Annotated in this window: 56 protein-coding genes and 2 tRNA genes (1 of these 58 only partly in view); 24 read left to right on the top strand and 34 right to left on the bottom strand. The window is 74.9% G+C overall.

The genetic code is table 11. The features are described 5' to 3' along the window. Nucleotides 1–22 carry the 5' portion of a sigma-70 family RNA polymerase sigma factor gene (locus ACI79C_RS19830; protein WP_456947403.1) on the bottom strand. It extends 683 nt beyond the left edge of the window, so only the first 22 of its 705 coding nucleotides appear in the window; the start codon lies at nt 20–22; its stop codon lies off the left edge, out of view. A 212-nt stretch (nt 23–234) separates the two neighbouring features. On the opposite strand from ACI79C_RS19830, the gene ybaK reads away from it, so the two are divergent. Beyond that, the gene (gene ybaK, locus ACI79C_RS19825) at nt 235–708 is read left to right on the top strand and encodes a Cys-tRNA(Pro) deacylase (RefSeq protein WP_456947402.1); all 474 of its coding nucleotides are present in this window, start codon (nt 235–237) and stop codon (nt 706–708) included. A gap of 123 nt (nt 709–831) precedes the next feature. Here ybaK and ACI79C_RS19820 read toward each other — a convergent pair whose 3' ends face one another. Both ACI79C_RS19820 and ACI79C_RS19815 read right to left on the bottom strand, forming a co-directional pair. After that, complete coding sequence (locus ACI79C_RS19820; protein ID WP_456947401.1) at nt 832–2,382, bottom strand: fused MFS/spermidine synthase; 1,551 nt, start codon at nt 2,380–2,382, stop codon at nt 832–834. A gap of 1 nt (nt 2,383) precedes the next feature. After that, nucleotides 2,384–3,130, bottom strand: a complete 747-nt coding sequence (locus tag ACI79C_RS19815) for an SOS response-associated peptidase (protein WP_456947400.1) — start codon at nt 3,128–3,130, stop codon at nt 2,384–2,386. 166 nt (nt 3,131–3,296) lie between these two features. Here ACI79C_RS19815 and ACI79C_RS19810 point away from each other — a divergent pair, with 166 nt between their 5' ends. The 3 genes from ACI79C_RS19810 to rsgA are packed head-to-tail and all read left to right on the top strand — an operon-like array spanning nt 3,297 to nt 7,142. Continuing rightward, entirely contained in the window at nt 3,297–4,757 is a 1,461-nt protein-coding gene (locus tag ACI79C_RS19810; protein ID WP_456947399.1) for an NAD-dependent succinate-semialdehyde dehydrogenase, read from the top strand. 59 nt (nt 4,758–4,816) lie between these two features. Further along, nucleotides 4,817–6,085 carry a 3-phosphoshikimate 1-carboxyvinyltransferase gene (gene aroA, locus ACI79C_RS19805; protein ID WP_456947398.1) on the top strand — a complete coding sequence of 423 codons (1,269 nt, stop codon included), beginning with the start codon at nt 4,817–4,819 and terminating at the stop codon, nt 6,083–6,085. 40 nt (nt 6,086–6,125) lie between these two features. Then, on the top strand, nt 6,126–7,142 hold the full coding sequence (gene rsgA, locus ACI79C_RS19800) for a ribosome small subunit-dependent GTPase A (protein ID WP_456947397.1): 1,017 nt from the start codon (nt 6,126–6,128) through the stop codon (nt 7,140–7,142). On the opposite strand, the gene ACI79C_RS19795 is transcribed toward rsgA, so the two are convergent. Continuing rightward, the gene (locus tag ACI79C_RS19795; RefSeq protein WP_456947396.1) at nt 7,136–7,936 is read right to left on the bottom strand and encodes a hypothetical protein; all 801 of its coding nucleotides are present in this window, start codon (nt 7,934–7,936) and stop codon (nt 7,136–7,138) included. The genes rsgA and ACI79C_RS19795 overlap by 7 nt on opposite strands. 198 nt (nt 7,937–8,134) lie before the next feature. Continuing rightward, nucleotides 8,135–8,671 (bottom strand): DUF2087 domain-containing protein, encoded by a 537-nt coding sequence (locus ACI79C_RS19790; RefSeq protein WP_456947395.1) that lies wholly within the window; start codon nt 8,669–8,671, stop codon nt 8,135–8,137. Between the two features lie 45 nt (nt 8,672–8,716). Between ACI79C_RS19790 and ACI79C_RS19785 the strand changes: the two genes are divergently transcribed. Further along, nucleotides 8,717–8,893, top strand: coding sequence for a DUF2795 domain-containing protein (locus ACI79C_RS19785; RefSeq protein ID WP_456947394.1), 177 nt, complete (start codon nt 8,717–8,719; stop codon nt 8,891–8,893). 22 nt (nt 8,894–8,915) lie between these two features. Further along, the gene (locus ACI79C_RS19780) at nt 8,916–9,713 is read left to right on the top strand and encodes an inositol monophosphatase family protein (protein ID WP_456947393.1); all 798 of its coding nucleotides are present in this window, start codon (nt 8,916–8,918) and stop codon (nt 9,711–9,713) included. Between the two features lie 84 nt (nt 9,714–9,797). On the opposite strand, the gene ACI79C_RS19775 is transcribed toward ACI79C_RS19780, so the two are convergent. The 5 genes from ACI79C_RS19775 to ACI79C_RS19755 all read right to left on the bottom strand — a co-directional run bounded on the left by ACI79C_RS19775 (nt 9,798) and on the right by ACI79C_RS19755 (nt 13,770). Next, on the bottom strand, nt 9,798–9,995 hold the full coding sequence (locus ACI79C_RS19775) for a hypothetical protein (RefSeq protein ID WP_456947392.1): 198 nt from the start codon (nt 9,993–9,995) through the stop codon (nt 9,798–9,800). 126 nt (nt 9,996–10,121) lie between these two features. Next, complete coding sequence (locus ACI79C_RS19770) at nt 10,122–10,628, bottom strand: XdhC family protein (protein WP_456947391.1); 507 nt, start codon at nt 10,626–10,628, stop codon at nt 10,122–10,124. Beyond that, on the bottom strand, nt 10,625–11,638 hold the full coding sequence (locus ACI79C_RS19765) for an aldo/keto reductase (RefSeq protein ID WP_456947390.1): 1,014 nt from the start codon (nt 11,636–11,638) through the stop codon (nt 10,625–10,627). The genes ACI79C_RS19770 and ACI79C_RS19765 overlap by 4 nt, the downstream gene beginning before the upstream one ends. A 59-nt stretch (nt 11,639–11,697) precedes the next feature. Then, nucleotides 11,698–12,900, bottom strand: coding sequence for a cytochrome P450 family protein (locus ACI79C_RS19760; RefSeq protein WP_456947389.1), 1,203 nt, complete (start codon nt 12,898–12,900; stop codon nt 11,698–11,700). A 90-nt stretch (nt 12,901–12,990) separates the two neighbouring features. After that, nucleotides 12,991–13,770 carry an aldo/keto reductase gene (locus tag ACI79C_RS19755; RefSeq protein WP_456947388.1) on the bottom strand — a complete coding sequence of 260 codons (780 nt, stop codon included), beginning with the start codon at nt 13,768–13,770 and terminating at the stop codon, nt 12,991–12,993. 109 nt (nt 13,771–13,879) lie between these two features. Between ACI79C_RS19755 and ACI79C_RS19750 the strand changes: the two genes are divergently transcribed. Continuing rightward, a complete protein-coding gene (locus ACI79C_RS19750) occupies nt 13,880–15,274 on the top strand; it encodes a cystathionine beta-synthase (RefSeq protein WP_456947387.1) in 1,395 nt (464 codons plus the stop codon). Further along, nucleotides 15,271–16,431: a cystathionine gamma-synthase gene (locus ACI79C_RS19745; protein ID WP_456947386.1), complete on the top strand. Its 1,161-nt coding sequence runs from the start codon at nt 15,271–15,273 to the stop codon at nt 16,429–16,431. Before ACI79C_RS19750 ends, ACI79C_RS19745 begins: the two co-directional genes overlap by 4 nt. A gap of 34 nt (nt 16,432–16,465) precedes the next feature. On the opposite strand, the gene map is transcribed toward ACI79C_RS19745, so the two are convergent. The 5 genes from map to ACI79C_RS19720 all read right to left on the bottom strand — a co-directional run bounded on the left by map (nt 16,466) and on the right by ACI79C_RS19720 (nt 19,326). Next, nucleotides 16,466–17,236, bottom strand: a complete 771-nt coding sequence (map, locus tag ACI79C_RS19740; RefSeq protein WP_456947385.1) for a type I methionyl aminopeptidase — start codon at nt 17,234–17,236, stop codon at nt 16,466–16,468. Between the two features lie 60 nt (nt 17,237–17,296). Next, the gene (locus ACI79C_RS19735; protein ID WP_456947384.1) at nt 17,297–17,566 is read right to left on the bottom strand and encodes a GNAT family N-acetyltransferase; all 270 of its coding nucleotides are present in this window, start codon (nt 17,564–17,566) and stop codon (nt 17,297–17,299) included. A 56-nt stretch (nt 17,567–17,622) separates the two neighbouring features. Further along, nucleotides 17,623–17,814 carry a ferredoxin gene (locus ACI79C_RS19730; protein ID WP_456947383.1) on the bottom strand — a complete coding sequence of 64 codons (192 nt, stop codon included), beginning with the start codon at nt 17,812–17,814 and terminating at the stop codon, nt 17,623–17,625. Further along, nucleotides 17,814–19,118 (bottom strand): cytochrome P450, encoded by a 1,305-nt coding sequence (locus ACI79C_RS19725; RefSeq protein ID WP_456947382.1) that lies wholly within the window; start codon nt 19,116–19,118, stop codon nt 17,814–17,816. The genes ACI79C_RS19730 and ACI79C_RS19725 overlap by 1 nt, the downstream gene beginning before the upstream one ends. Nucleotides 19,119–19,252: 134 nt before the next feature. Continuing rightward, nucleotides 19,253–19,326 (bottom strand) — tRNA-Met (locus ACI79C_RS19720). 104 nt (nt 19,327–19,430) lie between these two features. Here ACI79C_RS19720 and ACI79C_RS19715 point away from each other — a divergent pair. After that, nucleotides 19,431–19,826, top strand: a complete 396-nt coding sequence (locus tag ACI79C_RS19715) for a hypothetical protein (protein WP_456947381.1) — start codon at nt 19,431–19,433, stop codon at nt 19,824–19,826. A 30-nt stretch (nt 19,827–19,856) separates the two neighbouring features. Here ACI79C_RS19715 and ACI79C_RS19710 read toward each other — a convergent pair whose 3' ends face one another. Both ACI79C_RS19710 and ACI79C_RS19705 read right to left on the bottom strand, forming a co-directional pair. Beyond that, complete coding sequence (locus ACI79C_RS19710) at nt 19,857–20,174, bottom strand: SDR family oxidoreductase (protein ID WP_456947418.1); 318 nt, start codon at nt 20,172–20,174, stop codon at nt 19,857–19,859. 199 nt (nt 20,175–20,373) lie between these two features. After that, on the bottom strand, nt 20,374–21,249 hold the full coding sequence (locus ACI79C_RS19705) for an SDR family NAD(P)-dependent oxidoreductase (RefSeq protein WP_456947380.1): 876 nt from the start codon (nt 21,247–21,249) through the stop codon (nt 20,374–20,376). Between the two features lie 277 nt (nt 21,250–21,526). Here ACI79C_RS19705 and ACI79C_RS19700 point away from each other — a divergent pair, with 277 nt between their 5' ends. Beyond that, nucleotides 21,527–22,201, top strand: a complete 675-nt coding sequence (locus tag ACI79C_RS19700; protein ID WP_456947379.1) for a GOLPH3/VPS74 family protein — start codon at nt 21,527–21,529, stop codon at nt 22,199–22,201. A gap of 379 nt (nt 22,202–22,580) precedes the next feature. Continuing rightward, a complete protein-coding gene (locus tag ACI79C_RS19695) occupies nt 22,581–23,588 on the top strand; it encodes a magnesium transporter (RefSeq protein ID WP_456947378.1) in 1,008 nt (335 codons plus the stop codon). A 133-nt stretch (nt 23,589–23,721) separates the two neighbouring features. Here the strand turns inward: ACI79C_RS19695 and ACI79C_RS19690 are convergent, their stop codons facing one another. From ACI79C_RS19690 to mhpA, 3 genes are all read right to left on the bottom strand, one after another. Then, on the bottom strand, nt 23,722–24,702 hold the full coding sequence (locus tag ACI79C_RS19690) for an amidohydrolase family protein (protein ID WP_456947377.1): 981 nt from the start codon (nt 24,700–24,702) through the stop codon (nt 23,722–23,724). A gap of 25 nt (nt 24,703–24,727) precedes the next feature. Next, nucleotides 24,728–26,086, bottom strand: coding sequence for an MFS transporter (locus ACI79C_RS19685; RefSeq protein WP_456947376.1), 1,359 nt, complete (start codon nt 26,084–26,086; stop codon nt 24,728–24,730). An 86-nt stretch (nt 26,087–26,172) separates the two neighbouring features. Next, nucleotides 26,173–27,774, bottom strand: coding sequence for a bifunctional 3-(3-hydroxy-phenyl)propionate/3-hydroxycinnamic acid hydroxylase MhpA (gene mhpA / locus ACI79C_RS19680; protein WP_456947375.1), 1,602 nt, complete (start codon nt 27,772–27,774; stop codon nt 26,173–26,175). A gap of 237 nt (nt 27,775–28,011) precedes the next feature. On the opposite strand from mhpA, the gene ACI79C_RS19675 reads away from it, so the two are divergent. Continuing rightward, nucleotides 28,012–28,758, top strand: a complete 747-nt coding sequence (locus ACI79C_RS19675) for an IclR family transcriptional regulator (protein ID WP_456947374.1) — start codon at nt 28,012–28,014, stop codon at nt 28,756–28,758. 223 nt (nt 28,759–28,981) lie between these two features. Here ACI79C_RS19675 and ACI79C_RS19670 read toward each other — a convergent pair whose 3' ends face one another. Next, nucleotides 28,982–30,046: a TerC family protein gene (locus ACI79C_RS19670; RefSeq protein ID WP_456947373.1), complete on the bottom strand. Its 1,065-nt coding sequence runs from the start codon at nt 30,044–30,046 to the stop codon at nt 28,982–28,984. 184 nt (nt 30,047–30,230) lie between these two features. Between ACI79C_RS19670 and ACI79C_RS19665 the strand changes: the two genes are divergently transcribed. Beyond that, nucleotides 30,231–30,539 (top strand): winged helix-turn-helix domain-containing protein, encoded by a 309-nt coding sequence (locus ACI79C_RS19665; protein WP_456947372.1) that lies wholly within the window; start codon nt 30,231–30,233, stop codon nt 30,537–30,539. 17 nt (nt 30,540–30,556) lie between these two features. On the opposite strand, the gene ACI79C_RS19660 is transcribed toward ACI79C_RS19665, so the two are convergent. Next, entirely contained in the window at nt 30,557–31,279 is a 723-nt protein-coding gene (locus ACI79C_RS19660; protein ID WP_456947371.1) for a hypothetical protein, read from the bottom strand. Nucleotides 31,280–32,182: 903 nt separating this feature from the next. Between ACI79C_RS19660 and ACI79C_RS19655 the strand changes: the two genes are divergently transcribed. The 4 genes from ACI79C_RS19655 to ACI79C_RS19640 all read left to right on the top strand — a co-directional run bounded on the left by ACI79C_RS19655 (nt 32,183) and on the right by ACI79C_RS19640 (nt 37,027). After that, nucleotides 32,183–33,376: a sensor histidine kinase gene (locus tag ACI79C_RS19655; RefSeq protein WP_456947370.1), complete on the top strand. Its 1,194-nt coding sequence runs from the start codon at nt 32,183–32,185 to the stop codon at nt 33,374–33,376. Further along, nucleotides 33,373–34,059: a response regulator transcription factor gene (locus tag ACI79C_RS19650; protein ID WP_456947369.1), complete on the top strand. Its 687-nt coding sequence runs from the start codon at nt 33,373–33,375 to the stop codon at nt 34,057–34,059. Before ACI79C_RS19655 ends, ACI79C_RS19650 begins: the two co-directional genes overlap by 4 nt. 185 nt (nt 34,060–34,244) lie before the next feature. Continuing rightward, nucleotides 34,245–35,477, top strand: a complete 1,233-nt coding sequence (locus tag ACI79C_RS19645; protein WP_456947368.1) for an FAD-dependent oxidoreductase — start codon at nt 34,245–34,247, stop codon at nt 35,475–35,477. Then, nucleotides 35,474–37,027, top strand: a complete 1,554-nt coding sequence (locus tag ACI79C_RS19640) for a multicopper oxidase family protein (RefSeq protein WP_456947367.1) — start codon at nt 35,474–35,476, stop codon at nt 37,025–37,027. The genes ACI79C_RS19645 and ACI79C_RS19640 overlap by 4 nt, the downstream gene beginning before the upstream one ends. Nucleotides 37,028–37,378: 351 nt before the next feature. Here ACI79C_RS19640 and ACI79C_RS19635 read toward each other — a convergent pair. The 3 genes from ACI79C_RS19635 to ACI79C_RS19625 form a co-directional block, all read right to left on the bottom strand. Further along, nucleotides 37,379–37,452: transfer RNA gene (locus ACI79C_RS19635), tRNA-Met, on the bottom strand. Nucleotides 37,453–37,555: 103 nt separating this feature from the next. Beyond that, complete coding sequence (locus ACI79C_RS19630) at nt 37,556–40,507, bottom strand: UPF0182 family membrane protein (RefSeq protein WP_456947417.1); 2,952 nt, start codon at nt 40,505–40,507, stop codon at nt 37,556–37,558. 207 nt (nt 40,508–40,714) lie between these two features. Beyond that, nucleotides 40,715–41,737 (bottom strand): YlbL family protein, encoded by a 1,023-nt coding sequence (locus tag ACI79C_RS19625; protein ID WP_456947366.1) that lies wholly within the window; start codon nt 41,735–41,737, stop codon nt 40,715–40,717. Nucleotides 41,738–41,849: 112 nt separating this feature from the next. On the opposite strand from ACI79C_RS19625, the gene ACI79C_RS19620 reads away from it, so the two are divergent. Next, entirely contained in the window at nt 41,850–43,247 is a 1,398-nt protein-coding gene (locus tag ACI79C_RS19620; RefSeq protein ID WP_456947365.1) for a zinc-dependent metalloprotease, read from the top strand. A gap of 147 nt (nt 43,248–43,394) precedes the next feature. Here ACI79C_RS19620 and ACI79C_RS19615 read toward each other — a convergent pair whose 3' ends face one another. Then, on the bottom strand, nt 43,395–44,063 hold the full coding sequence (locus tag ACI79C_RS19615; RefSeq protein ID WP_456947364.1) for a M48 metallopeptidase family protein: 669 nt from the start codon (nt 44,061–44,063) through the stop codon (nt 43,395–43,397). A gap of 376 nt (nt 44,064–44,439) precedes the next feature. Between ACI79C_RS19615 and ACI79C_RS19610 the strand changes: the two genes are divergently transcribed. The 3 genes from ACI79C_RS19610 to ACI79C_RS19600 all read left to right on the top strand — a co-directional run bounded on the left by ACI79C_RS19610 (nt 44,440) and on the right by ACI79C_RS19600 (nt 47,254). Continuing rightward, nucleotides 44,440–44,592 carry a DUF5679 domain-containing protein gene (locus ACI79C_RS19610; RefSeq protein ID WP_012950213.1) on the top strand — a complete coding sequence of 51 codons (153 nt, stop codon included), beginning with the start codon at nt 44,440–44,442 and terminating at the stop codon, nt 44,590–44,592. 130 nt (nt 44,593–44,722) lie between these two features. After that, nucleotides 44,723–45,805 (top strand): ThiF family adenylyltransferase, encoded by a 1,083-nt coding sequence (locus tag ACI79C_RS19605; RefSeq protein ID WP_456947363.1) that lies wholly within the window; start codon nt 44,723–44,725, stop codon nt 45,803–45,805. Nucleotides 45,806–45,931: 126 nt separating this feature from the next. After that, nucleotides 45,932–47,254 (top strand): ABC1 kinase family protein, encoded by a 1,323-nt coding sequence (locus ACI79C_RS19600; RefSeq protein ID WP_456947362.1) that lies wholly within the window; start codon nt 45,932–45,934, stop codon nt 47,252–47,254. 3 nt (nt 47,255–47,257) lie between these two features. On the opposite strand, the gene ACI79C_RS19595 is transcribed toward ACI79C_RS19600, so the two are convergent. The 5 genes from ACI79C_RS19595 to ACI79C_RS19575 all read right to left on the bottom strand — a co-directional run bounded on the left by ACI79C_RS19595 (nt 47,258) and on the right by ACI79C_RS19575 (nt 50,847). After that, nucleotides 47,258–47,452, bottom strand: coding sequence for a hypothetical protein (locus ACI79C_RS19595; RefSeq protein WP_456947361.1), 195 nt, complete (start codon nt 47,450–47,452; stop codon nt 47,258–47,260). Nucleotides 47,453–47,576: 124 nt separating this feature from the next. Beyond that, a complete protein-coding gene (locus tag ACI79C_RS19590; RefSeq protein WP_456918678.1) occupies nt 47,577–47,741 on the bottom strand; it encodes a hypothetical protein in 165 nt (54 codons plus the stop codon). 72 nt (nt 47,742–47,813) lie between these two features. Then, on the bottom strand, nt 47,814–48,050 hold the full coding sequence (locus ACI79C_RS19585; protein ID WP_456947360.1) for a WhiB family transcriptional regulator: 237 nt from the start codon (nt 48,048–48,050) through the stop codon (nt 47,814–47,816). 248 nt (nt 48,051–48,298) lie between these two features. After that, a complete protein-coding gene (locus ACI79C_RS19580) occupies nt 48,299–48,643 on the bottom strand; it encodes a hypothetical protein (protein ID WP_456947359.1) in 345 nt (114 codons plus the stop codon). Nucleotides 48,644–48,828: 185 nt separating this feature from the next. Beyond that, nucleotides 48,829–50,847: an ATP-dependent helicase gene (locus ACI79C_RS19575; protein WP_456947358.1), complete on the bottom strand. Its 2,019-nt coding sequence runs from the start codon at nt 50,845–50,847 to the stop codon at nt 48,829–48,831. Nucleotides 50,848–50,994: 147 nt separating this feature from the next. Here ACI79C_RS19575 and ACI79C_RS19570 point away from each other — a divergent pair, with 147 nt between their 5' ends. The 3 genes from ACI79C_RS19570 (at nt 50,995) to ACI79C_RS19560 (ending at nt 52,627) form a co-directional block, all read left to right on the top strand. Continuing rightward, entirely contained in the window at nt 50,995–51,258 is a 264-nt protein-coding gene (locus ACI79C_RS19570; protein WP_456947357.1) for a mycoredoxin, read from the top strand. A 119-nt stretch (nt 51,259–51,377) separates the two neighbouring features. Next, the gene (locus ACI79C_RS19565) at nt 51,378–51,980 is read left to right on the top strand and encodes an ANTAR domain-containing protein (protein ID WP_456947356.1); all 603 of its coding nucleotides are present in this window, start codon (nt 51,378–51,380) and stop codon (nt 51,978–51,980) included. A gap of 101 nt (nt 51,981–52,081) precedes the next feature. After that, complete coding sequence (locus ACI79C_RS19560; RefSeq protein WP_456947355.1) at nt 52,082–52,627, top strand: uridine kinase; 546 nt, start codon at nt 52,082–52,084, stop codon at nt 52,625–52,627. 38 nt (nt 52,628–52,665) lie between these two features. Here the strand turns inward: ACI79C_RS19560 and nudC are convergent, their stop codons facing one another. The 3 genes from nudC to ACI79C_RS19545 are packed head-to-tail and all read right to left on the bottom strand — an operon-like array spanning nt 52,666 to nt 56,299. Then, nucleotides 52,666–53,637 (bottom strand): NAD(+) diphosphatase, encoded by a 972-nt coding sequence (gene nudC / locus ACI79C_RS19555; RefSeq protein ID WP_456947354.1) that lies wholly within the window; start codon nt 53,635–53,637, stop codon nt 52,666–52,668. Beyond that, a complete protein-coding gene (locus tag ACI79C_RS19550; RefSeq protein WP_456947353.1) occupies nt 53,634–54,992 on the bottom strand; it encodes a M16 family metallopeptidase in 1,359 nt (452 codons plus the stop codon). Before ACI79C_RS19550 ends, nudC begins: the two co-directional genes overlap by 4 nt. After that, nucleotides 54,989–56,299 carry a M16 family metallopeptidase gene (locus ACI79C_RS19545; RefSeq protein WP_456947352.1) on the bottom strand — a complete coding sequence of 437 codons (1,311 nt, stop codon included), beginning with the start codon at nt 56,297–56,299 and terminating at the stop codon, nt 54,989–54,991. The genes ACI79C_RS19550 and ACI79C_RS19545 overlap by 4 nt, the downstream gene beginning before the upstream one ends. Nucleotides 56,300–56,595 lie beyond the last annotated feature (296 nt).

The raw sequence follows: 56,595 nt of genomic DNA, 5'->3' as shown, positions 1-56,595 counted from the left end.
GGTCCGCGGACTCCTCGGGCACCGACCGTCCTCTCTGCGGTCCCCGGATGCGGGTTGCCGCCTCGGCCGATCCTAGCCGCGCGGCGTCGGGGCGGCCCGGGGGGCGCCGGTGCGCGACCCGCTGGCGGGCGCTGGTGGAGAGGGTGCTGCTCACGGCCTGTCCAACCGCACCGGAGCGTGGCTCCATTCCCTGCGCGGCCGGGATCACGGTGGTCCTGGATAGGCTGCGGCGCCGTGGCGGCGACCCCCGCGGTGCGGGCTCTGGAGAAGGCCCGCGTGGCGCACACCCTGCACCCCTACGACCCCGAGCACCCCTCCGACCAGGGACACGGCGAGGCGGCGGTCGCCGCGCTCGGCGCCGACCCGCGCCAGGTGTTCAAGACGCTGGTCACCCGCGTCGACGGCACGCTCACCGTGGCCGTCGTCCCGGTGAGCGGCAGCCTGGACCTCAAGGCCCTGGCCGCCGCCGCCGGTGGCCGCAGGGCGGCCATGGCCGAGCCCGCCGACGCCGAGCGGACGACGGGCTACGTGCTGGGCGGGATCAGCCCGCTGGGCCAGCGCAAGGCCCTGCCCACGGTCGTGGACGAGTCCGCGCTGGGCTTCCCGACGGTGATGGTGAGCGCCGGCCGGCGCGGGCTGCAGGTGGAGCTGGCCCCGGCCGACCTCGTCCGGCTGACCCGGGCGCGCACCGCGCCCATCGGCCGCTGACCTCACGCGGACGTCCCGACCGGTACCCCGGACCCGCACCTCAGCCGACACCGGCAGCAGGGGCGCGGCGTCGTCTGCGGAGCACGCCGTCGGAGCTCGCGGCTGCGGATCCCGCGGGGCCGACTACGAGCCCGGGCTCGTGTACGTGGTGAGCAGCTGGTCGACCGGCGCGTGGTCGTCGGTGAGCACGTCGGCGTCCCCGATGAAGGTCGTCAGCTGCTCTCCCCCGGCGACCTCCCAGGCGAGGTCGTGCTCGCCCAGGGCGGCCGCGATCGCGTCGGCTTGCAGCGGGCGCCGGGAGGCGACCGCGACGACGTTGCCGCCGTCGTCCCCGGCCAGCACGGGAGCGCGGGCGAGCAGGAGCACGTGCGGGAAGACCTCGCGGAGCGTGGCCAGCTCGGCCTTGACGAAGCCCAGCGGCGGGCGGTCGATGAGGTTGGCGACGTACACGCCGTCGTCGGTGAGGGCGTCGTCCACCAGCCGCAGGGCCTCGACGGTGGTCAGCTGCCACGGCACCGACAGGCCGCCGAAGGCGTCGCCGACGACGACGTCGCGCTCCCCCGGCGCCTCGTCGGCCAGGCCGACGCGGGCGTCGGCCACGCGCACCCGCAGCGCGTCGGACTCCTGCAGGCCCAGCTGCTCGCGGTCCATGTCGACCACGCCGGGGTCGACCTCGAGCACCAGGCTCTCGGTGCCCGGTCGCGTCTCGGCCAGGTACCGCGGCAGGGTCAGTCCGCCGCCGCCGAGGTGCAGCGCGGACAGCGGCCGGCCCTCGGGCGAGGTCCCCTCGATCACCGCGGCGATCGCCTGCACGTACGCGAACTCCAGGTGGGTCGGGTCGGCGACGTCGACGTAGGAGTGCCGCAGCGTGTCCAGCACCAGAACGCGGCCGGTCTCCCTGTCCGGATCGGCCACCACGCGCGCGCAGTGGTACGCGGTCTCGGACTGGCAGGGCGAGGGTGCGACGGCGGCCAGCAGCGACCCGACGACGGCGAGCAGCAGCAGCGCGACGGGCACTCGCCCCGCCCCTCCGGAGGACCGCCGGCGCAGCAGCACCCCGACGGCCACGCCGACCGCAACCGTGACCAGGCCGGTGCCGACGAGGATGCCGCTGGTCGGGAACACCGCGACCAGCAGGAACCCGGTGACGAACGTGGCCGCGATGCCGCCGAGGGTGCCGATGCCCGACAGCCGGCCGACCACCGAGCCGGTCTCCTCCAGGCTGGCCAGTTGCAGCTTGACCACCATGGGCGGCACCGCGGACAGCAGCGCCGCCGGCACGACGACGGCGACCGCGGCCAGCAACAGCACGCTGCCCGCCTCCGGCCCGGTCAGCCACGACCCGGCGAAGCGCACCAGCGGCAGGACGGCGACGACGAGCGCGCCGCCGGCGACCATGAGCGGGGCGATCATCCGCCGCGGGTCGGTGCGGTCGGCGGCCGCGCCCCCCGACCACGCGCCGAGGGCGATCGCGGCCAGCGCGAAGCCGATGACCGCGGTGTTGGTCTGCAGGGTGATCCCGACGTAGGGCGCGATCAGCCGCAGCCCGGCGATCTCCAGCACCAGCACGGCGCCGGAGCTCAGGAAGGTGACGACCGCGGCCACCCACGTCGGCAGTGCACCCGCCGGGCTCGCGTGCTCGACCGGCGGCAGGGCCTCCTCGGTGCCCGCCACCTCAGAAGAGGGCGGGCTGGTCGGCCGGCGGGCTGACCGTGTCCACCCGGGCCTCGAGCTCCGGGCCGTTGTTGTGCACGTTGTTCACGGCCGTGCCGACCGGCCGCAGCTCCAGGCCCTCGACCAGTTCCGGCGGGGTCGGCGCGGCCAGGGCGTCGACGTCGTCCCGCGCGGGGTCGAGCCAGTCGGTCCAGCGCTCCCGGGGCAGGACCAGGGGCATCCGCTCGTGGATCTCGGTGAGCGCCCCGACGGCGGGCTCGGTGACGATCGTGCAGGTGTAGAGGCGGTCCTCACCCTTCCCCCACACCTCCCACAACCCGGCGAAGGCGAGCACCGAGCCGTCCTGCGGGGTGATGTAGTACGGCTGCTTGCCCGGCTTGTCCAGCCGCTTGGCCCACTCGTACCAGCCGTCGGCGGGCACCAGGCAGCGGCGGGAGCGGGCCGCGGAGCGGAACGCCGGCTTCTCGGTCAGCGACTCCACGCGCGCGTTGAGCATCCGGTTGCCGACCGAGACGTCCTTGGCCCAGGAGGGCACCAGCCCCCAGCGGACGGCGCGCAGCTCGCGGTGCCCCTCCCCGGTGGGCCGGCCCTCGGGGTCGCGCTCCTTCTTGTGCCGCACGACGTAGACGTCCTTGGTCGGGGCGACGTTGTAGTCGGCCGGCAGCGCGGACTGCCCCTCGGCGCGGACCGCCTCGAACTCGAGGACGAGGTCCTCGGGACGGCGGCTGGCGGCGTAGCGGCCACACACGGCGGCACTCCTCCCTGCGGGCGGACGGCGGGCGGCGGCCCGGCGGACCGTGATCACGAGCCTAGAGCGCCCCTCCGACATCCGCCGTCCCCTGCGCGTGCCCAGGAGTGCGAGGGGTAGGACGGGGGCGGACACAACCGGACACCGCGACGGAGGACACAGGGCAGTGACCACCACCGAGACCGCCCCGGCCGGCAAGACCGCCAGCAGCACCGGCGACCGGCCGTACGCGACCGTCAACCCGGCCACCGGGCAGACCGAGAAGGAGTTCCCCTTCCTCGACAGCAGCGAGGTCGACGGGGTCGTCGAGCGGGCCCACGCCGCCTTCCAGGAGTGGCGCCGCCGGCCCGTCGAGGAGCGCGCCGCCGTCGTCGGCCGGATCGGCGAGCTGGTGCGCGAGCGCCGCGACGAGCTCGGCGCCCTCGTCACGCGCGAGATGGGCAAGCCCGTCCGCGAGGCCACCGGCGAGGCCATGCTGGTCGCCGGCATCTTCGGCTACTACGCCGAGAACGGCCCGCGCTTCCTGGAGCCCCGGCCGATCGACGTCATGGACGGCGAGGCGATCGTCGTCAACGAGCCGACCGGCGTCCTGCTGGCCATCGAGCCGTGGAACTTCCCGCTGTACCAGGTGGCCCGCGTCGCGGCGCCCAACCTGGTGCTGGGCAACGCGATCCTGCTCAAGCACGCGGAGAACAACCCGCAGACCGCGCTCGCCCTCGAGCAGCTGTTCCACGACGCCGGCGTCCCCGAGGGCGTCTACACCAACCTGTTCCTGCGCATCTCCGACGTCGAGAAGGTCATCGCGCACCCGCACGTGGCCGGCGTGACGCTGACCGGCAGCGACCGGGCCGGCAGCGCCGTGGCCTCGCTCGCGGGCAAGTACCTGAAGAAGTCGGTGCTGGAGCTCGGCGGCAGCGACCCGTTCATCGTGCTCGACGCCCCCGAGGTGCAGCAGACCGTGAAGGCGGCGGCGATGTCGCGGACGATGAACGCCGGCCAGGCGTGCATCGCGGCGAAGCGGTTCATCGTCATGGACGACGTCTACGACGAGTTCGTCAGCGGTCTCACCGAGGTCTTCCAGGGCCTGCAGCCGGGCGACCCGAACGAGCCCTCCACCCGGCTGGGCCCGCTGTCCTCCGAGCGCGCCGCCGCCGACCTCACCGCCCAGGTGCAGGACGCGGTCGACAAGGGCGCGACGGTGCTCGCCGGCGGCGGACGCCCCGACCGCGAGGGCGCGTACGTGCACGCCACCCTGCTCGCCGACGTCACCCCGGAGATGCGGGCCTACCGCGAGGAGCTGTTCGGCCCGGTGGGCGTGGTGTACCGGGTCTCCAGCGAGGAGGAGGCGGTACGGCTGGCCAACGACACCCCCTACGGGCTGTCGGCCACCGTCTTCAGCAGCGACGTCGAGCGCGCCCGGAAGGTCGCCGACCAGGTCGAGTCGGGCATGGTCTGGATCAACTCGCCGTCGGGCACCTCGCCGGAGCTGCCCTTCGGCGGCGTGAAGAACTCCGGTTACGGCCGGGAGCTCTCCGAGCTGGGCATGTTCGAGTTCGCCAACCGCCGCCTGGTGCGCGTGGCGGGGGCGAAGAAGGCCAGGCCGGCGGACGCGGCCGCGGCCGGCTGAGCCCGCCCCTGCCCTGTCGCGCCGGCCGGGGGGTCGGCGTGACAGGGCAGGATGGACCCATGAGCGAGGTCTGGACGACGCCGCACCGCAGCGCGCCGGTGGACGCCGTCGTGGCCCTGCCCGGCTCCAAGTCGCTGACCGCCCGCGCGCTCGTGCTCGCGGCGCTGGCCGACGGGCCCAGCCGCCTGATGCACCCGCTGCGGGCCCGTGACACCGACCTCATGGCCGCGGCACTGCGGTCGCTCGGCGTCGGGGTGGTGCCGGACGGCGACGACTGGCTGGTCACCCCCGGGGAGCTGTGCGGCCCGGCCGAGGTCGACGCCGGGCTGGCCGGGACGGTGCTGCGGTTCCTGCCGCCGGTCGCCGCCCTGGCCTCCGGCCCCGTGCGGCTCGACGGCGACCCCCGGCTGCGCGAGCGCCCCAATGCCGGGCTGGTCACCGCGCTGCGCGACCTGGGCGTCGAGGTGGACGACGGTGGCCGCGGCCGGGCCCCGTTCACCGTGCACGGCACCGGGCGGGTGCGGGGCGGCGCGGTGACCGTGGACGCGAGCGAGTCCTCGCAGATCGTCTCGGGTCTGCTGCTGGCCGCCGCCCGCTTCGACGAGGGCATCGACCTCGCCCTGGCCGGCGGGGTGCCGTCGATGCCGCACGTGGAGATGACCGTCGAGTCGCTGCGGGAGCACGGCGTCGAGGTGACCGCCACCGACCGGGGCTGGCGGGTGGCCCCCGGTCCGATCGCCGCCCGCGACGAGGTGCTGGAGCCCGACCTGTCCAACGCCGCCCCCTTCCTCGCCGCGGCGCTGGTGACCGGCGGCCGGGTCACCGTCCGCGACTGGCCCGCGGCGACCACGCAGCCCGGCGGGCAGCTGGACCGGCTGCTGAGCGCGATGGGCGCGTCGGTGGCGCGGGTCGACGACGGACTGCAGGTCACCGGTACGGGGACGGTGCGGCCGCTGGTCGCCGACCTGGGTGAGGTCGGCGAGCTGACCCCGGTCCTGGCCGCGCTGTGCGCCCTCGCCGACGGGCCCTCACGGTTGACCGGTGTCGGGCACCTGCGCGGCCACGAGACCGACCGGTTGCAGGCCCTCGACGAGGTGCTCACCGCCGTGGGGGCGACGGTGGAGCAGCTCCCCGACGGGCTGGCGATCACGCCCGGCCCCCGCCGACCGGCCCGGGTGGACTCCTACGCCGACCACCGCATGGTCATGGCCGCCGCCGTCCTCGGGCTGGCGATCGAGGGCGTCGCGGTCGCCGACCCGGGCGCGGTGACCAAGACGCTGCCCGACTTCGTGCAGCGGTGGACGTCGATGCTGGGGGTCGAGCGCTGAGCCGCCGGACCGGGGAACGGGGCCGGCCCGGGGTCGCGCCGTGAGCCGCCGCAACGACCGCCGGATGGACGAGGACGACGTCCGGGTCCGGCCCAACCGGCGCGGGTCCCGGCCACGCACCCGCACCCGCCCGGCGCACTCCGACGCCGTCCCCGGCCTGGTGGTCGCGGTCGACCGCGGCCGCATGACGGTGCGGGTGGAGGGGCCCGACGGCGCGCCGGTCGAGGTCACCGCGATGCGGGCCCGCGAGCTCGGCCGGCACGGGGTGGTCGTCGGTGACCGGGTCCGGGTGGTCGGCGACACCAGCGGCCGGCCCGACACGCTGGCCCGCATCGTGGTCATCGAGGAGCGGACGACCTCGCTGCGGCGCACCGCGGACGACACAGACCCGACCGAGCGGGTGGTGGTGGCCAACGCCGACCAGCTGGTGATCGTGACCGCGGTCGCCGACCCCGACCCCGCGCTGGGCTTCCTCGACCGGTGCGTGGTGGCGGCGTACGCGGGCGGCCTCGAGCCGCTGCTGTGCCTGACCAAGACCGACCTGGCCAGCCCCCAGCCGCTGCTGGACCGCTACGCGGGTCTGGAGGTGGACGCCGTCCCGATGTCGCGGGAGACGCCACTGGACGAGTTGCTCGCCCGCCTGGAGGGGCGGATGAGCGTGCTGGTGGGCCAGTCCGGTGTCGGCAAGTCGACCCTGGTGAACCGCCTCGTGCCCGACGCCGACCGGGCGACCGGCGAGGTCACCAAGGTCGGCAAGGGCCGGCACACCTCGTCGTCGGCGGTGCTGCTGGACCTGCCCGGCGGCGGCACGGTCATCGACACCCCGGGCATCCGCTCGTTCGGCCTGGCCCACGTCACCGCGGAGGACGTGGTCGCCGCGTTCGACGACGTCGCCGAGGCCGCCGTCGACTGCCCGCCGGGGTGCGGGCACACCGCCGACGACCCCGACTGCGCCCTGGACGCCTGGGCCGACGCCGGCCCCCCGGCCCGCCGCGAGCGGCTGGAGAGCCTGCGCCGGCTGCTGGACGCCGTCGGACAGCTCGGCCCCGGCTACTGACGGCCGGGCCGCGGAGGGCCCAGCCGCGGGCCCCGGCGACCGAACAGCCCCCGGCGCGGCTCGGTGAACAGCACGTCGTCCATCGGCTCGTCGACGGCCTCGATCCGCAGGTCCAGTCCGGGCGCCAGGCTCTCCGGGTCGTCGATCCACACGCAGACGCCGGTGCCCACGTCGAGTCGCACGCGGTACCGCTCGGGGTACTCGGCCAGCACCGCGTCGACGCCACCCGCGGCGGCCTCCGCCTCGTCGACGTGCCGCGAGCGGAGCAGCGTGCAGCAGGTGCAGCGCGGGTCGTACGCCGACGTCGTCCGGACCAGCGCCTCCCACGCCGGCCGGCCGCCGTGCTCGACCTCGGCCACGGCGTCGATCTCGGTCCCGGCGGGGCCCGGCGCGCCGGTGTCGGGATCGCGGCCGTCGGCGAGCTCGACCGGGTCGAGCATCGCGACCCAGTCGTAGCTCTGGTACATCGGAGCGTCGTGGGAGAGCTCATCGGGGCGGCGCGCGACCAGCCCGTCGGGCCGGTACACCGGCGGTGGGCCGTCGGCCGGCCAGGGCAGCGTGACGGTGCGCCCGCCGTCCGACGTGAGGACGCCGACCCGCTGGGGCTGATCCCGCACCACCTGCAGGAGCTGCCCGTCGAGGGTCTCCACGCGGACGACGTCGGGGCGGCGCACCCGGGCTCGCAGGGTCTCCGGCCGCCACGGGTTGCCCGGCCAGCGCACGGTGAACCGCAGCGTCGACCAGCGCCACGGCGAGGACCGGGCGAGGGCGCGGAAGGCGTCGGCGTCGGGCACGCGGGCAGTGTGGGCGCCGATCGCCCGCGCCGACCAGCGAGTTCCGCACCGACCCGACCCGACCCGACCCGACCCGACCCGCGATCATGAAGTCCGGGACGCGACCCACCGTCTCAGGTCGGCGCGTCGCGTCCGGGACTTCATGATCGTCGGGGATCTGGCGGGCTGGAGGGCGAGCGGGCGAGCGGAGGCGGGCGCTCAGACGTCGACCCAGCCGCCGGTGCGCCAGTAGAGGCCCGCCTCGCGGGAGAGCAGCCCCTCGTCGACGAGGTACCGGCGCAGCGCGGCGGTGTCGGGGTGCCAGACCGCCAGCAGCGCGTTCACCTCGCGCTCGGGGTAGCGGACGCCGACCTCGAACACCCGCACCAGGTGCTCCAGCACGATCCGGCGCTTGCTCTGCTGGGCGGGGACGGAGACCAGCCGGCCGCCGCGGACGAACGCGGACAGGACGGCGTCCTCGGCCGGGTCGTCGGAGAGCGGCGCGGGCGGCGGCGCGGCCTCCGCGGCGGCGCGCGCGGCGGCCCCGAACCGGTCGGTCAGCAGCTCCAGGTCGTGCCGGTCTCGCCCCACCAGGCCGGCGCGGGCCAGCCGACGGGCGGCGAGGACGACGTCCTTGAGCGGGAGCCCGGAGGCCTGCGCGACCTCCTCGATCGTGCCGGCGCCGAGGGCGAGGGCGGCGACCACCTTGAGGCGGGCCGGGTCGGCCAGCAGCCCGGCGATCGTCGCGGCGTCCACACCTGCGACGGTATGCCGCGACCCGGCCGTGGGTAGGCCCGGGACATGGTGAGCCCCATCGACATCCAGAAGGCCCTCAAGGGCATGGACTACCCGGCGACGAAGGACCAGATCCTCGAGCACGCCAAGGGCGGCGACAAGGACGTGCTGGAGGCGCTCCAGAAGATCGAGGACCGCGAGTACGAGGGCCCCAGCGGCGTCAGCTCCGCGGTGTTCGACTGAGCGCCCGCTAGGTTCGGTGCCCATGACACCGGGCCGGGACTACACGGGGGACATGCACCTCGCGCACGTGCTCGCCGACCAGGCCGACTCGATCAGCATGGACCGGTTCCGCGCGCTGGACCTGCAGGTCGACACCAAGCCGGACCTGACGCCGGTCACCGACGCCGACCGCGCGGTCGAGGAGCAGCTGCGGATCACGCTGGCCCGGGCGCGCACGCGCGACGCCGTCCTCGGCGAGGAGATGGGCGTGACCGGCCACGGGCCGCGCCGCTGGGTGCTCGACCCGATCGACGGGACGAAGAACTTCGTCCGGGGCGTGCCGGTGTGGGCCACCCTCATCGCGCTGTTCGACGGCGACGAGCCGGTGGTGGGGCTGGTGTCGGCCCCGGCACTGAACCGCCGCTGGTGGGCGGCCAAGGGAGTGGGCGCCTGGACCGGCCGGCGGCTGGAGTCGGCGGCGCGCTGCACCGTGTCCCAGGTGGGCGCGCTGGGCGACGCGAGCCTGAGCTACTCGAGCCTGTCGGGCTGGGAGGAGCGCGGGCTGCTCGACGGCTTCCTCGGCCTGAGCCGGGCGATGTGGCGGACCCGCGCCTACGGCGACTTCTGGAGCTACGTGCTGCTCGCCGAGGGAGCGGTCGACGTCGCCTGCGAGCCGGAGGTCTCGCTGTGGGACCTCGCCGCGCTCGACGTCATCGTGCGGGAGGCCGGTGGCCGGTTCACCGACCTCTCGGGCACCCCCGGTCCGGCCGGCGGCAGCGCACTGGCCACCAACGGCGTGCTGCACGACGCGGCGCTGCACCTGCTCAAGCCGCGCACCTGAGCCGCCGGCCGGCCCCCCGCGGGGCCGGCCGGCGGTCCCCCTGCAGGGCCCGCCGGCGAGCGGCGAGTCCTGCAGGGGTCTCACTCAGTGGCCGGTGCCCCAGCCGCGGTCCTCGGTGCCGCGTCCCCGGCCGCTCTGGAAACGGCGGCGGGCCTCGTCGATCTTCGCCCGGGTCCTCGGGTCCTTGGCGAACTGCTGCGCCTTGGCGGTCGCCTGCGCGATGACCTGCCTGCCCTGGGGGGTGTTGGCGAACTGGGTGAGCTTGGTGAACAGCGACGCCATGTCGCGATCTCCTCCTCGTGTCGGCGCGGGACTCGGGTCCTCAACGACCCCCACGCGGTGGCCGTTCCCTCCGCTCATTCCCCCGCGTGGCCGGGACGACACCGGAGGTGACCGGCGGGACGCCGGTCACCTCGGGCCGTGGGCGAACCCGCCGGTGCGGCCGTTGCGGTCGGCCAGCAGCCCGGCCAGCGTGCTGACCGCGATCTCGGCGGGCGTGCGGGAGCCGATGTCCAGCCCGATCGGCCGGTGCACCCGTGCGACCTCCTCCGGCGGCACCCCGAGGGCGGCCAGCGCCGCGACGTGCGGGCCCTCGTGCCGCGGGTTGCCCATGACCCCCACCCAGCGGACCGGCCGGGCCAGCGCGTCGCGCAGCACCTCGCCGAGCTCGGGGCGGTGGTGGTCGGTCACGACGACGTCCGCGCCGGCCAGGTCGCCGTCCAGCGCGGCCAGGGTCGTGACGGCGGCGCCCCGGGCCGGGTCGGGGTCGAGCAGCACGGTGCGGAAGCCCAGCTCCGGCGCCCACCGCGCGAGGACCTCGGCCACCGGCGAGGCGAAGACGGCGACGAGGGTGCGACCGGTGACCTCGGGGGACGGCGCCCCGTGGGCCACGCCGCAGTTCGGGTCCACGCTCATCGCGCGCGCTCCGGGCTGTCGCCGTAGGTGTAGGACGCGTCGGCGTACCGGCCGCCCTGGGCCACCCCCGGTGGGGCGATCGCCGACAACCGGGCCAGCTCGTCGTCCGACAGCTCGACGGCGGCCGCGCCGGCGTTCTCCTCCAGGTAGGCCCGCCGCTTCGTGCCGGGGATCGGGACGACGTCCTCCCCCTGGGCCAGCACCCACGCCAGCGCCAGCTGTCCCGCGGTGCAGCCCTTCTCCTCCGCTAGCGCCCGGACGGCGTCGACCAGTCGCAGGTTGGCGGCGAAGGCGTCCCCGGTGAAACGCGGGTGGCCGCGCCGGAAGTCGTCGTCGGCGAAGTCCTCTGGGCTGGTGATCGCCCCGGTGAGGAAGCCCCGGCCCAGCGGGCTGAACGGCACGATCCCGATCCCGTGCTCGCGCGCGACGCCCAGGACCTCCCCCTCGAGGTCGCGGGTCCACAGCGACCACTCGCTCTGCAGCGCGGCGATCGGGTGGACGGCGACCGCGCGACGGATCGACGCGGCCGACGCCTCCGACAGCCCCAGGTACCGGACCGTGCCCTGCTGCACCAGCTCGGCCATGGCGCCGACGGTGTCCTCGATGGGCACCCGCGGGTCGACCCGGTGCTGGTAGTAGAGGTCGATCACGTCGACCCCGAGCCGGCGAAGGCTCGCCTCGGCGCACGCCCGCACGTTCTCCGGGCGCCCGTCGATCTCCATCCCGCCGTCCCGGCGACGCAGCGAGAACTTGGTCGCCAGCTGCACCTCGTCGCGTCGGCCGGCGATCGCCTCGCCGACCAGCTCCTCGTTGTGCCCGTCGCCGTACACGTCGGAGGTGTCGAGGAAGGTGACGCCGAGGTCGAGCGCGCGGTGGATGGTCGCGAGGGACTCGTCGCGGTCGGCGGCGCCGTAGCTCTGACTCATCCCCATGCAGCCGAGGCCGAGCGTGGAGACGACCAGGCCGTCGCGGCCGAGCGTGCGGGTACCGACGGGGGAAGGAGAGGTCACCTCCGCATCCTCGCCTCGCCCCGCCCGGCGCCGCCACCGCCGGCCGGCGACGTCCTCCCTCAGCCCGGCGGTCGCAGGAGCACCGGCAGCTGTTCCAGGCCGTGGACGATGACGCTGCGCCGGTGGCGCAGGTCCTCCGGGGGCACGGCCAGGCGCAGGCCGGGGAACCGGTCGAGCAGCGACCGCAGGGCGACCTCCCCCTCGAGCCGCGCGAGCGGGGCGCCCAGGCAGAAGTGCAGCCCGTGACCGAAGGCGAGGTGCCCTGCGGCATCGCGGTCGGGGTCGAGCAGCTCGGGCCGGTCGAAGCGGCCCGGGTCGCGGTTGGCCGCGCCCACCGACAGCGTGACCACCGAACCGGCGGGGATGGTGGTGCCCGAGTACTCGACGTCCTCGGCGGCGAAGCGCATGGGGGCGTTGTGCACGGGGCCGTCCCAGCGCAGGAACTCCTCGACCGCCGCGGGGATCCGCTGCGGGTCGGCGAGCAGGTGCTCGCGGAGCGCCTCGTCGGTGGCGACCCCCAGCACCGCGTTGCCGATGAGGTTGGCCGTGGTCTCGTGGCCGGCGATGAGCAGCAGCACGCCCATCGCGACGACCTCCTCGGTGCTGAGCTGGTCACCGGCCTCCGACACCTCGACCAGCGCCGAGATCAGGGCGTCGTCCGGGGCGCGCCGCTTGGTCCCGACGAGGGCGTACAGGTACTCCGCCAGCCCTGCTGTGGCCTGCTGCTCGTCGACGTCGTCGTGGTCGTCGACCAGCGCGCGCGACCAGGTGCCGAAGGCGTCGCGGTCGGTGTCGGGCACCCCGAGCAGCTCGCAGATGACGGCCATGGGCAGCGGCACCGCGTAGGCGGCGAGCAGGTCGACCGGCTCCCCCTCGGGCACGGCGTCGAGCAGGCCGGCGGCCAGTGCCTCGATGCGCGGGCGCAGCTCGGCGGTGCGCCGCGGGGTGAAGGCCCGGGAGACCAGCCGCCGCAGGCGGGTGTGGTCGGGCGGGTCGAGCAGGATCATCATCGAGCCGAAGGGGCCCGGCAGGCGGGGGGCCTGCGCGCGGACCTCCGGCGGCAGGGTCGCGCGGTGGTCCTTGACCAGGCGCGGGTCGGTGAAGGCCGCGCGGACGTCGTCGTACCGGGTGATCATCCACGTGGTGCCGCCCCGGGGCAGCGCCACCTCGCGCACCGGGGCCTGCTCGCGCAACCGCTCGTAGGCGGGGTAGGGATCGCGCCAGAAGGAGCCCTCGAACACCGAGTCGTCGACCGCGGTCACCTCGCGCTGCCCTGCCTCAGCCGGCTCATCGCCCCAGCGTCGGGGCCGGGGGCCCGGGGGGCAAGGCGGGGCCCGCGGATCGGCGTCGTCTCAGCGGCGCGACAGGCCGTCGATGCGGGCGACCTCGTCCTCGGTCAGGGAGAAGCCCCCGATCGCGACGTTGGCGCGGATCCGCTCCGGCGTGGCCGACTTGGGGATGACGACGACGCCGTGCTCGACGTGCCAGCGCAGCACCACCTGTGCCGGCGTGACGCCGTGCGCGTCGGCGACCTCGCGCAGCACCGGGTCCCCGAGGTCGGTGTTCTTGAACGGGCTGTAGCCCTCCAGGACCACCCCGCGCTCCCGGTGCCCGGCCTCGATCTGCGCGTCGTACTTCGCCGGCGCCCAGCTGACCTGGTTCACCTGCGGCGTCACGCCGGTCGCCTGCGTCAGCCGGTCGACCTGCTCGAGCGAGTAGTTACTGACCCCGATCGCCCGGGCCCGGCCGGCCTCGCGGGCGGCGACGAAGCGCTCCCACACGCCCTCGCCGGCGCCGCCGGGCGGCCAGTGGATCAGCCACAGGTCGACGGCGTCGACGCCGAGCGCGGCCAGCGACGCCGACAGGGTCTGGTCGGCGCGGCCGGCCTCCCGTGGCGGCAGCTTGGTGGTCACGAAGACCTCGTCCCGGTCGAGGCCGGAGTCGCGCAGGGCCCGCCCGACCTCGGCCTCGTTGCGGTACATCGTCGCGGTGTCCAGGTGCCGGTAGCCGGCGTCCAGTGCGGTGCGGACGGCGTCGTAGCAGGTGGAGCCGGTCATCTGCCAGGTGCCGAAGCCCAGCAGCGGCATGGTGCCGCCGCCGGGGAGCGGCGCGGCGGGGACGGTCTCGGGCATACCTGGCCGATGCCCGGCACCGCGCCGACCGACACCCGGCGCAGGCGCGTCCCGTCTGGTGGGATGGACGGCGACGGGCCGGCGACCGACCGGCCGAGGAGGGCCTCCCGTGCAGTACGCCGAGTCCGTCGTCGACCTGGTCGGCAACACCCCGCTGGTGCGGCTCACCTCGGTCACACGCGACCTGGGTCCCGACGCGCCGCTGGTGCTGGCCAAGGTCGAGTACCTCAACCCCGGCGGGTCGGTGAAGGACCGGATCGCCGTCCGCATGGTCGACGCCGCCGAGGCCAGCGGCGCGCTCCGGCCGGGCGGGACCATCGTGGAGCCGACCAGCGGCAACACCGGGATCGGCCTGGCCCTCGTCGCCCAGCAGCGCGGCTACCGCTGCGTCTTCGTCTGCCCGGACAAGGTCGGCCAGGAGAAGATCAACGTGCTCAAGGCGTACGGCGCCGAGGTGCACGTGTGCCCCACCGCCGTCGACCCGGCCGACCCGCGCTCCTACTACTCGGTGTCCGACCGGCTGGCCCGCGAACTGCCCGGCGGCTGGAAGCCCGACCAGTACTCCAACCCGGCCAACCCGCAGTCGCACTACGAGACCACCGGCCCGGAGATCTGGGCGCAGACCGAGGGGCGGGTCACCTGCTTCGTCACCGGCGTCGGCACCGGCGGGACGATCAGCGGCACCGGCCGCTACCTCAAGGAGGCCTCCGGCGGGCGGGTGCGGGTGGTCGGCGCCGACCCCGAGGGCTCGGTCTACTCCGGGGGCACCGGCCGGCCCTACCTCGTCGAGGGCGTCGGGGAGGACTTCTGGCCGTCGGCCTACGACCCCTCGGTCGCCGACGAGATCATCGCCGTCAGCGACGCCGACTCCTTCGCCATGACCCGCCGGCTGGCCCGCGAGGAGGGGATGCTCGTCGGCGGCTCCTGCGGGATGGCCGTGGTGGCCGCGCTGCGTGCCGCCGCGCGCCTGACGGCGGACGACGTCGTCGTCGTCCTGCTGCCCGACGGCGGCCGCGGGTACCTGAACAAGATCTTCAACGACGAGTGGATGGCCGACTACGGCTTCCTCGAGGAGACCGGCGGGGAGAGCGTCGGCGAACTCCTCGTCACGAAGTCCGGCGCCACCCCGCAACTGGTGCACACCCACCCCAACGAGACGGTGCGCGAGGCGATCGACATCCTGCGCGAGTACGGCGTCAGCCAGCTGCCCGTGGTGCGGGCCGAGCCGCCCGTGACCGCCGGCGAGGTGGTCGGGTCGGTGTCGGAGAAGGCGCTGCTGGACGCGCTGTTCGCCGGGCGGGCGAACCTCTCCGACCGGGTCGAGCGGCACATGTCCGCGCCGCTGCCGATCATCGGGTCCGGCGAGCCGGTGAGCGCCGCCGTCGCCGCCCTCGGCGAGGCCGACGCGCTGCTCGTGCACGAGGACGGCAAACCGGCCGGCGTCGTCACCCGCCAGGACGTGCTCGGCCACCTCGCCGGCCTCGCGCCTACGGTGGCGCCGTGAGCTCCTCCCCGCGGCTGCCCGGCTTCAACACCCGCGCCATCCACGCCGGGCAGGACCCGGACCCGGCGACCGGCGCGGTCATCGTCCCGGTGCACCTCACGACGACCTACAAGCAGGACGGCGTCGGCGGACTGCGCGGCGGCTACGAGTACAGCCGCAGCGGCAACCCCACCCGGACGGCGCTGCAGGAGGCGCTGGCCGCCCTCGAGCAGGGTCGGCACGGGCTGGCCTTCGCCTCGGGCCTGGCCGCGGAGGACACCCTGCTGCGCACGGTCTGCGAGCCGGGCAGCCACGTGGTGCTCGGCGGCGACGCCTACGGCGGCACGTTCCGGCTGATCTCGAAGGTGGCCGCGCGCTGGGGCCTGGAGCACACGCCGGCCGACCTCAACGACGTCGACGCGCTCCGGGCCGCGATCCGGCCCACGACGCGGGTGGTCTGGTGCGAGACGCCCACCAACCCGCTGCTCAACATCGCCGACATCGCGCTGGTGGCCGAGGTCGCGCACGAGGCGGGCGCGCTGCTGGTGGTCGACAACACCTTCGCCTCGCCCTACCTGCAGCAGCCGCTGACCCTGGGCGCGGACGTCGTCGTGCACTCGACGACCAAGTACCTGGGCGGGCACTCCGACGTCGTCGGCGGCGCCCTCGTGGTCGGGGACGACGCCGACCTGGCCGAGCGGCTGGCCTTCTCCCACAACGCGATGGGCGCCGTGGCCGGCCCGTTCGACTCCTGGCTGGTGCTGCGCGGCCTCAAGACCCTCGGCGTCCGGATGGACCGGCACCAGGCCAACGCCGCCCGCGTCGCCGAGTTCCTCCTCGACTCCCCCGCCGTGACCTCGGTGCTCTACCCCGGCCTGCCCGACCACCCCGGCCACGACATCGCCGCGAAGCAGATGTCCGGCTCGGGCGGGATGCTGTCGTTCCGGCTGGCCGGCGGGGAGGACGCGGCGCTGCGGGTGTGCGAACGGGCGCAGGTGTTCACCCTCGCCGAGTCCCTCGGCGGCGTGGAGTCGCTGATCGAGCACCCGGCGCGGATGACCCACGCCAGCGCCGCCGGCTCACCGCTGGAGGTGCCCGGCGACCTGGTGCGCCTGTCGGTCGGCATCGAGGACGTCGAGGACCTGCTGGCCGACCTGGAGCAGGCCCTGTCCCCCTGACCTCCGGGTCGCCCCGCGAGCGGGCGACGCGGGGTCACCTCGGTGCCGTGAGGATGCGCGGCCCCTCGTCGGTCACCGCGACGGTGTGCTCGACGTGGGCGGCCCGGCTGCCGTCCGCGCTGCGCAGCGTCCAGCCGTCGGCGTCCACCGTGTAGTCGTCGCTCCCGCCGGCGAGGAACCACGGCTCGATGGCGATGACCAGCCCCGGGCGCAGCGGGACCCCGCGACCCGGGCGGCCCTCGTTGGGCACCGACGGCGCCTCGTGCATCGACCGCCCGACGCCGTGGCCCCCCTGGTCGGTGTTGATGCCGACTCCCCCGGCCCGGCCGACGGCGCCGATCGCCGCGGAGATGTCACCGACGCGGTTGCCGACGACGGCCGCGGCGATCCCCGCCTCGAGCGCCCGCTCGGTGGTGGCGACCAGCTCCAGGTCCTCGGGGCGGGGCGTGCCCACCGGGAAGGTCATGGCGCTGTCCCCCACCCACCCGTCGAGGGTGGCGCCGGCGTCCACGCTGAGCAGGTCGCCGTCGGACAGGACGTCGGGCGTCGGGATGCCGTGCAGCGCGACGTCGTTGACCGACAGGCACACCACGCCGGGGAACGGCGGCGTCGTCGCCAGGGGCGCGTAGCCGAGGAACGGGGACGTGGCACCGGCGTCGGCCAGCACGTCGCGGGCCACGGCGTCGAGCTGGCTGAGCCGCACGCCCGGGGCCGCGGCCGCGCGCACCGCGGCCAGCATGTCGGCCACCACCGCTCCCGCGGCGCGCATCGCGTCCAGTTCACCCGGGGTCCGCAGTTCGATCACGCCGTCATCCTGTCGCGCGGTGCCGGCCGGCCGGTCACCGGACCGCCCGGCCGGCGAGCCTCAGCCCTGTGGACCGTCGACCAGGTCGGCGTAGTCGGGGTGCCGGTCGACCCAGGCGGCGATGAACGAGCACCGGGGCACGGCCCGCAGGCCCCGCGCCCGGACGTCGTCCAGCGCACCCCGCGCCAGGGTGCTGCCGACCCCGTTGCCCTCCTGGTCGGGATCGACCTCGGTGTGGGTGAACACGACCCGGTCCCCCTCGCGCTGGTACGCGGCGAGGCCGAGGACCCGGTCGCCGTCGCGGACCTCGTAACGACCTGCCCCGGGCACGTCCTGGACGGTGAGCTCCATACGACCGGCAACCCCGCGCGCCGCGGCCCTGTTCCTCACTCGGCCAGGGACAGAGCCGCCGTCGGGCACTGCGCGACCGCGTCCCGGACGGCGGCCTCGTCCTCCGCCCCCGGCTGCGGCTGCAGCACCGTGACCACACCGTCGTCCCCGACCTCGAACACCTCCGGCGCCAGGACCTCGCACTGGCCGGAACCGATGCAGCGCTCGCGGTCCACGACGACGCGCATCAAGCGCTCCCGGACAGCCGTGCCGGCAGCCGCTTGACCCCGTTGACGAAGGAGGAGCGCAGCCGGTCCGGCGGGCCGGCGACCTCCAGGTCGGGCAGCTGGTCGAACAGGGCGCGGAAGGTCACCGCGATCTCCCGGCGGGCCAGGTGCGCACCCAGGCAGAAGTGCGGGCCGCGCGAGCCGAAGCCGACGTGCGGGTTCGGGTCGCGGGCGAGGTCGAAGACCTCGGGGTCGCGGAAGACGGCGGGGTCCCGGTTGGCCGCGGCGTAGAACAGCAGGAACTTGTCCCCAGCGGAGAACCGGTGGCCGTTGACCTCGCCGTCCCGGGTGGCGGTCCGCCGCATCCAGGTGACCGGGCTCGCCCAGCGCACGACCTCCTCGACGGCGGTGCGGTCCAGCCCCGGGTCGGCTCTCCAGCGGGCCCGCTGCTGCGGGTGCTCGGCGAGGGCGAGGACGCCCTGGGAGATGGCGGTGCGGGTCGTCTCGTTGCCGGCGACCAGCAGCAGGATGAAGAACGACGCGATCTCCTGGTGGGTGAGCCGCTCCCCGTCGACCTCGGTGGTGACCAGGGCCGTGGTGAGGTCCTCGCGCGGCTCGGCCAGCCGCTCGGCGGCCAGCCGCTCCATCAGGGCGGCCAGCTCGATCCCGGCCTGGAGGACGGCGGTCATCGGGTCGTCCTGGTCCTCGACCAGCTCCGGGTCCCCGCCGGAGAGGATGACGTTCGAGTGGGCCAGGACCATGGGCCGGTCGGCGTCGGGGATCCCCATCATGTCGCAGATGACCCGCAGCGGGATCGGCGCCGCGATGTCGGCGACGACGTCGATCCGCCCGTCGTTGGCCTCCGCCGTCCGCCGGGCCCGCGCCAGGACGTCGTCGGCCACGGCGCGCACCGAGTCCACGGTCCGCTCGAGCATCCGCGGCGTGAAGGTCTTCGACACGATCCGCCGGATCTTGGCGTGCCGCGGGTCGTCCATGCTGATCAGCGAGCCGTAGAACTCGTTGAGCTCGGCCGGGATGTCCTGGATGGACACCGCCCCCTCGCCGGAGCAGAAGACCGCCGGCTGGGAGCTGATCGCCTCGACGTCGGCGTACCGGGTCACCGCCCAGTAGCCGGGGCCGGTCGGCAGCATCGGGATCTCCGGCTCGGCGAAGAAGGCGAACGGCCGATCGCGCCGGAGCGCGGCGAAGGCGGCGTACCGCTCGGCCGCGGGGCGCAGCCACCAGTCCCGGTCGGAGAGGTCCAGGCTGTCCAGGTCGATGCTGTCCAGGTCGACGGTGCCCGGTGCGGTGGCCTCGACGGTCACGGGTCCTCCCCCTGCGAACGGTCAGCGTTGACCGGTGACGCTAGAGAGGGGGCGGCGTGACGCACAACACAGTTGGCGAGGAGTCGGCGGACGACGGAGGGCCCGGCCACCGTGTGGCCGGGCCCTCCGAGGAGTAGCGGGGACAGGATTCGAACCTGTGACCTCTGGGTTATGAGCCCAGCGAGCTACCGAGCTGCTCCACCCCGCGTCGCACCTCCACCATACACGGCGCCCGGGAGGCCGCCGCCGGGCCTCCCGACGCCCGCGCGCGCCTCACCCGATGCTCTCGTGCGACAACTTACAGTCGCGACCGTGGCGGAGGTGGCGACGAGCAGCTTCGTCGGCGACCCGCAGCCGGTGGAGGTCTTCCACGCCGGCGTCTGGTTCCCCGGCGAGCTCCTGGGCTGGCGGTTCGACGAGGCCGGGACCTGCCGGGTGCGGGTCCGCTGCGTGGTCGGCGGCCTGCGGCACACCGCCTGGACCGACCTGGCCCACCTGCGCCTGCCGACGATCGCGGACGCCGACGCCCCGCCCCCTGTCGACGACGCAGCCACTCCCCCGGTCGACGTCCCGCAGCCCCGGCGTCCCGCCGGGGACGACGACACCGGGCGGCACCCGCTCCTGCCCGCGTGGGACCGCCACGAGCACGGCGCCGACCTCCCCCGGCCGCGGCGCTCCGGGCTCGTGGAGTGGCTGAGCGCCACCTGACCGCCTCGCCGGGACCGCGCACCGGGACCGTCAGGCCGAGCGCGGGATCGTGGACGGCTGCATGGCGCCGGCGTCGACGGCGGTCGTCGTGCCCGTGACATGGCGCGCCTCGTCAGGGCGAGGTGGAGCACGGCATTGCTGATGTCGACCGCCTCCACCCACGGGACCGGCATGGCGTTGAGCGCCGTCATGCCCTCCGCCGCCTGCCCCCGGGTGGCTCCCCGGGACCCCGCCTGGGAACAGGCCCCAGATCGCCTCGTTCGCCGCCATCGGGGTGTCCACCGTCGTGGCGTGGATCGAGTTCACCCGGATGTGGTGCGGGGCCAGCTCGACGGCCAGGGAACGCACCAGGCCGGTGACACCGTGCTCGGCCGCGGTGGAGTGCGCGAGCTCGGGGGAGGCGATCAGCCGCGGGACCCGCCGCACCAGCACCGCAGGGCGCCTGCGAGGCGTCTACCGAGAGGTCGTCACCGCGAACGCCGGTCCGGCGACGTCGGCGCAGCTGTCCCGCGCGCCGTGACCCGACTCCGGTCCGGCCCGCGGCAGGTCACGGCACCGCTCCGGCGGGCTCCTCGGTACGCGGTGCGGGCACCGGGCCGCGCCGGAGCCGGGCGAGGTCCGGGTCCCGCGCCGCCACCGCCGCACCGAGGCGCATCAGCAGCGACGGGGACAGCCGCATCAGCCACCACTGCACGCGCGCCTGCCGGGGCGCGACGATGACCGCCCGGTTGCGCTCCACCCCGCGGAGGACGTCGCGCGCCAGCGCGTCGGCGCTGTAGAGCCGCCCGCCGCTCATCCTGGTGATCAGCGCCCGGGCGTCCACTCCCTCGGCACCGGGCACCCGCGGGAGGTCCGACGGCAGGCCCTTGTCCAGGATCGGGGTGTCCACACCGCCCGGGCACACCACGCTGACCCGGACCCCGCGAGCCGCGCCCTCTCCGCGCAGGCTCAGCGAGAGTCCCACCACGGCCCACTTGGTCGTGGCGTACGGCACCGACCCGGGTACGGGCAGCAGGCCGGCCAGGGACGCGGTGTTCACGATGTGCCCGGACTCCTGGCGCACCATCACCGGGTAGGCGGCCAGCACCCCGTGCACCACGCCGCGCAGGTTGACGTCGATGGCCCGGTCCCAGTGCGCCGCCGCCAGCTGCTCGGTCGGGCCGCCCATCCCGATGCCGGCGTTGTTGACCATCAGGTCCAGCCGGCCGTGCCGGTCCACGGTGCCGTCGACCAGAGCGGCGACCGCCGCCGCCTCGCGCACGTCGACCTCGGCTCCCGTGGCCGTCCCCGGCCCCGCGGCGGTGAGCTGACCGGCCACCTCCGCGGCGGCCGCTCCGTCCACGTCGGCGAGCACCACGTCGTCCCCGCGCCGCACCAGCGCCGCTCCCAGCGCACGCCCGATGCCGGAGGCCCCTCCGGTCACGATCGCCACCCCTGGCATGGCGCACCCCCTCACCGCCGGAGCCGTCGGACACCGGCAGGAGCCAGGGTTCTCCCGGCCTGCCCGCAGGACCATCCCGGAGAGCACCGGTTCCCGACGACGGCGTCCTCGATCACCCGGTCACCGGCGCGCGCGGACCGCTGCGTCACGGACCGCCACGGGCGGTGATCCCGCTGCGCTGCTCCCGGGCCGATGGACTCGTCGGGGAGCGGTCGGACGACCGTGTCGGCCTCCCCACGAGACCACCGACGGTCGACCCATGCTCATCGCCGAGGACCTGCTGCTCCTCCTGACCGCCGACGGCTCCGGCAAGCTGGCTGTGGACAGCACGAACACGAACACGGCGCTCGGCGGGGCGTTGCTGGCCGAGCTCGCACTCATGCAGCGCGTCGACATCGCGGGCCCCGACGAGCGGGTGCGAGGAGGCCGGCTGATCGTCAAGGACGCCAGCCCCACCGGGAACCGTGTGCTCGACGAAGCCCTGGCCACGATCGGCCACAAGGAGGGCAAGAAGCCCCGGAGCGTCGTGGCCGCACTCGGCAAGCAGGCGCGGGGGCAGCTCTACGAGCGTCTTGCCGAGGCCGGCCTGCTGCGATCGGAGGAGGGCCGGGTCCTCGGCATCTTCCCGACCCACCGTTGGCCCGCGGAGGACGCCGGCCACGAGGCGGCGGTCCGAGCCGGCCTCGCCACGGCCCTGCGCCACGGCGTGACCACGGATGCCAGGACCCGAGCCCTCGTCTCCCTCCTGCTCGCGCTGAAGGCCGTGCACGAGGCGGTGGCTCCCGAGTCAGTCGGGCTCTCCAAGCCGGAGCTGAGCGCGAGCGCCGAGCGGATCGCCGAGGAGGACCGGGTGGGCAAGGCCGTCCGGTCGGCGATCGACACGGAGACGGCGATCATCATCAGCTCATCGGTCGCCGGAGAGGGCGGGGGCTGATGACATCACCGCCCAGACGACGTCACCACCAGATGGCGCTCATGGTCGGTCCGAGCTCGACCGGCTCGGCGATCGTCGGCTTCGGGGCGGACGCCGCCGCCTGGGGTGGGTCGCGGAGACTGAGCGGCTGGTGCCCGACCGGTTGCGCGACCGGACGGCAGCGTCCACTCCCTGCTGGTCACGGGCGCCAGTGCGGTCAGTGCCCTGGTCGGCGGGGCCTCGCGGGACCGTTGCGGGTGGCCGGCCCGTTCTGGGTCGCGGTCGTCCAATCGCCAGGCCGGGCCCTGTGGACACCACGTCCTCGGTCACCCGGCCATCCCTCGGACGGTCATCGCCTGCGCCCGTGCCGACCTCGCACCGGCCGGGTCATCGTGGCCACATGACCGCTGCAGTCACGCCGCTGCCGGGTCAGCCGGAGCCGCTGATGCCCGGCTCGATCGACACGCATCTCGTCACCTCGGTCCCCCTGTGTGGCCCCGAGACGCCTGCCTCCGACGTGCGGGCCATGCTGGCCGGTGCCCGCTACGAGTCAGTGGCCGACGTCGCCGTCTGCGCCCTCGACGGTCCCGACCACCGGCTCCTGGGGCTGCTGCCGCTCGAGCGGGTGCTCGCCGCAGACCCGGCGGCACCGGCCCGTGACCTGATGGATCGGGACCCGCCGGTCATCGGGCTCGGGCTGGACCAGGAGGAGGCCGCCTGGAAGGCAGCGCACCACCACGAGTCCAGCCTGGCCGTCGTCGACGACCGCGGCGTGTTCCGCGGACTCGTGCCGCCCGAGCGGCTGCTCGCCGTCCTGCTGAGCGCACACGACCGCGACCTCAGCCGACTCGGCGGCTTCCTGCGCTCGACCGCCTCGGCACGCCACGCGATGGACGAGCCGCTCGCGACGCGACTGTGGCACCGCCTGCCCTGGCTCCTCCTGGGGCTGCTCGGCTCCGCCGGCGCCGCGCTCCTGGTCCAGGGCTTCGAGAGCGACCTCGCCTCCGACGTGCGTCTGGCGTTCTTCATCCCCGGGATCGTCTACATGGCCGACGCCGTGGGCACACAGACCGAGGCCCTCGTGATCCGCGGGCTCTCGGTCGGGGTGGAGATCCGGCGGGTGTTCCGGCTGGAGGCGGCGACCGGCCTCTTCGTGGGGCTGGTGCTCGCCGTGCTCGCCCTCCCCGCGGTCTGGCTGATGATCGGCTCGCAGTCGATCGCGCTGGTCGTGAGCCTGTCCCTCGCCGCGGCCTGCACCGTCGCCACCGTGATCGCGATGTCGCTGCCGTGGCTGGTTGCGCGGCTGGGGCGCGACCCCGCGTTCGGCAGTGGCCCGCTGGCCACCGTCGTCCAGGACCTGCTGTCCCTGCTCATCTACTTCGTCGTCGCGTCGGTGGCACTCGGCTGAGGGTGCCGGAGACCATCCGCCGCTCGGTCGTCGTTCTCGTCGACAGCCTGGGTGGAGGTGACCAGCAGGTCCTCGACGAGGCGCCGCACCTCCGCCGAGGAGGAGCCCGGCGGAGGTGCGGCGGGTCCTCCCATCAACCGAGGCGCTCGTCGAGGGACAGGAGGCGCACGGCGTTGTCGCGGCCGACTCGCCGGTGCAGCTCCTCCGGCAACTCGAGGCGGTCGAACCAGGTCGCACCCTGTGGCATCTCGTCGTAGGGGTAGTCGACGGAGAACATGACCCGGTCCTCCCCCATCGTCTCCAACGCCGCGAGGAGGCTGGGCGTGCAGAAGTGCCCGCTGGTGGTGACCCAGAAGTTCTCCCGCAGGTAGGCCGTCAGCGGACGATCGAGGTCGACCCGGTCGTTGGCCTTGTGCATGCGGTTCTCGATCCGCCAGATGTTGTAGGGCAGCGACTCCCCCAGATGCCCCAGCACGACCTGGACACGGGGGTGTCGGTCGAACAGGCCGCTGGTGATCAGCCGCAACGCCGACGCGGACGTGTCGGTGGTGAACTCCCAGACCGGGCCGGCCAGCTCGGGGCGGTCGGAGACGACGCCGCGCTGATCGGCCGGCAGGAGCCGGGGGTGCAGGTACAGCGGGACGTCGAGCTCGGCGACGGCGGTCCAGAAGGGGTCGAAGCGGAGCAGGTCCAGGTGGCCGACGCCGCCGTCCGGGAGGTCTGTCCAGCTGTTGACCAGGACGCCGTGGAAGCCGAGGTCACTCACCGCCCGGTGGAGCTCCTCGACCGCGGCGTCGACGTCCTGCAGCGCGACGGCGGCGAAGCCACCGAATCGGTCGGGCCGGTCGGCGACCGCCTTCGCGAGCACGTCGTTGCTGCGGCGGGCGCGCTCGACGGCCTGCGTGGCGTCCCGCTCGCCCTGCACCCCTGGACTGGTGAGGGAGACGACGGCGTACTCGATGCCGCACTCGTCCATCTCGCGCAGTCGCAGGTCGGTGAAGTCCACGATGCGGCGCTGGATGTCGCCCCAGACCCGCGGGCCGAGGAAGTGCGGCCGGATCTCGTTGTACTCGGGGATGGCGAAGTGCTCCTCGAGCGCGATCTTGTCGTTCATGGCTGCTCCCGGGGTCTCTCGTGGCTCAGGCGGAGGGGGCCGGCTGGGTGGCGCCCAGGGCCTCCGGCGAGGAGGTGGGGCGGGCGTCGCGGGCGGCCCGGGCCGCGGGGGTGAGCGGGAGGACGACGGCGGCGATGGCGCCGAGCAGGCCCACGCCCGCGAAGACGTAGAAGTTCCACTCGGCGCCGAGCGTGGAGCCCAGGACGGCGCCGCCGATCAACGGGCCGACGATGCCGCCGACCCGGCCCACACCGAGCGCCCAGCCCAGGCCCGTGGCCCGCCCGGCGGCCGGGTAGAGGGACGCGGCGAAGACGTTGACCAGGATCTGTGTGCCGAGCGTGCCCGCACCGGCCAGGGCGATCAGCAGGAACACCACCCCGGACGGCGGCCGCACCACGAGCAGGGCCACCGCGAGCGCGCCGAGAGCGAACAGCGTGACGACGACGGGCTTGGGGCCGATCCTGTCCGCGGTCCGGGCGGCGATGTACGCGCCCACGGCCGCGCCCAGGTTGAGGACCAGCACGAAGGCGAGGGCGAACCCGAGGCTGTAGTCCAGCGTCGTCATGATCGTCGGCAGCCAGGTCACCATGCCGAAGACCAGCAGCAGGCTGCAGAACTGCACCGCCCACAGCAGCACCGTCGAGATCCCGTAGCCCCGGGAGAAGAGCACCGAGAGCGGGTTGGTCCGCCCGACGGGCTCCCCGTCGACGACCTCGGGGGCACGCTGCGGCTCGTCCAGCCCGTGCCGGCGGGCCACCGCGCGGGCCTCGTCGACCCGGCCGCGGCTGACCAGCCACGCCACGCTCTCGGGCAGCACGCGGAAGTGGACGGGCAGGACGAGCAGCGGCGCGGCCCCGATCCAGAACAGCGGGCGCCAGCCGGCGTCCTCCAGCAGGAGCAGTCCCAGGCCCGCGGCCACGACGCCGCCGATGAGGTAGCCGAAGAAGGAGGACGCGTAGACCAGCGCGCGGCGGCCGACGGGGGCGAACTCCACGATGAGCGCGGTGGCCAGCGGGAACATCGCACCGAGACCCAGGCCGCCGACCACGCGGAAGGCGCCGAACGACTCTGCGCTGGGGGCCAGCGCGCACGCGGCCATGCTGACCGAGAACAGGGTCAGGCTGGCGAAGATGACCGCTCGGCGGCCGACACGGTCAGCGATCGTGCCGGCGACCAGCGCGCCGATCGCCATCCCGACGAGGGTCAGCGAGGCGATGCGCGCGGCTCCGGCCGGCGTCAGCCCCCACCCGGGCTCGGCGAGCAGCGCGGGGACGACGTTGCCGTAGACGATCAGGTCGTAGCCGTCGAAGAGGATCAGCGCTCCGCAGAGCACGGCCACCAGGGTGCTGGTGGCGCTCCGGTGCGGCCGCAGGGCAGTGGTCATGGTCTCCACCTGTTGGTGAGCAGGGATGATCGACATGGGTGTGCTCGGGCTGTGGTGCGAGGGGTGGTGCGGAGGAGGGAGGTCGCTCAGGCAGGCACGCGGGTTCCGGTGAGGTCCCGGCGGAGGTCGTCGACGAGCCCGCGGACCTCCGACTCGTCGGAGGCCACCCCGTAGACGTAGCGGTCCGGACGGACGAGGACGGCAACGGCCCCGAGGCCGGCCAGCCACCTGCCGTACGCGCCGGTCGCGTCGACGACCTCGCCGGCCCCGGGGGTGCTGGCCAGCGCCACGACCCGCCAGCCGAGGTCGGCGAGGAACGCCGCGTCCGCGGGTGTCAGCCGGCCCCGGAGGTCCGGGTCGGCGAGCAGCAGGACGCCGTCGGCGCCGACGACGTCGTCGAAGCGGCCGGTCCGTTCGCCGTCGGTGACCTCGGCCTGGAAGGACAGCAGCCCGCCGCCGGCGTCGTCGCGGTGCAGGCCGGGGCCCAGGCGCGGCAGCGGCCGAGGCGGTTGCTCGACGCCGGCGGCCAGGTCGGCCTGCATCGCGCGGTCGCGGTCTGCGGCGGCCGCCGGGTCGGGCAGGCAGATGACCTCGCCGAGCCCCATCGAGGCCTCGATGAAGTGCCGGACGTGCTCGGCACGCTCGGGCCCGTAGGTGTCGAGGACGCGGTCGTCGGCGCGGCCGTCGAGGACCAGGTCGAGCTTCCAGGCCAGGTTGACCGCGTCGCGCAGGCCCGAGCACATGCCCTGCCCGGCGAAGGGCGGCATGAGGTGCGCGGAGTCGCCGGCGAGCAGCAGCCGGCCCCTGCGCCAGGTGTCGCACCAGCGGGCCTGGAAGGTGTAGACGGTGTGCCGCTCGAGCGTCGCCTTCGCCGGGGTGACACCCCACGGCTCCAGCAGCCGCCACGCGGTCTCCTCGGCGTTGAGCTCCTCCACGGTCTCCGAGGGCAGCCGCATGAACTCGAACCGGCGCCGCCCCGGCCCGCCGGGCACGAGCGTGGTGGGCCGGGCCGGGTCGCACAGCTGCCAGGCCGGCGGCGAGAAGTCGAACTCCTCCAGCGGCGCGTGCACCAGCAGGTCGATGACCAGCCAGTCGTGGAAGTAGCCCAGGTCGGTGACGGTCGAGCCGATCCACGACCGGACGAGGCTGTTGGCGCCGTCGGCGCCCACGACGTACCGGGCGGTCACGGTGCGCCGCTCGTCGCTGGCCGACTGCAGCTCCAAGGTGACGCCGTCGGCGTCCTCGGCGTGGGTCACGGCCTTCCAGCCGCGCAGCACCGTGACCGTCCGGAGCGCCTGGACCTGCGCGTCGAGGATCGCCTCCAGGCCCGGCTGGTGGAAGAAGTTGCTGATGTGCCAGCCGGACGGCCCCAGTCCGCGCCAGTCCAGCCGCAGCAGCGGTTGCCGGTCAGCGGCCCGCCACTCGTAGAGGTCGTCGTAGGGGGCCACCACGTCGGGCACCGAGTCCGGCGGCACCCCCACCGACTGGAAGATGCGGCCGATCTCGTCGTCGAAGTGCACCGCCCGCGGCAGCGGATAGGCGTGCGGCTGACGCTCCACCACGACCACCCGCTTGCCACGTCGGCCGAGCAGGAGGGCCAGCAGCCGCCCGACCGGGCCATAGCCCACGACGGCGACGTCTGCCGTGAGCGGCCGGCTCCCGCTGTCGTGCGTGCTGTGCAGGTCCACTCGAGGCCCTCCGTCGTCCCGGGACGCATGTCCGTGTGACGGCAGACACTCCGCGAGCAGCCGACGTGGCCACAACCAGGAGGGCCATCCAATGGACCGGGGGTCGGCATCCCGTGCGCCGACCGGCAGCATCGAGACGTGACGCAGACCCCACTGGCGCAGGACGCGGACGGTGGCCCGACCCTGACCGGGCCGCCTCCGCGGCGTCGCGGTCGGCGTCCGCCGCAGGGAGAGCCGGTGATCGACCGGGCGCTGTCCCTACTGGCGGCCTTCGACGCCGACCACCCTGCGCTGAGTGTGGGGGAGCTCAGCCGGCGCACCGGGATCCCCAAGAGCTCCACGATCCGCCTCGCGCGGCACCTCCTGAGCTGGGGAGCGCTCGAGAAACGCGCGGACGGGCGTCTCGTCGTCGGCCTGCGGCTGTGGCAGACCGGCGCACTGGCCCCGCGCGGCCACGGTCTGCAGCAGGTGGCCATGCCCTACATGGGCGACCTGGCCCAGGTGACCCGCCAGCACGTGCTGCTGGCCGTGCGGGACGGCGATGAGGCGTTGCTGGTCGAGCGGCTCTCCGCCCGCCAGGCGGCCTTCGTCCTGTACACCGTCGGGGGTCGACTCCCGCTGCACTCGACCGGTGTCGGGCTGGCCCTGCTGGCCTTCGCCGGGCCGGACCTGCAGGAGGAGTACCTGTCCCGTCCGCTGGCCCACGAGCCGGAGAGGGAGCCGGTCTCCCCCGCGGCCCTGCGGCGGACCCTGGCCGACGTCCGCCGCGACGGGCTGGCCACCGTGCACCGGTCGGCCTACTCGCTCGTCTCGGTCGCCGCCCCGATCTTCGGCTCGGACGACCAGGTCGCCGCCGCCCTGTCGGTCGTCGTGCCCGAACGGGGAGCCGAACCCCGCCTGCTCGGACCGGCCGTGCGGACCGCGGCCCGCTCCATCTCCCGCGGGCTCGGTGCCCGGCGCTCCATCGGGCTCCTGCCGACCTGACACCCCTCGTGCTGAGACGCCCGGTCCAGGCCCCCGGACGGCATCTCGGCTGGCGTCGACCGTTCGTGCGGCGAGCGAGTTCGGCCCGCCGGCGATCGAGAGCCCGGTGCCAGACAGCGGTTCGAGGAGTGGTGGCCGTGTGCGACCCGCGCGAGCCGGGCGGCGCACCGGACCGTGCGGACGGCGTCCGGATCGTCAGTGCCCGCCCGCAGCTCCGCCGGGGTCACGACCGCCTCCCGGCGTGCTGCTCGGCCGGGGTGTCGACGGGCGAGCCGCTCGACGTCTTCCGGGACCACAGCGGCTGCAGCGTGGCGAGCTCGTCCTCGGCGGCGGTCCGGAACGGCGGGGCCGCCGGCACCTCGACGGCGCGCCGGCCCTGGCCGCGCGTGGCCCGCAGGCTCGCGGCGATCGACACACCGATGACCACGCTGATGACGGCGAGGCTGACCGCGGTCGGCACGTAGAACAGGTCGACCTTCAGCAGCATCTTGACGCCCACCCAGATGAGCACCAGCGCCAGGCCGGTCTTGAGGTAGACGAAGCGGTGGATCAGGTCGGCGAGCAGGAAGTACATCGCCCGCAGGCCCAGGATGGCGAAGGCGTTGGCGGTGAAGACGAGGAACGGCTCGTCGGTGACGGCGAAGATCGCGGGGATGGAGTCGACGGCGAAGACGATGTCGGTGACCTCCACGAGGACCAGCACCGCCAGCAAGGGGGTCGCCAGCAGGACGCCGTCGCGGCGGATGACGAACCGTTGCCCGTGGTACGCGTCGGTCATCGGCACGTACCGGCGGAACAGCCGGAACGCTCGCGACCTCTCCGGGTCCAGGTGCTCGTTGCGCTGGCGGATCATCCGGTAGCCGGTCCACAGGAGGAACGCGGCGAAGAGGTACAGCACCCAGCCGAAGCTGGCGATCAGCACCGACCCGCCGGCGATGAACAGGCCGCGGAAGACCAGGGCGCCCAGGACGCCGAAGAAGAGCACGCGGTGCTGGTACTCCCGGGGCACCGCGAAGAAGGTGAAGATGATCGCCCAGACGAAGACGTTGTCCACGGCCAGGGACTTCTCGATCAGATAGCCGGCGAAGTACTGCTGCCCGAACTCCGCGCCGTGTGCCCACCACACCCACGCGCCGAAGGCCACCCCGAGCGCCACCCAGACGGCCGACCACGCCGCGGCCTCCCGGATCGCGATGACGTGCGCCCGGCGGTGCGCGAACAGGTCCACGGCCAGCATGCCGATGATGACTCCCAGCACGGCCAGCCACAGCCACAACGAGACGTCCACCAGTCATCCCTCCGGTCGATGTGCACCAACCGGAGGTCTCTCCCGGCGCCCGTCCGGACGCCCGCCCCGCCGAGCGCCGCACGGCGCCGTACTGACGACGGGGCATCGGGGGATACTCCCCTCCGCAGTAACCAGTGAAGCATGCTTCACTTGTTTTCCGCCACCGGTCCCGAAGGGGAGTGCCGTGACCGAAGGCGTCGACGCACCGCAGCGTCCGACCTGGACCTTCCTGACCAACCACGGCCACGTGCTGCTGGCCGTCGCGGCCGACCGGGACGCCCGCGTCGCGGACATCGCCGCCCGCGTGGGCGTCACCCAGCGGGCCGCCCTGTCGATCCTGCGTGACCTGGAGGACGGCGGGTACCTGACGCGCAGCAGGCGCGGCCGGCGCACCCACTACGAGCTGCGTCCGCACCAGCACTTCCGCCACCCCAGCACGGCCGCGCACGAGGTGGACGAACTGCTCGCCATCTTCGCCCGGGACGGCGGGTAGGGCTCGGGCCCGGCGGCTCAGGTGGACGCGGCGGACCTGCGCGACGCCAGCGCGGTGACCGCCACGGCCGCCAGGCCCCCCGCCGCGAGCGCTGCGAGCCCAGGCTCACCGGCACCCGACGTCGACACGACGACGCCCAGCAACGCCCAGCCGGCCGCCAGGGTGAACCCCCACTGACCGCCGAACAGGCGTGCCCCGGCGCAGGCAGTCAGCGCGGCACCGGCCACGAGCAGGGCCCAGACCGCTGTGGCGTCACCGGGCAACAGCGTGGCCGCGTTCAACCACACCGCCGCTGCGCTCCAGCCGGTGTAGACGCCCAGGGTCCCGCCGAGCAGGACCCGCGTCAGGCGGTCGGCGGGTGTGTGCAGCACGGTCCACAGGCTCCACGTCAGCACGCCGAGCATCCCGAGGAACACCGGGAGCGTGAGTGCCGGCGTCGTGGCCGCGGCGAGCAGCCAGACGACGAAGCCGACCTGGGCCACCGACACCGGCACCTGGACGCCCGTCCACGGCGCCCGGGTGGCCCGATGCAGCGGCAGCCCCCACAGCGCCGCGGCGACCGACCCGAGCACCACCACCCCCCAGACGGCGAAGAACCCGCCGGGCGGCACGACGACCGGATCCGCCCCGCTCCCCTGGTCGAAGCCGGCGACCAGTGGGCTCACCGCCTGCAGGACTGCCGTACCCAGGAGCAACCAGCGCGCCCGGCGCCCGCGACCGGCCTGCACGGTGTCGTCCACAGCCGCACCCCTCCCGGCTCCCCGGCACCCTCTCGTTCCCTCGTTCGCACAGGAGCGGGTGCACAGATGCACGTCGGGTCTGCCCACTGGACCACCGCGCCCAACCGGGCACCGCGGTCTCGAGCACCTCGAGTCCCGGTCGCGCGGGTCATCAGGGCCACAGCGGCGGTCAGGGGATCGAACAGGTGGCACGAGCGGGTCGACGGCCTCGAACCCGCCGGCCGACGGTGCCGTCGCGGGCTCCGACCGTGCCGCCGCAGCGCACCGGAGCGGTGCCGACGCGGTCCCTCGTCGAAGGAGGAGCCACCTGACGCTCGGGAGGTGAGTCCCTCGATTCACGCGCCGTCGACCGCAGCGGGTCGCACGGGGCGCAGCAAGGGGCTGTCAGTCGGGGATCCTCGCGGAACGACAGTGGCCCCCACGGTCACCGTGAGGGCCACTGTCATGTGGTGGCGGGGGGACCGGCCGAACCACCGCTCTGGCTGTTGGCCGACGACTGTCCTCGCAGGTCACGTCGCCGTGCATGGGCATCTGCGCGCCCCGGTGTGGTCCGCTTCCGCGTTCCCCTGGCGGTCCGGCCGGGATCCGGTGATCTCGGCACCCGACCGGGACAGCCGACGGCTGACGATCACCGCGGCCTTCCCCGCGGCACGGGCTCGCCACTGTCCCCCTGCCCTCCCGGCGCTGGCCTGCAGGTCGAGGGGCGGTCCTGCCCCTGCCGAGCTCCCGCCACGCTGACGCGGCCGCGGTACCTGGGCGAGAGCCGGCTACGACGGATGCGGTACGGCGACCGCGCCGCCGGGTCGACGGAGCCGCAGGTGCTTCGGCCTAGGCTGGACGGCGAGCGCGTGCGGCCCCGCCGGCCGGGGCCGGCCGGGGCCGGCGCACGGCAGAGGGCTGGATGTGACAGGTCGACCGTCTCCCCCCACGACACCCGAGGGCCGCGCCGGCCGCGGCATCGGCTCGGGGTGGGCGACCGTCGCCATCGACGCCGGCGTGGCCGCAGCCGCCTGCCTGGCGTCGCTCGCGGCGCTGTTCTCCGCCGACGAGGCGGGCAGCCGGCCACCGGACGCGGCCGCCGTCGGCCTGCTCGTGGCCGCCGCGGCCGCCCTGCTGCTCCGCCGCCCCCGGCCGAGGACCGCCCTGTTCGGCACGGTCGGGCTGACGCTGGTCTACCTGGCCCTCGACTACCCCGGCGGGCCGGAACTGCCGGTGCTGATGGTCGCCTTCTACAGCATCGCGGCGGCCGGCCAGCGGTGGGAGACCGTGCTGGTCGTCGTCCTGTTCGGCGGCGGCGGTGCAGTGCACCGGGCGGTCGTGGAGCGCGAGTCGTTCCTCGAGATCACCGTGACCGTCGCCCTGCTGGTTCTCGCCTTCCTGCTCGGCGACAGCGTCTCCACCCGGCGGCGGCTGCGCGCGGAGGTCCAGGAGCGGCTGCGGGCGGCGGCGGTCGAGAAGGAGCTCGAGGCGCAGACCCGGGTCAGCGGGGAGAGGACGCGGATCGCCCAGGAGCTGCACGACGTCCTGGCGCACACCATCACCACGATGACCGTGCACGCGGGCGCCGCCGCCGACCTGATGGACCACCAGCCGGAGCAGGCACGCCGCTCGCTGGCGACGCTGCGCGCCTCCGGCCGGGACGCGATGGCCGAGCTGCGCGCGACGATCGCCGTGCTGCGCTCGGGCGACGAGGAGCCGACCCGGCAGTCCGCGCCGGGGCTGGCCCAGCTGGACGACCTGGTGCAGGGGGTCCGGCAGGCGGGCCTGCCGGTCGATCTGGAGCTGCGCGGTGCCCGCCGCGAGCTGCCTGCGGCCGTGGAGCTGACCGTGTACCGGATCGTGCAGGAGGCCTTGACCAACGTGATCCGCCACGCCGGGGCGTCCCACGCGGCCGTCTGCGTCTCCGTGGCACGGGCGGCGGTCGAGGTGACCGTGGAGGACGACGGCACCGGCCGCGGGGAGACCTCGGACCCCGGCGCCGGCTTGCTGGGACTCACCGAACGGGTCCGGGCGCTGGGCGGCGACCTGTCCGCCGAGAACCGCCCCGGCGGCTTCCGGGTGGCCGCGACGCTGCCGGTCCCCGAGGCGACGTCGTGACCGGCGCGGGAACCGGCAGGTCGGTGGTGCGGGTGCTGCTCGCCGACGACCAGGCACTCGTGCGCGCCGGGTTCCGCCTCGTGCTCGAACGGGATGGGCACATCGAGGTGGTCGCCGAGGCCGCCGACGGCGCGGAAGCGGTCGCGCTGGTCCGGCAGCACGAGCCCGACGTCGTGCTCATGGACATCCGCATGCCGGTCATGGATGGCATCGAGGCCACCCGCCGCATCCTCACCACCGAGGGATCGCCAGCCCCGCGCATCGTCGTCCTCACCACGTACGAGCAGGACGACTACATCACCGACGCGCTGCGGGCCGGTGCCAGCGGGTTCCTGCTCAAGGACGTCGAACCCGACGACCTCCGCCGGGCGGTGCACGTCGTCGCCGCCGGGGAGGCACTGCTCTCCCCCAGCGTCACCCGCCGCTTGCTCAAGACGTTCCGGTCGCGGCCCGACCAGCGGCCCAAGCAGCCCGAACGGCTCGACGCGCTCACCCCACGCGAGCGCGAGGTGGTCACCCTGGTGGGTCGCGGGCTGAGCACCGCCGAGATCGGCCGGGCACTGTTCATGAGCCCGGCCACCGCCAAGACCCACGTCAACCGGGCGATGACCAAGCTGCACGCCCGGGACCGCGCGCAGCTGGTCGTCATCGCTCACGAGACCGGGCTGGTCGGGCCGCACTGACCCCGTCCACCGATCGCGGCAGCCCGACCCGGTCGCTCCTACTCCCGATGCGGTAGCCAGGGCGCGCCGTCGCGCGGATGGCCGGAGGGCCCCGCGTTCCTAGCGTCGATCTCGTCGCGCGACCCACCCACACCCCAGGGAGCGGCCGCCGGCAGACCCCACACCCCGATCGCACGGGACCCGCCATGACCCGAGTTCGCACCGCACACGTCATCGGCGGCGGCATCGCCGGCCAGGTCGCCGCCGTCGCCCTGCACCGCGCCGGCATCGAACCGACCGTGTACGAGGCCCACGACACCGACGCCGACGGCGTCGGCGCCTTCCTCGGCCTCGGCCTCAACGGCGTCGACGCCCTGCGCGCGGTCGACATGGACGCCGCCGTCCTCGCCCGCGGCTTCGCCACCCCCCGCATGGTCATGCTCAACGGCCACGGCAAGGTACTGGCCGACGTGCCCAACGGCGGCACGCTGCCCGACGGCACGCACGCGATCACCATCCGCCGGCCGGACCTGTACGCCGCGCTGCGCGACGAGGCCGAGCGGCGCGGCATCGGGACCCGGTACGGCAAGCGGCTGACCGGCGTCCGGCACACCGGCGCCGGCGTCCGTGCGGAGTTCGCCGACGGCAGCACCGCAGAGGCCGACGTGCTCGTCGGCGCGGACGGGATCCGCTCCACGGTTCGTCGGCTGCTGGACCCCGAGGCCCCCGGCGCCAGCTACGTCGGCTTCCTCAACACCGGCGGCTACGCCGGCGGCGTCGACGTCCCCGGCCCGGCGGGGGTGAACCACTTCTGCTTCGGCCGGCGCGCGTTCTTCGGCTGGACCAAGGCTCCCGACGGGGAGGTCTGGTGGTTCGCCAACCCGCCGGCGGTACGCGAGCCCGCCCCGGAGGAGCTCGCGGCGGTCCCCGCCGGCCTGTGGCGGGCCCGGCTGCTGGACCTGTTCGCCGACGACCGCATCCCGGCCGCCGACCTGATCCGGGCGACCGACGACGTGTTCGCCGGCTGGATCACCTACGACCTGCCCTCGGTGCCCACCTGGCACGACGGCCGCACGGTCATCATCGGCGACGCCGCGCACGCCGTGTCGCCCTCGGCCGGGCAGGGCGCCGCGATGGCGATCGAGGACGCCGTCGTCCTCGCCCGGTGCCTGCGCGACCTCCCCAACGCCCCGGCCGCCCTGACCCGGTACGAGCAGCTGCGCCGCAACCGGGTCGAGGAGGTCAGGGCGCAGGGCCGCCGCAACGGCAGCGGCAAGACCGTCGGCCCGGTCGGCCGCGCCGTCCGCGACCTCGTGCTGCCGATCGTGATGCGACGGCTGTTCCGCGACGGCCGCGACCCACTGCGCTGGATGTGGGACCACCACATCGACTGGGACACCCCCGTGACCGCCCCCGCCCCGACCGCGGTGACCCGATGACCACCGCCGCCACCCGCCTCCGCCCGCGGCGCGGTGCCCGACGGTGGGCCGTCCGCGCCCTGCTCGTCCTGCTCGCCCTCGCCCTGGCCGCGGTCGGCGCACTCGCGGTGACCTGGGCGCGCGCCGCCACCGACACCACCGGCCAGGTCGTCTTCGACCGGCCGTTGGCGATCCCGCCGCTCGCCCTCTCCCGCGTCGAGGACGGCACCCGGGTCTTCGAGCTGCGCGCCACCACCGGCACCACCGACTTCGGCGTCGGCGCCGGCGCCACCCGCACCTGGGGGTTCGACGGCGCCCACCTCGGCCCGACCCTGCGCGCCGGGCGCGGCGAGCAGGTCCGCGTCGACGTCACCAACGACCTGCCCGAGGTCACCACCGTGCACTGGCACGGCCACGAACTCCCCGCGGCCATGGACGGCGGCCCGCACCAGGAGATCGCGCCCGGCGCCAGCTGGCACCCCTCCTGGCGGATCGACCAGCCCGCCGCCACCACCTGGTACCACCCGCACCCGCACGGCGCGACCGCCGACCAGGTGGGGCGCGGCATGGCCGGCATGTTCATCCTGGACGACGACACCAGCCGGGCCCTGGACCTGCCCGACGAGTACGGCGTCGACGACGTCCCGGTCATCGTCCAGGACCAGGTCTTCGACGGCGATGGCCAGTTCCGCCGGGCCGAGCACCCGTTCAGCCCCGTCGGTCACCTCGGCGACACCATCCTGGCCAACGGCACCATCGGCGGCTACCACGAAGTGACCACCGAGCGGGTCCGGCTGCGGCTGCTCAACGCCTCCCCGTCGCGGATCTACGACTTCGGCCTCGACGACGGCCGGGAGTTCGCCCTCGTCGGGACCGACGGCGGGCTGCTGCCCGCACCGCACCACACCGACGCCGTGCGGCTCTCCCCGGGCGAGCGGGCGGAGATCGTCGTCACCCTGCTGCCCGCCGAGCACGTCGTGCTCCGCAGCACCCCGCTCGACCTCGGGACCGACCCCTGGACCGCCCGGTTCGCCGGCGGCGACGACCGGTTCGACATCCTGCAGCTGCGGGCCGCCAACCGGCTGGCGCCGTCACCGGAGTTGCCGGACCGGCTGGCCGAGGCACCCGGGCTCGACCCGGCCGACGCGGTGGCCACGCGGGAGTTCCGGTTCTCCGGCACCAGCATCAACGGCCGGCGGATGGACATGGACCGCATCGACGAGGCCGTCCTCGCCGACACCACCGAGCTGTGGGAGATCGAGACCTCCGACGGAGCGCCGCACAACTTCCACGTGCACGGCGCCCGGTTCACCGTCCTCGGCGTCGACGGGGAACTGCCCGGCCCGGAGCTGTCCGGCTGGAAGGACACCGTCCACCTGGCCCCGTCGACCACCACCCGAGTGCTGGTGCACTTCGCCGACCACGCCGACCCCGATCTGCCCTTCATGATCCACTGCCACCTGCTCCGCCACGAGGACCGCGGCATGATGCTGCAGTTCGTCCTCCTCGAGGCCGGGCAGGAACCCGGACACCCCCCGGCGGCCCACCACCACGGCAGCGGGGACGTGTGAGGCCATGGACAGGGCCGGGCGGCGGAAGGGCCCTGGCGCTCTCCCTGTTCGCGCGGCTCGCGCCGGCGGTGGAGACGGCGGGCGCCCGGTGCAGGCCGCCCGCCTTGCCGTGCAAGTGCCGGTGCGGCTGATCCGGTGCGCCAGTAGGCGATGCGGATGCCGGGCGTGGGCAGGCAGCACCGCGAAACGGGTGGTCAGCGGGGGCCGGGTAGCGTCGGCCTGCGCAGGCAGGGGTGCTCCAGCCATCGGGAGATCCGGAGATCTGTCGGGTGACCGGCCCGCAATGCAGCGAAGACCGGCGCGATTGCGCCGGTCTTCGCTGTCAGGGACCGGTTTTCCGACCCTGGTGAGTAGCGGGGGCAGGATTCGAACCTGCGACCTCTGGGTTATGAGCCCAGCGAGCTACCGAGCTGCTCCACCCCGCGTCGGTGAGACCACTGTACCCCGCCGCCGGCCGGGTGTGCACCCGGCCCCGGGGTGGGCCCCACCACAGGGCGGGACGGGCCTGGACCCGTCCCGCCCCGCGGGTCACCCGCCGCCGCCAGCCGCGGCCTGAGCGGCCTCGTAGGCGTCCACGGCGGCCTGCAGGTCCTCGAGCGCCTGACCCTGGGCGGCGAAGTCGCCGGAGCGCTGCGCGTTCTCCAGGGCCTGCAGCGCGGAGTTGATCCCGTTGACGGCCGACTGGAGCTCCGGCGTGTCCGCCGTCCCGCCGTCCGCCGGAGGTGCCGGCGTGGTCGTCGGCGAGGGGCTGGGTGACGGCGAGGGGCTCGGCGTCGTGGGCTCCTCCGCCGTCTCGTCGCTGTCGGCTGCCGCCTCCCCCGCCCCGGCGCCGAAGACCTGGTCCAGGGCCTCGGCGAGGGTGTTGGCGTAGCCCACCCGGCCGCCGTAGTTGACCAGCACCTTGCGCAGCAGCGGGAAGGAGTTGTCCCCGGTGCCCTCGACGTAGAGCGGCTGCACGTAGAGCAGGCCGTCCCCGCCGATGGGCAGGGTCAGCAGGTTGCCGAAGACCGCCCGCGACTCCTGGCTGTTGAACAGCGTCACGTCCGGCCGGACCTGGTCGTTGGTGTTGAACGACTGCTGCACCTGCTGCGGGCCGCGGAAGGGCGTGTTGCCCGGCAGCCGCAGCACCTGGATCTCCCCGTAGGTCGCCGGGTCGCTGGACGCGGAGATGAACGAGGAGAGGTTCTCCCGGCGGAAGGCGTTGAGCGCGCTGGTGAGCTGGAAGCTCGCCCGCTCGTCACCGGGCCGCTGGGCCAGGATGTAGTACGGCGGCTGCGCCTCCTGGGTGTCCTGCGTCGGGTCGGCGGGCACCTGCCAGCGGTCGTTCTGGTTGTAGAAGTCGACCGGGTCGCTGACGTGGTACCGGGTCAGGACGTCCCGCTGCAGCTTGAACAGGTCCTCCGGGTAGCGCACGTGGCCGACCAGCTCGTCCGACATCTGCTCGCGCGGCTGGACGACGCCGGGGAAGGCCTTCATGTAGGTCTTCAGGACCGGGTCGTCGACGTCCCACTGGTAGAGGGTGACGGTGCCGTCGTAGGCGTCCACCGTCGCCTTCACCGAGTTGCGGATGTAGTTGAACTGCTCGTTGGGCAGGGCCGTCGTCCCGGTGCCGGTGAGCGCGTCCGACGCGGCCTCGCCCAGCTCCATCGACTCGGAGTACGGGTAGGAGTCCGAGGTGGTGTAGCCGTCGAGGATCCACTGGATCCGCCCGCCGATCACCGCCGGGTACGGGTCGCCGTCGACCTCGAGGAACGGCGCGGCCTTCTCGACGCGGTCCCGCGGGTCACGGACGTAGAGCACCTTCGAGGCGTCGTTGACCGCGCTGGAGAGCAGGAAGTTGCGCTCCCGGTAGTAGATCGCGAAGGTCAGCTGGCGGAAGAAGCTGCCGATCGCGACGCCACCCTCGCCGTCGTAGGTGTTGTTGATCTGGCCCTCGTCCGACCCGTCCTCGGGCTGGTCGAACTCCCGCGGGGTGGCCCCCTCCGGCGCACCGACGACCGAGTAGTTGTCGCTGCCGATCAGCTCGCCGTAGTAGATCCGCGACTGCTCGACGTCGATGTTCCCCGTCGTGGGCAGGTCGCGGGTGGTGAAGTTGGGCTCGCCGCCCTCCTGGCCGGCCACGACCTGGTTGGCCGGCGCGGCCACGAACCCGTTGCCGTGCGTGTAGACGGTGTGCCGGTTGATCCAGGTGTCCTGGTTCTCCGACAGCGCGTCGCTGTTGAGCTCACGGACGGCGACGACGTAGTCGCGGGTCTCGCCGTCGATCGTGTACCGGTCGATGTCGAGCTTCTCGGGGAAGCCGTACACGTTGCGGATCTGCTGGCGCGCCGTGAACGTGTCGGACAGGACGTTGGGGTCCAGCAGGCGGGCGTTCGGGATGGTCTCGGTGTCGTTGCGCAGCTCGGCCTGCGCCGCCGCGGTGTCGACCGACTCCCCGGTGCTGGTCTGGGCGTAGTCGACGTACTCGACGTCGGCGAGGTCGTAGGCGTCGCGCGTGGAGGCGATCGCCCGCTGGATGTAGTCGGCCTCACGCTGGTCGGCGCTGGGGCGGACGACGAACTGCTGCACGATCGCCGGGTAGGCCACGCCGATCACCAGGCTGGACAGCAGCAGCAGCACCAGCGCCGCGGCCGGCAGCCGGAAGTTGCGGACGGCGACGTTGGCGAAGAACGCGACGGCGCACACCGCCGCGGCGAACACCAGGATCGTCTTCGCCGGGAGGAGGGCGTTGACGTCGGTGTAGCTGGCGCCGTTGAACAGCTCACCGCGGTCGGAGTAGACCAGCCCGTACCGGTCGAGCCAGTAGGCCACCGCCTTGAGCGCCACGAACAGCCCGAGCAGCACCGACAGCTGCACCATCGCCGCCGACGTGAGCTTCTGCCCCGGCGTCTGCAGGCGGAGTCCGCCGAACACGTAGTGGGTGAGCAGCGAGCCGATCAGCGCCAGCAGCACGATGGCGAAGCCGAAGCCGAGCAGCAGGCGGTAGAAGGGGTAGTCGAAGACGAAGAACGACAGGTCCAGCCCGAACTGCGGGTCGGTCCGGCCGAAGTCCGTGGCGTTGCGGAACCTCAGCCAGGTCTCCCAGTTGCCCTGGGCGGTGAACCCGGCGAACAGACCCAGCACGACAGCGACCGCGGTCAGCACCAGGGTCCGGCGCGGCTCCAGCGACTGCCGGTAGCGCTCGAGGTTCTGCTGCTCGAGCGACATCGGCCGGAACGTGGGCCGGAACCGGTAGGCGAGGTAGATGGCCAGGGCCGTCAGGCCGCCGGTGGCCACGCCGGCCACGGCGAACAGCAGCGCACGGGTCTGCAGTTCGGTCCAGAAGACCTCGGTGTAGTTCGTCTCGTCGAACCACAGGTAGTCGACGTAGACGTTCGTCAGGGTCCCGATGGCCGTGAACAGCACCAGCAGCACGGCGATGGCCCCGATGACCACCTTCGCGCGCCGCGACAGCGTCGGCACGGACACGGGGGGCCGCATGGCCACGAGCGGTCTCCTTCAGTTGCAGTCGTGGCGGGCGGCCACGGACGTCCCCGGCCGCGGACGGTCGGGCCGGCCCGGAACGGACGCCCCGGCGCCGTTCCGGTCAACCCAGATCAACGCGTGGGACCGCGCCGGGTTCCCCCGGTCGCCCGCTCTCGGGAACAGCTTCCCCCACCGGGGCCCCGATGTGTCGCCGGGGCGCCCTCAGCAGGATTCCGGTGTCCGCCCGGCGCGGACGTCGGCCAGCGCGGCGAGGGCGTCGTCGAGGGTGGCCACCCGGGCGGTGACGAGCCCCTCCTGCGGTGCGGCCAGGGCGTCGGCGCAGTTGTCGGCGGGCACGAGGAACACCTCGGCGCCGATGTCCGCGGCGGCGACCATCTTCAACTGGATGCCGCCGATCGGGCCGACGTCTCCGTCGGCGTCGATGGTGCCGGTCCCGGCCACCAGGGCCCCGCCGGTCAGGTCGGTGTCCCCGACCAGGTCGAGGATCCCGAGGGTGAGCATCAGCCCGGCCGACGGGCCGCCGACGTCCTCGACCCGGATGTCGATGTCGAAGGGTGCCGACGGCTGCTCGCGGACGAGCACGCCCAGCAGCGACCCCTCGTCGTCCTCCGCGGCCCGGGTCGTGACGGTGGCCGTCTCGGCCTGCCCGAGGCGGGTGAGGCCGACGGTGACGGTGGACCCGCCGGGGATCGAGGCGAGGACGTCGTCCAGCGTCTGCATGTCCGGGGTGGCCCGGCCGTCGACGCTGTCGATGGCGTCGCCCTCCTGCAGCAGTCCGTCGGACGGCGAGTCCTCGGTCAGGCCCCGCACGACCACCTTCACCGGGTAGCCCAGCTGCGAGAGCGCCGCGGCCTCGGCGGCCTCCTCGGAGGTGAGGAAGGCCTGCCGGTTGGCCTCGCGGGTCTCCTCCTCGGAGCGGTCGGAGGGGTACACCGCCTCCTCGGGGACGACGCTCACCTCGTCGTCGAACCAGCCCTGCACCGCCTCGACCAGGCTCAGCCCGGCGCGGCTCACACCCACGGTGGTGAGCGTCAGCTCTCCCTCGACGTCGTTGCGCTCGCGGCCCTCGACGCTGATGACCGGCTCGCCGTCGATCTCGCCGAGGGTGTCGAAGGTGGGCCCGGGCACCTGCGCGACGTAGGGCACGGGCACGGCGGAACCGAGCACGCCGAAGACCACGAGCAGCACGACACCGACGCTGAGGACGGCGATCCGACGGGTCACGACCGGCGAGCTTATGTGGCCGGGCTGAACGGAGCCGGGGCCTCGGCGGTTCCGGCTTGCGCTGCGGGCGGACGGACCCTCTCGACAGAGATCACCCGTCTACCGTGGGGGTATGAGCGATCTCCCGTTCGGCTTCGGCCTCCCCGATCGCGACCCCGAGCGCCGCGACCAGCCCGGATCGGGCGGCGGCATGCCGCCCGGGTCGGGCGGGGGCAACGACCCGTTCGGGCTCGGGGCCCTCTTCGGCGGCGGCGCCGGCGGTGCGGGCACCCCCGAGGACCTCCTCGGCAAGATGCCGCTGTTCGCCGAGCTGCAGAAGCTCATGAACTGGTCGGGCGGGCCGGTCAACTGGGACCTCGCCCGTCAGGGGGCCATCAGCACGCTGGCCACCGGCTCCCAGCCGACGTCCGAGGCCGAACGGGCCGCCGTCACCGACGCACTGCGACTGGCCGACCTCTGGCTGGACCAGGTGACCGAGCTGCCCTCCGGCGTGGACCGCGCACTGGCGTGGTCCCGGGTGGAGTGGGTCGAGCAGACCCTCCCCGCGTGGAGCGAGCTCATCGACCCGCTGGCCGAGCGGGTGGTCGGCGCGATGACCAGCGCGCTCCCCGCCGAGGCCGCGGCGATGGCCGGGCCGCTGGCCGGGATCATGGGCCGGATGGGCGGGCTGATGTTCGGCGCCCAGGTCGGCCAGGCGCTGGGACGGCTCTCCGGTGAGGTGCTCACCAGCACCGAGGTCGGCATCCCCCTGGCCCCCTCGGGCGCCGGCGTCCTCCTGCCGCAGAACGTGGCCGAGTTCGCGGCGGGCCTGGACCGCCCGGCCGAGGAGGTCCGGCTGTTCCTGGCGCTGCGCGAGGCCGCCTCCCAGCGGCTGTTCGTGCACGTGCCGTGGCTGCGCCAGCAGCTGCACGACGCGGTGCACGCCTACGCCCGCGGCATCGAGGTCGACCGTGAGGCCATCGAGCGCGGCATCAACGAGGCCATGGGCTCGATGGGCGGGATCGACCCGAGCAACCCCGAGAGCATCCAGCAGCTGCTGGGCAGCGGGCTGCTCGAGCCGGAGGAGACCCCGGAGCAGCAGATGGCGCTGCGCCGGCTGGAGACCCTGCTGGCACTGGTCGAGGGCTGGGTGGACGCCGTCGTCGCGGCGGCCGCAGGCGAGCGACTGCCCGGCCACGGCGCGCTGGCCGAGACCATGCGCCGCCGCCGCGCCTCCGGCGGCCCGGCCGAGCAGACCTTCGCCACGCTGGTCGGGCTGCAGCTGCGGCCGCGGCGGCTGCGGGACGCGGCCACCGTCTGGGGCGCCATGGCGCAGCGGTACGGCAATGCCGAGCGCGACCGCCTGTGGTCCCACCCCGACCTCCTGCCGACCTCCGACGACCTCGACGAGCCCCTGGACTTCGTGGCCCGGCAAGGTGTGGACGACGAGCTGCGCGCCCTCACCGAGGACTCCGCGGAGGAGAAGCCGACGGACGAGGACGACGCCGGCGGAGACACCGAGAAGCCCTGAGTCGGGCCCGGGGACCGTACGCAGCCGGGGTGGACCGGTCGCGGAGGCCCGCAGGGTCTCCCGACCGGGACACGGGCAGCGGCGCACCCAGGCCCCCTGTAGGGTCCCGCCGCGAGCGTGCGAGCGGTGGGGGCAAGGGGTTCTTCCTCAGTCGACCAGGTCGTCCTCGCCGCCGGCGGCCGGTTCCGCGCCGTCGGCGTGCGAGAGCTCCACACCCTCCAGGAACCCGCGGGCGCGCTCGGCCTTCGGGTAGCGGGCCACGAGGGTCCAGAACCGCGCGTCGTGGCTGGGCTCGATCAGGTGCGCCAGCTCGTGCACCAGCACGTAGTCGACGACGTACTCCGGCATCGCCCGGAGCCGGCTCGACAGCCGGATGGTCCCGTCCGCCGGGGTGCACGACCCCCAGCGCCGCTGCTGGTTGTCGACCCAGCGGACGCTGGCCGGCTGCGGCACGCCGTCGAGGTGGGCGGACGACAGCGCCCGGGCGCGGGCCATCAGCTCGTCGTCCCCACCGAGGGACCGGCGGCGGCGCTCCTCGCGGGTCTGCAGCTTGGCGACCATCTGCGCCACCCACCGACGCTCCTCGGCCGGGCTGAACGCCGCCGGGATGAGCACGACCGTCCGGCCGGACTCCCGGTAGGCGGTCACCGTCCGCCGGCGCCGCGCGCTGCGGCGGACCTCCACGTCCCCGGGCAGCACCGTCGCCGACGCACTCCGGTCCGACCGGTTCGCGGGGACGGCGCGGGAGCCCCGGGCCTCCCGCGGAGAGGGGACCGGGACCGGGCGGTGCGGGGTGTCGGGAGGCGTTCCGGGCACGCAGGCACCGTAGCCACCGCCGCGCGGCCGCGCCGCACCACCGGGCCGACCGCGGGTGCATGTCGCACGGACGGTGGACACGAGGGCGCCCGTCCCGGGGACGGGTGCCCCGTCACGCCGCCGTCCACAGCCCTGTGACCGCGTTACCGCAGGTCGGAGCCGCCGTCGCCACCTCGCGCAGGGACCGGTGCACGGCCCCGTCCCCCGTTCGCGCACAGGGACACGCCGTCGCGTCCCCACGCGCTCCACAGCTTTGTCCACAGGCTGTGGGTGACGGGTTGACCGTCACCCCGAGTGGGCGCGCTCGTCACGGGTAGCGTTCCGGAGGACGGCGCCCGGGACGGGCACCGAGCAGGCCTGGAGAAGAGGAGGCACCGTGGCGGAGAGCTACAACGGCTACTGCGTGAAGTGCAAGGAGAAGCGGGACTTCGACGGCGAGGTCAAGGTCAGCGAGTCCGGCCGCCGCATGGCGCAGGGCACCTGCCCCGTCTGCGGCACCAAGATGAACCGGATCCTCGGCAAGGCCTGAGTCCGCCCGGCCCTCCACGGCGGCACCCGCGCGGCGGGTGCCGCCGTCGTCGTCTCCGGCACCTGTGGACGCCGTCGGCGTCTGTGGACGACGCGGGCACCCGCGGCCGCGCGGCTGCGAACCTGCCGGTGTGGACGACACCGCACACCCGCTCCTCCCCCCGGACGTCCCCCTCCTGCGGCTGCCGGGGTCCGGCGACCGCGCCACGCTCCGGGTCGGCGGGGCCGACTCCACCGACGGGTTGCTCGTGACGCCCGGTGCGGACGGCCTCGCCGCGCTGCTGCGCGGGCTGGACGGGCGGCGCACCCAGCGGGGCGTCCTGACCGACGCCGCCCGTGCGGGGCACGACCCCGCCGCGGTCTCCACACTGCTCGACGGCCTGCGGGCGACCGGCCTGCTGGTCGACGTCGACGCCACCGACCTGCTGGCTTCGGACGCCGGCCCGGCCGCTGCGGCGCGGACGCGGTCGGAGCTCCCCTCGGCCGCGGCCCGCGGGCAGCGGCGGGGGTCACCCTGGCGCGCCCGCCGCGGAGCGTCCGTGGTCGTCGAGGGGGCGACGCGGGTGGGGGTGCCGCTGGCCGCCGTCCTGGCCGCGAGCGGCGTGGGCCGGGTCAGCGTCCGGGACGCCGGCCCGGTCACCGCCGGGGACGCCGTCGTCGGGGGGCTCGACGCCGCGGACGAGGGTCGCGAGCGTGCGCTGGCCGCCGCCGACGCCGTCCGCCGCGCCAGCCCGCTGGCCGACGTGCGCCCGCTGCCCGCCGGCACGCCCGGTGACCTGGTCGTCCTCACCCGCCCGTGGGCCGCCTCCGACCCGCTGGTCGCAGGCCTCCAACGCCGTGGCGTGCCCCACCTGGTGGCCACCGTCCGTGGGCAGACCGGTGTGGTCGGCCCCCTCGTGGTGCCCGGTGCCACCAGCTGCCTGCGCTGTGCCGACCTGCACCGGCGGGACGCCGAGCCGCGGTGGCCCACGCTCGCCGTCCAGCTCACCGCGGCGCCGGCACCCCCGGGCGGCGCCACCGTCACCTGCCTGATGACGGCGGTCACCGCGGCCGTTCAGGTGCTCGCCTACCTCGACGGCAGCGGCGCCCCCGCCACCCTCGGGGCGACGGTGGAGCTGCAGCTGCCCGACCTGGTACCCCGGCTGCGCCGCTGGCCGGTGCACCCCGCCTGCGGGTGCCCCGCGGATGCCCACGGCCCCGATGGAGGGACATGAGACCCCTCCTCCAGCGCTGCACCCACCCATCGGGTGACAATGGCGGGCAGAGTGCGCCGGCGAGCCCACACGGGGGGCCTGGTGCCGCCGCGACTGCGGCCTGACGACGGCCAGCGAGGAGACCGCGTGACCGAGACCGGACGGGGCATCCCACGGGGCTCGGTCTCACGGACCGCACGGCTGGCCTCCCTCCCCCTGGGCGCGGCCGGCCGTGCCACCCTCGGCATCGGCAAGCGGCTGTCCGGCCGGCCCGCCGACGCCGTCACCGCCGAGCTGCAGCAACGCACCGCCGAGCAGCTGTTCGCCGTCCTGGGGCAGCTCAAGGGCGGGGCGATGAAGCTCGGTCAGACGCTGTCGGTGTTCGAGGCCGCGGTCCCCGAGGAGGTCGCCGCGCCCTACCGCGAGGCGCTGGTGAAGCTGCAGGAGGAGGCGCCGCCGATGGCGGCGCGCACGGTCCACGGGGTCCTCGCCCAGCAGCTGGGCGGGAAGTGGCGGGAGCGCTTCCGGCACTTCGACGACGCCCCCGCGGCCGCGGCCAGCATCGGTCAGGTGCACCGCGGCACCTGGCGGGACGGGCGCGACGTCGCGGTGAAGATCCAGTACCCGGGTGCGGCCACGGCGCTGATGGCCGACCTCAACCAGCTCTCCCGCTTCGCCCGGCTGTTCGCCGCGCTGTTCCCGGGGATGGACGTCAAGCCGCTCATCGCCGAGCTCAAGGCCCGGGTCGTCGAGGAGCTCGACTACGGGCTCGAGGCCGACTCCCAGCGGGCCTTCGCCGCGGCCTACGTCGACGACGAGCAGATCGTCGTCCCCCGGGTCGTGGCCAGCGCGCCCAAGGTGATCGTCTCGGAGTGGCTGGAGGGGACGCCGCTGTCGCGGATCATCGCCTCGGGCACGCGCGAGCAGCGCGACCGCGCCGGCCTGCTGATGTCGGTGCTGCACTTCTCCGGTCCCCAGCGGGCCGGGCTGCTGCACGCCGACCCGCACCCGGGCAACTTCCGCCTGCTCGCCGACGGGCGGCTGGGGGTCATCGACTTCGGCGCGACCGCCCGCCTCCCCGACGGCCACCCGGAGCCGATCGGCAGGCTGGTGCGCTGGGCCCTCGAAGGCCGCGCCGACGACGTCCTGGCCGACCTGCGCACGGAGGGCTTCGTGCGACCCGGGGTCGAGGTCGACGCGCAGGGGGTGCTGGACTACCTGCGGCCGCTGCTGGAGCCGATCGAGAGCCACCACTTCCAGTTCACCCGGGCCTGGATGCAGGAGCAGGCCGCCCGCATCGCCGACCCGCGCAGCGAGGCCAGCCGGCTCGGCCGGATGCTCAACCTGCCCCCGGCCTACCTGCTCATCCACCGGGTGACGATCGGCTCGATCGGCGTGCTCTGCCAGCTCGACGCCGCGGCCGACTTCCGCAGCGTCATCGAGGAGTGGCTGCCCGGCTTCACCGGGTGAGCGTCACGGGTCCAGCCGCGCCTCGAGGTCGCGGAGGTGCTCCCGCGCGCACCCGGGGCACAGCGCGGTCAGCGGTCCCGGCATCCGCGGGCCGGGGACGCCGGTCGCCCGGGGCGGGGTGCTCAGCGACCAGCCGCTCGTCACGTCGGCCGGGGTGCCGCTCCGGCCGCACCGGGCGCAGATCAGCTCGTCGTCCACTCCCCCAGCCTGCCCGCCGGGAGGAGCCGAGCACAGGAGGGCGGCCGGCCCGGACGCACCGGGAGCGTCCGGGACCGGCCGCGGACCGGGCGGAAGCACGCGGCCTCCGCGAGAGGGACCGCCGTCAGCGGACGGCGGCGCTGGCCCGCGCGGCACGCCGCGTCGCCTGCTCGGCGCGACGGGCCCAGCGGCGGGCGGCACGCAACCGGTGGGCGCGCGCGGCGGTGTCGGCCTCGGCGCGCAGTTCGCGCAGTCGGTCGACGGCGAGGTCGTACTCGATGGTGTGCACCTTCAGTCCTCGGAGGTCTCGGGGAGCCCGCCGGTCGGCGGGCCGGGGTGGGTGGTGGTCCGGTCGGTCGGGTCAGGCGACCGCGACCTTGCGGGGGCGTCCGCGTGGCCGCTTCCGCGGGATGACCACGCCGCGCTCGAAGATCTCGCCGCCCCAGACGCCCCACGGCTCGCCGCGGTCGAGCGCGCCGGCCAGGCAGGCGTCCCGGACCGGGCAGTTCGCGCAGAGCGTCTTGGCCTGCTCGAGCTGGGCCGGGCTGTCGGCGAACCACAGGTCCGGGTCGGTCCGGCACGGCAACGGGAGCCGCACCGGAGCCGGGGACACCGGGGTCGCCGGCCGTCGGGGGAGGGAGCCGCCGGTCCGGGGGAGCCCGGGTCGGCGGTGGGACGTCGGGCGGTCGATCGCCTGCTGCACTGCCGCTCCTCCTCGTACTCGTCGTCGTCAGCCGGCGGGGACCCGCCGACCGGGAGTCGGGGCCGGGTGCCGCGGTGTCGAATGAGAGAGGCCGCGGAGCCCGGTGTTCGGGTTCCGCGGCCTCGAGGAGGACCGGTCGAGCGCTAGCTCAGCGGTCTCCTCGAGGAGGGGATCCCGAGGGTGGTGCCGTCGTTCTGCTCGTCCTGGGTGACGTCGATGCCGGTGCCGAACTCATCGGTCGCACGGAGGGCGCCGCGGCCACGGCCGGTGGGCACGAGGTCGAACTGCGGAGCGCCGGGGACGTCGATGCCGAAGACCGGGGTCGCGACGGCGGGCACGCAGGTGGGCGCGCCGGCGACGACGGCGGTCAGGGGCAGGGCGCGGAGACGCTGGGCGGCGGACGGCACCGCGTGGGCGGCCGGGCGCACGTCGAGGCTCCCCGGGCCGGAGACCCCGGCGGGGGCGTCGATCCACATCGTGGTGATCATCGGTCCCCCTCCTCTCCGGGGTCGGATCCCGGCCTGCCGGCCGGTCTCGGTCTTGGTGCGGCCCGGGGCGGTGCCCCGAGCGCGAGAAGGACAGTAGGGGCCCACCGCGAGGAGGGTCAACGCAATTAACCCCGCCGTGTCGGAGTGACCCAGGTCACCCGTCCGCCGTCGCGGACGGCGATGTCTCAGGTGCTGACGGTGGCCAGCACGTCCTCGCCGTAGAGCTCGAGCTTGCGCGCGCCGATGCCGGGCAGGGCGGCCAGCTCGCGCAGCGTGGCCGGGCGCGACTCGGCGATGGCCTGCAGGGTCGCGTCGGTGAAGACCACGTAGGCGGGGACCGACGCGGACGCGGCGGCCTCGCTGCGCCAGGCCCGGAGCCGTTCGAACAGCTCCCCCGCCTCGCCCTCGAGGACCACCTTGGCGCGCTTCTGCCGCCGCGGGGGCGGCGCGGCCGTGGGCGTGGACTCCGGGACCAGCCCGGTGAGGAACCGGCTGCGCGGCCGCGACCGGCGGCCACCGGGGTTGCGGGCCAGCGACCACGACAGCGTCAGCTGCTCGCGGGCCCGGGTCACGGCCACGTAGAGCAGCCGCCGTTCCTCCTCCACCGCCTCGGGTCGGGACAGCGACTGGGCGATCGGCACCACGCCGTCCACGAGGCCGACGACGAACACCGCGTCCCACTCCAGACCCTTGGCCGCGTGCATCGAGGCCAGGGTGACGCCCTGCACCGTGGGCGCGTGCTGCGCGTCGGCCCGCGCGGCCAGGTGGGTGACGAAGCCGGCGAGGTCCATCGTCGGGTCCTCGGCCACCAGGTCGACGGCGAGGTCGACCAGCGCGGCGAGGGACTGCCAGCGGTCGCGCGCGGCGCCGCCCGGCGGGGGCCGGTGCTCGGCCCAGCCGGTGGAGGCCAGCACGTCGCGAACGGTGGGCACCAGCGCGCCGGGCTCGCTCCCGCCGGCCGCGGCGCCGCGCAGCAGCAGCAGGGCCTCCCGCACCTCGGGCCGCTCGAAGAACCGCTCCCCGCCCTTGAGCACGTAGGGCACGCCCGCGGCGCTGAGCGCGTTCTCGTAGACCTCGGACTGGGCGTTGATCCGGAACAGCACGGCGATCTCGGCGGCCGGCATCCCCGCCTCGACGAGGGCGCGGCAGGCCTGCGCGACGGCGGCCGCCTCGGTCGGCTCGTCGGGGTGCTCGAAGAACCGCGGCGCCGGGCCCTCCGCGCGCTGGCCCAGCAACCGCAGACCCGGCAGCCCCTTCCGCCGCGGGGCCTGCCCGATCAGCTTGTTGGCCAGCGCCACCACCTGCGGGGTGGAGCGGTAGTCCCGCTCCAGCTTGACCACCTCGGCGTCGGGATAGCGGTCGGCGAAGCCGAGCAGGTAGTCGGGGTCGGCGCCGGTGAAGCTGTAGATCGTCTGGTTGGGGTCCCCGACGACGCACACGTCGGCCCGGCCACCGAGCCAGGCGTCGAGCAGCCGCTGCTGCAGCGGGTTGACGTCCTGGTACTCGTCGACGACGAAGTGCCGGTACTGGCCGCGCACCTGACGCGCGACGTCCGGGTGCTCCTCGAGTGTGTAGGCGGTGACGAGCAGGAGGTCCTCGAAGTCGAGGACGCCGTCGCGCTGCTTGGCCGACTCGTAGCTGGCGTAGACCGAGGCGACGGCGGCCGGCTCGAACGGCGGCTCCCGACCGGCGGCCTGCGCGCGGGCCGGGTAGTCGTCCGGGGTGGCCAGGGTGGTCTTGGCCCACTCGATCTCGCTGGCGAGGTCGCGCAGGCTCGTGCGGTCGGTGGAGAGCCGGGACCGGGAGGCCGCGGTGGCGACCAGCCGCAGCTTGTTCTCCACCAGCCCCGGCATCGGCCCGCCCAGGACCCGCGGGGCGAAGTAGCGCAGCTGGCGCATCGCCGCGGCGTGGAACGTGCGCGCCTGCACCCCCCCGACCCCGAGCCCGGCGAGGCGGCCGCGCAGCTCCCCGGCGGCGCGCGCGGTGAAGGTGACGGCCAGCACCTGCTCGGGCGCGAAGGCCCCCGTGTGCACCCCGTAGGCGATCCGGTGGGTGATGGTGCGCGTCTTCCCCGTGCCGGCACCGGCGAGGATGCAGACCGGCCCGGAGACGGCCTGGGCGGCCGCGCGCTGCTCGTCGTCCAGCTGCGCGAGCACCGCCTCGGCGCCCCGCACGACGCCGGGCGCTCCGGCGATCTGCGACATCCGGCCCCCCGTCTCTGCTCGATGGCCGTTCCCATCCTCCCAGCCGCCACCGACGCCGGGGGGAAGCATCCCCGGGCGCGCGGCGTTGACCCCGCGGTGGCCGGACTCCGCCGCGCCGCCCCACCGATCCCTGGGAGGACCCCCTCGATGAGTGCAGCGACCGCCGCCGTGACCATGTACACCACCACCTGGTGCGGCTACTGCGTGCGGCTGAAGAAGCTGATGCAGCGCGAGGGGATCGACTACGCCGAGGTCGACATCGAGCGCGACCCGGCCGCCGCGGACGTCGTCATGCAGGCCAACGGCGGCAACCGCACGGTGCCGACGCTGGTGTTCGCCGACGGCAGTGCCCTGACCAACCCCAGCATCGACGAGGTCAAGAGCCAGCTCGCCCAGGCCGCTCAGGCGTGACGGCGAGTGTTCCCCCCGACTCGGTGCGCAAGGAGGCATGATCGTCGGCCGAGGGCTGTGACCACGGCCCCCTGACGTCCCGGCCACGAGGCCGGGCCCGCCCTCCGGAGGACGCCGTCGTGAGTTCGAGCGTCGAGCACGCAGCCGCCGCGGCCGCCTGCCCGGACGACGCACTCGGGTCGGAGGGACCCGCGGTCGTGGTCGCCCGCACCGGTCGGGGCTGGTCGGTCCTCGCCCCCGGCCGGGCGGCCGACGTGGCCGACCTCGTCGAGGGCATGTCGCTCGCCGACCTCGTCGCCGAGGAACTGGGCGCCCTGGTCGAGCCCGACCGGACCGCCCGGCGTGCCGCCCGCGGCCCGGTCGGGCAGACCGAGCCCGACGCCGATCCGCGCGACGCCCGCCTGGCCGCGCTCGAGCGGACCGTCGCCCAGCTCGAGCACGCGCTCGCGGCCCGGGTGTCCACCGAGCGCGCGATCGGCGTCCTGGCCGAGCGGCACGGCACCACTCCCCGCTGCGCCTTCGAGTCGCTGCGCGGCAGCGCGCGGTCCCAGGGACGCCCGGTCGCCGACCTCGCCCGCGAGGTGCTGGAGGACCTCGAGGCCCGCGCGGAGGAACTCCCTCCTGCCGAGTCCGCGCCGCCTGCACCGCAGTCGCTCGCCGCCTCCGACGGCCGGCGCACCCGGGCACGCGGCGAGCGGAGGGCCGCGGAGGAGCGGTCCTGACCCGTCCGGAGCCGCTGACCCCGGCGGCGCTCGCCGACCGGCTGGCGGGGCTGCTCGGGGACCTGCCGCCCGAGCCCGGGGCGACCGCGCTCCGGGTCGCCGTGGACGGGCCCGACGTCGCGGCGCCCGAGGCCCTGGCCCGCGCCGTGGCCGAGCGGTTGCCGGCCCTGGGACGACCCGCCGCCGTCGTCCCGGCCGGCGGGTTCCTGCGCCCGGCCTCGCTGCGGTTCGAGCACGGCCGCACCGACCCCGACGCCCGCTACACCGACTGGCTCGACGCCGGGGCGCTGGCCCGCGAGGTCCTGGACCCCGTCGGCCCCGGCGGCTCCGGGCGGTACCTGCCGGTGCTGTGGGACGTCGTCCGCGACCGCGCCGCCCGGGCCCGCCCCGAGCCGATGCCGCCGGGCGGCGTGCTGCTCGTGCCGGGTCCCCTGCTGCAGGGGGTCGGGCTCGCGTTCGACGTCGTCGTCCACCTGCGGGTGGCCCCACCGGCCCGTCTGCGGCGCACGCCGGCGGACCAGGCCTGGGAGCTGCCCGCCTTCGACCGCTACGACGCCGAGGTGGACCCGGTGGCCCTCGCCGACGCCGTCGTCCTGGCCGACTCCCCCGACCACCCCGCGCTGGTGCTCCGGGGCCGCCTCGCCTGACGGGCGGCCGAGATCGGGTGACCTGGTCCTCGCCGCCCTCAGCCCAGCTCGCCGGCCACCCAGCGGTCGATGATGTGCCGGGCGATGGAGACCGCCGGTGGCAGTGCCTGCGGGCCGGCGCCGGAGCGCAGCTCGTCGCGGGTGAACCAGCGGGCCTCCTCGATCTCGGTGGGGTCCAGCCGGAGGGTCGGGTCCCCCTCGACGCGCGCGGTGTAGCCGAGCATCAGCGACTGCGGGAACGGCCAGGGCTGGCTGCCCACGTACCGGATGTCGGTGACCTGGACGCCGACCTCCTCGGCGACCTCGCGGGCGACGGCCGCCTCGGCGGACTCCCCCGGTTCGACGAACCCGGCGAGGATGGAGAACCGGCCGGGCGGCCAGACCGCCTGCCGGCCGAGGACGCACCGGTCGCTCCCGTCGTGGACCAGCATGATCACGGCCGGGTCGGTGCGCGGGAACAGCTCCGCACCGGTCACCGGGTCCCGCCGCACCCAGCCGGCCCGCTCGACGGTCGTCTCCGCCCCGGACAGCGGGCTGAACCGGTGCCGCTCGTGCCACTCGAGGATCCCGATCGCCTGGGCGAGCAGGCCCGCGTCGAGGTCGTCGAGGTCGGCGCCGAGCTCGCGCAGCCCGCTCCAGCTGTCGACCGGCCGGCCGCTGACGGCGAGCCGCCGGTCGCCGCGGACGGCGGCGAAGTGGACCCCGTCGGCCTCGCCCAGGTAGACCGCGCCCTCGGGCAGCTGCGTGCGCTCCTCCCAGAGGAGCCGGGGACGGCCGTCGTCCTCCTGGACCGGCACGGTGCGCCGCTCGTCGACGGTCAGCACCCGGACCGGGCGGCCCCCGGTGGGATCGGGCAGCGACCGCGCGAGGTGGCTGCGGTCGTGCGCGGACCGGGAGAGGACCGGCACCGGACCCGGCGGGGACGGCCGGCTCTCCGGCCAGGAGCCCCGCGCGGGGTCGTGCAGGGGCGGGTTGTCCGCCGGCGTGCTGCCGCCGGCCGGGACGGTCACGCCGGCACCTCCGCCGAGGCGCGGACGTCGACCGGCCCGAGCGCCCGCAGCCCGTCGGTGACCCGCTCGGCGTCGCCGACCACCACCGCGGTCAGCGCGGCGGGCTGCAGGTAGCGGCGGGCCGCGGCCTGCACCTCCTCGACGGTCACCTCGGCCAGCGCCCGCTGGTGCTCGGCCAGCCAGCCCGGCGGGAGCCCGGCGCCGACCAGTGCCGACAGCGTGCTGGCCAGACCGGCGTGCGTGGCCGTGGACAGCGCCATGCTGCCGAGCACGTACCGCCGCGCGCCGTCCAGCTCCTCGGCCGTGACCGGGGTGAGCGCCATCCGGCCGAGCTCGTAGAGGATCTCCAGCATCGCCGGCGCGGTGACCTCGGTGGCGACGTCGGCCTCGACGAGGAACGACGACGCCGCGGCCAGGTGGTCGACCGAGCTGCGCGGGCTGTAGCTGTAGCCCCGCCGCTCGCGGATGTTCTCGACCAGCCGCGAGGAGAAGTAGCCGCCGTAGACCATGTTGGCCAGCCGCACGGCGGCCAGGGCGGGCTGGGTCCGGCTGGGGGCGGGGCCGCCGAGCCGGAGGTTGGACTGCACCGCGCCGGGGCGGTCGACCACCTCGAGGTGGCCGGGCACCAGCTGTGGCGCGGGCGGAGCGCTCACCGCCGTCCCCTCGCCGGTCCAGCCGGCCAGGGCCTCCCCCGCCGCCTCGATCGCGGCCGCCGGGTCGAGGTCGCCGACGAGCACCAGCGTGCTGCCGGCGGGCAGCACCCGCTCGCGGTGCAGCTTGCGCAGCGCCTGGCTGCGCACCGCGGCGACCGCCTCGGTGGTGGGCAGCTGCTCGGCGTAGGGGTGGGCGCCGTACCGGCGGGCGGCCAGGGCGGTGCGCGCGATCACCCCGGGCTGCGACCGGGCGATGGAGATGCGCTCACCGACGCGGGCGCGCTCGGCCTCGACCTGGTCGGCCGGGAAGGTGGCGCTGGTGAGCACCTCGGCGAGCACCCCGAGGACCGGGGCCAGGCCCTCGGACAGCAGCGTGGTCGAGAACAGCAGCCGGTCGGGGTCGGCCGAGACCGACAGCTCCCCGCCGTGGGCCTGGAACAGCTGCGCGATGCCGGTGGCGTCGTGGGCTTCCGTGCCGAGCAGGACCGCGCCGGAGAGCACCGCCGTGCGGGCGGTGTGCGTGGCGGCGGTCCGCGCCGTCGGGGCGGCGAAGGGCACGCGCAGCCGCAGCTCGACCAGCGGGACGCCGGGTCGCGGGACGACGACCAGCCGCAGGCCGCTGGGCAGCGTGGCCTCGCTGACCGGCAGCTCGGGCTGCGGGCGGGGCTCGCCCAGGGGTGGGATCAGGTCCGGGGCACTCACCGACGTCCTCCCGTCGCGCGCAGTTCGAGGACGGCGGCGGTGCCGGGGTCCAGCCCGCGGGCGGCGACCTGCACCTGCTCGGGGGTGACCGCGGCGAGCCGGGCGGCGAGCTCGCCGGCCAGCTCGGCGCGGCCGTGGATCAGCTCGGCCGTGCCGAACGCCAGCGTGCGGCCGAGCACGGAGTCGGCCTGGCGCAGCAGCTGCGCCTCGGCGCGGGCCTGCACGCGCGCGAGCTCCTCGGCGCCGACGCCCTCGTCGGCGATCTTGCCGATCTCCTCGTGCACCGCGGCCAGCACCTTCTCGACGGTGACCGACGCCGGGTGGTGGACCTGGGTGGTCAACAGCGTCGCGTCCCGGACCTCGAAGGGGTCGCCGAACAGGCCGACGTAGCTGCTCTGCGCGACGGCCAGCTGATCGTCGTGCACGAGCCGGCGCTCCAGGCGGGAGGCGTCGCTCTCGCTGAGCAGCTCCGCGAGGAGCACGGTGCCCAGGTAGGTGTCGAGGTCGCCGACCGGGTCGGGGACCCGCCAGCCGACGGCCACCGCCGGGGTCGGTGCCAGCCGGTCCTCCACCACGCCCGAGCGCACCCTCGTCGGGGACGGCTCGCCGGTGGCGACCGTCGGCGGCACGTCGCGCGCCTCGATGGGGCCGAACCAGCGGCGCACCAGCCGCTCGGTCTCCTCGACGTCGAGGTCGCCGCCGATGCACACGACCGCGTTGCCCGGCGCGTAGTAGCGGTGGAAGAAGTCGGTGGCGTCCTCGACCGTGGAGGACTCGAGGTCGACGAAGGACCCGTAGCCGTCGTGGGTGTTGGCGAAGCTCTCGAAGGCGATCTGGGGCAGCTGCAGCCAGGGGAAGGCGCCGTAGGGCCGGTTGAGGACGTTGACCCGGATCTCCTCCTTCACCACGTCGATCTGGTTGCGGAGGTTCTCCTCGGTGATCGCCGGCGCCGCCATCCGGTCGGCCTCGAGGAAGATGGCGCGCTCGAGCGCCTCGGTGGGCAGCGCCTCGTAGTAGTTGGTGAAGTCCTGGTGGGTCGAGCCGTTGAAGGTGCCGCCCGCGGCCTGGACCAGGCGGGCGTGCTCCATCTTCGGCACGTTGGCCGAACCCTGGAACATCAGGTGCTCGAAGAGGTGGGCGAAGCCGGTGCGGCCTTGCGGCTCGTTGCGCATCCCGACGTCGTAGGAGACGGTCACGGCGACCACCGGCACGCTGCGGTCGGGCGCGAGCACGACCCGCAGGCCGTTCTCCAGTCGGAATCGCTCCACCGGGTGCCGGAGGGTGAGGTCGGCCCCAGCTGCTGTCACGTCCCGACAGTAGCCGGACGCGGCGGCGGAGCGCCGTGGTGGACCTGGCCGCGGTGGACCGGTCGCGGGGCCCGCAGGGTCCCCGACCGGGACACGGGGATCGGCTCCGCTCAGGCCGGGGACGGCACCGGGCCGCGGTGGACCGGTCGCGGGGCCCGCAGGGTCCCCCACCGGGACACGGGGATCGGCTCCGCTCAGGCCGGGGACGGCACCGGGCCGCGGTGGACCGGTCGCGGGGCCCGCAGGGTCCCCCACCGGGACACGGGGATCGGCTCCGCTCAGGCCGGGGACGGCAC

This window comes from Geodermatophilus sp. SYSU D00697, from assembly GCF_054050175.1.
This window is presented reverse-complemented; position numbering and strand designations above follow the sequence as displayed.

Excerpts from the sequence above, each read along its gene's own strand:
- ACI79C_RS19755 (WP_456947388.1), bottom strand. The coding sequence starts at position 13,770 with ATGCCCGAGACCGTCCCCGCCGCGCCGCTCCCCGGCGGCGGCACCATG.
- ACI79C_RS19785 (WP_456947394.1), top strand. The coding sequence starts at position 8,717 with ATGGTGAGCCCCATCGACATCCAGAAGGCCCTCAAGGGCATGGACTAC.
- ACI79C_RS19700 (WP_456947379.1), top strand. The coding sequence starts at position 21,527 with ATGCTCATCGCCGAGGACCTGCTGCTCCTCCTGACCGCCGACGGCTCC.
- ACI79C_RS19775 (WP_456947392.1), bottom strand. The coding sequence starts at position 9,995 with ATGGCGTCGCTGTTCACCAAGCTCACCCAGTTCGCCAACACCCCCCAG.
- ACI79C_RS19770 (WP_456947391.1), bottom strand. The coding sequence starts at position 10,628 with ATGAGCGTGGACCCGAACTGCGGCGTGGCCCACGGGGCGCCGTCCCCC.
- ACI79C_RS19780 (WP_456947393.1), top strand. The coding sequence starts at position 8,916 with ATGACACCGGGCCGGGACTACACGGGGGACATGCACCTCGCGCACGTG.
- ACI79C_RS19620 (WP_456947365.1), top strand. The coding sequence starts at position 41,850 with ATGAGCGATCTCCCGTTCGGCTTCGGCCTCCCCGATCGCGACCCCGAG.
- ACI79C_RS19690 (WP_456947377.1), bottom strand. The coding sequence starts at position 24,702 with ATGAACGACAAGATCGCGCTCGAGGAGCACTTCGCCATCCCCGAGTAC.
- ACI79C_RS19685 (WP_456947376.1), bottom strand. The coding sequence starts at position 26,086 with ATGACCACTGCCCTGCGGCCGCACCGGAGCGCCACCAGCACCCTGGTG.
- ACI79C_RS19580 (WP_456947359.1), bottom strand. The coding sequence starts at position 48,643 with ATGATCACCACGATGTGGATCGACGCCCCCGCCGGGGTCTCCGGCCCG.
- ACI79C_RS19695 (WP_456947378.1), top strand. The coding sequence starts at position 22,581 with ATGACCGCTGCAGTCACGCCGCTGCCGGGTCAGCCGGAGCCGCTGATG.
- ACI79C_RS19570 (WP_456947357.1), top strand. The coding sequence starts at position 50,995 with ATGAGTGCAGCGACCGCCGCCGTGACCATGTACACCACCACCTGGTGC.
- aroA (WP_456947398.1), top strand. The coding sequence starts at position 4,817 with ATGAGCGAGGTCTGGACGACGCCGCACCGCAGCGCGCCGGTGGACGCC.
- ACI79C_RS19730 (WP_456947383.1), bottom strand. The coding sequence starts at position 17,814 with ATGCGCGTCGTCGTGGACCGCGAGCGCTGCATCGGTTCCGGCCAGTGC.
- ACI79C_RS19640 (WP_456947367.1), top strand. The coding sequence starts at position 35,474 with ATGACCACCGCCGCCACCCGCCTCCGCCCGCGGCGCGGTGCCCGACGG.
- ACI79C_RS19630 (WP_456947417.1), bottom strand. The coding sequence starts at position 40,507 with ATGCGGCCCCCCGTGTCCGTGCCGACGCTGTCGCGGCGCGCGAAGGTG.
- ACI79C_RS19575 (WP_456947358.1), bottom strand. The coding sequence starts at position 50,847 with ATGTCGCAGATCGCCGGAGCGCCCGGCGTCGTGCGGGGCGCCGAGGCG.
- ACI79C_RS19645 (WP_456947368.1), top strand. The coding sequence starts at position 34,245 with ATGACCCGAGTTCGCACCGCACACGTCATCGGCGGCGGCATCGCCGGC.